This window comes from Bacillus cereus group sp. Bc031, assembly GCF_027716265.1.
GTDB lineage: Bacteria > Bacillota > Bacilli > Bacillales > Bacillaceae_G > Bacillus_A > Bacillus_A paranthracis.
This window is the reverse complement of the sequence record NZ_JAQFUL010000040.1, coordinates 1-45,674: the sequence shown is the minus strand read 5'-3', so window position 1 is coordinate 45,674 and position 45,674 is coordinate 1. Positions and strand designations below refer to the sequence as shown.

The following is a 45,674-nucleotide window of genomic DNA, read 5'->3' as shown; positions in this document are numbered from 1 at the left end:
CCAAAAGTACATTACGTGTTTTTTAGTTTGTTTGAACGAAAGTTCATTTTGTTTTCGTTCTTAAGTTGATGGGCATGCGTAATTACCCCCAAAAATAAGTTTATGATAATTTAAGGGGAAAAATTTTGAGAAATAATTGTATGTTATTAAAATAAACAGCAAGGGAGAGGACATGAAAGCAATTGTTATAGATCAATATAGTAGTGTTGAAGAATGAAAGTTTTAAAACCAGTTGTTAAGAATAACGAGGTATTAAAATGAAGAAGGCGTTAGAGAAGCTTATATTTTGAGTGAATATAAACATGTTTCATTTTATTCATGATACGGATTGACTTTATTTATTGGAAAGGCGTAATATTATTAAGCTATATGAAAGAGATCTGTAAGAAGAGGGGAGTTATTATGAAAATAAATTGGACTGAAGTAAAGGAAAAAATTCGACCGCAAATTTCAAAACCATCATATGAAACTTGGTTTACGAATACTACTGTTTATTTAGAGGATGATATATTAACAATTTATTGTCCAAATGAATTTGCACGTGACTGGTTAGAATCTCATTATAAAGAATTAGTATTTAATACATTAAGAGAAATGTTTAATACGACTTTTGAAATTCAGTTTGATCTATGTAATGGCGAACCATCTAACTTGAAAGATGTCCAAAAAGAAAAGCTTAGTAGCTGGGATGAAGTAAAGAAAGCATTAAGACCTAAAATAGCAGAGAAAACATTTATGACATGGATTAGAAATACAAACGCTACGATAAAAGATAATAAAGTAATAATCTTTTGTGAAGATGCGTTTCATCGTGATTTGCTTGAAGGTGAGTATAAAAATATAATTTCAAGTACCGTACAGAAACTTACTGATGAAGAATATCAAATTTGGTTCGAAATAGGATCAAGCGCTACTTCTAAAGCACAGATCCATCACGTGCAAAATAATCAACGTACTTCCGGACAAGAGGAATCAAAAACAATTTGGAATAAAATAAAAGATAAAATGCAATTAAAAATTTCGAGACCGTCATATGAAACTTGGGTCAAAGAAACGACAGCTAGAATAAATGAAGATTCATTAATCATTTATTTTGAAAACGAATTCCAACAAGAGTGGGTTAAAAAGTCTTATAAAGATTTAATTTCGCAAATAGCTAAAGAGTTAACTGGAAATACATATGAGCTTCAATTTGAATTAAAATCAAATACAAATGCACTAGATAATGCTGGAAAATCAACTATTAAAGATATCACTTCCGAATTAGGGGAGCAGTTCAAAGTATCCAATAACAGTTTAAAATATAATGATGTAGACGAGAGCAATAAACGCATTCGAGCCCTAGAAGAAAAAATAATGAACTTGGAAAAGATCATTGGTACATTAGTAGAAAAATTAGATGCAGTAGAATTAAAAACACAGTTGAAAAAATAACCAACTGTGTTTTTTTTACTTAATTCGCTTTTTTTATAAACCCTTTATAATGACGTTTTACAAGCTGACTTTCTAACGTTTTCATTGTTTCAAGTGCCACACCGACAATGATCAGTAAGCTTGTACCACCAATTTGTGCAGAAGGTGGTAATGTAGCAATCTTTGTGAATACAAGCGGTAAAATTGAAATTGCACCTAAGAAAATTGCACCGATAAATGTTAAACGGTATAAAATTTTCGTTACATATTGTTCTGTTGATTTACCAGGACGAATACCAGGTACATATCCATTTTGCTTTTTCAAATTCTCTGCCATTTGTTCAGGATTTACTTGAATAAATGCATAGAAGTATGTGAAAGCAACGATAAGACCGACATAAAGTGTCATTCCAATTGGATGTGCGAAATCAAGGTTTGCAACTAACCATTTTGATACGCTTGAATCAGGGAAGAGCTGCGCAATTGTACGCGGCGTCATTAAAAATGCGGAAGCAAAGATGACTGGAATTACACCAGCACTATTTACTTTTAGAGGTAAATGAGTGTTTTTTGCTCCTTGATATTGATTGTTTCCTGAAACAGCTTTTGCATATTGAATCGGTATTTTACGCACCGCTTGTTGTATGTAAATAACGCCAACAACTATCGCTAAAATTATAAGACCAATTAAGACCATTTTTATGATGTGCATGAATAATTGATCGCCTGCATTTTGAAATTGTTGTAAATAAATTTGATTCGCAACATTTGGAATCGCTGCTACAAGTCCTGCGAAGATAAGCATCGAAATACCATTACCTACTCCATTAGCGGTAATTTGTTCACCTAACCAAAGTAAAAATGCAGTACCTGCAGTTAAAACTGTTGCAATAAATAAGTATGTAGTCCAGCTTTGATCTGTTATTAATTGTCCACCTGCTATATTATTAAAGCCATAAGACATCCCAATGGCTTGTATGAATGCGAGAATGATTGTAAAGTATCGAGTAAATTGAGCTGATTTCTTACGGCCCATTTCTCCTTGCTTTGCCCATTCCGAAAATTTTGGTATGACGTCCATTTGTAGTAATTGTACTATAATGGAAGCTGTAATATATGGTGTAATACCTACAGCAAAGATTGAGAAGTGTTGCAATGCTCCTCCGCCAAATACGTTTAGCATACCTAAAACGTTAGCTTGATCTTGTACTTTTAATACCTCTGCGTTAGTATGAGGAACTGGAATAAACGTGCCAATTCGAAAAACGATTAACATCGCTAATGTAAAAAGGATTTTCCTTCTTATCTCAGCCACTCTCATGAAATTTGAAATCGTACGAAACATTATATCGCCTCCTATATTTTTATCAGTTTAAAACTGATTATTATATCCCGATGAAGTAACCACAAACCTCCTTCCGCATTAAATTCATTTGACAAATGGAATTTTATACATTTTGTAGTTTTCACGGATATAAAAATATAAGGTGTTTTTAGCGAGCTATAAGTTTTTCGTAATCATTCAATACACATAATATATCGAATAAATTAACAAATGTACATACATACGCATGAAAAATGAATAAATAGGGTCATTTTTTACATTTATTTAATGATAAATTGATAGGACATTATTATTAGGGATTATTATACATGTTATAAAAATAAAGGTGAGACATTATGATTTATAGCTAATATTCATTCGAATGTGTCAGCTAATAGTTTCTCCCAATCTTTAAAGGATAATTTATTAGTTATATGTTTTAGTGCATTAGGTACAATAATATGACAAATAAGTTCTAAGCTATTACCATCTGGATCAATAAAATAAACAGATGCATTACCTTGATGTGGACGGACGAAAGGTGCAATAGATTCATTACTCCCAAACGGAACAGCTTTAATTTGAAGTGAGTGTAACCAATTTAATGATTCTTTTAAATCCTCATATGAAACTCTAAATGCAATATGACGTAAAGAAGGATGATATTTCGTTTCACATTCAGAACCTTCCCAAAGCAACTATTGATAGTTTCAATGAAATCACTGTAACGACGAATGTTCCATTTCATATTAAGGAACAGAAAATTGAAATTGAAGGTATTAAAATTAAGAATATTAGTCCTTATGATATAAACAGTGGAGATATTACGAATAAGGTGAAAATAATTACGGAACAGAAAATTGATTTAAAACAAACATACAAAGTTAAAATAGAAAACTTAGCTGATACGAATACTGAAATTGGTAAAGTCATTCGTAGTGAGGAATTTGATCATTTATTTTATTATGGTGGTAACGATTTAGGAAATACATATACCGCGCAACATACAAAGTTCCGTGTATGGGCTCCTACTGCGAGTGAAGCGAAGTTAGTTACATATAAAAAATGGAACGATAAAATAGGTACTGAAATAAATATGCAACAAGGTGAAAAGGGCACCTGGAAAGCAGAACTTAAAGGGAATCAAAAAGGTCTCTATTATACGTATAAGGTAAAAATTGGTGATAAGTGGACAGAAGCAGTTGATCCGTATGCACGTGCTGCTTCTGTAAATGGAGATAAAGGTGCGGTTATTGATTTAGAAGAAACAAATCCGAAAAAATGGAACACTAACAAAAAGCCTAAATTAAAAAATCCGGAAGATGCTATTATTTATGAATTGCATGTACGTGATCTTTCTATTCAGCCCGAAAGTGGCATTAAACAGAAAGGAAAATATTTAGGTGTAACAGAAAAAGGAACAAGAGGGCCTGAAGATGTGAAAACAGGACTTGATCATATAAAAGATCTTGGTGTTACACACGTTCAGCTTTTGCCGATATTTGATTATGCTTCAGTAAATGAAGAGAATGTAAACGAACCACAATATAACTGGGGATATGATCCAAAAAACTTTAACGTACCAGAGGGGTCCTATTCTACAAATCCATACGAGCCAACTGTTCGAATAACTGAATTAAAACAAATGATTCAAACACTACATGATAATAATCTTCGTGTTGTTATGGATGTAGTTTATAACCATATGTATAATGCTGCTGAATCTAATTTTCATAAGTTAGTTCCCGGTTATTATTATCGTTACAATGAAGATGGAATATTTGCAAATGGAACCGGTGTAGGAAATGATACGGCTTCAGAAAGAAAAATGATGAGGAAATTTATGATAGATTCCGTCACATATTGGGCAAAAGAATACAATTTAGACGGATTCCGTTTTGATTTAATGGGTATTCATGATTATGAAACGATGAATGAAATACGTAAAGCTATTAATCAAATTGACCCTTCTATTATACTGCATGGAGAAGGTTGGGATTTAAATACACCTCTTGCAGCAGAGTTGAAAGCAAATCAAAAAAATGCAGAGAAAATGAAAGGAATTGCCCATTTTAACGATAATATACGTGATGGATTGAAAGGTAGTGTGTTTGAGGAGAAAGAAAATGGCTTTGTAAATGGAAAGGAAAACATGGAAGACCGTATTAAAAAAGGCATTACGGCAGGCATTGACTATGATAGAAATACGTCGACTTATCAAGATCCAGAGCAGGTACTAACGTATGTGGAAGCGCATGATAATCATACATTATGGGATAAACTTGAGTTGACTAATCCAGGTGACAGTGAAGAAGTGCGAAAACAAATGCATAAATTATCTTCTTCGATTTTATTAACATCACAAGGTATTCCGTTTTTACATGCAGGGCAAGAGTTTATGCGGACGAAATACAGTGATCATAATAGTTACAAATCTCCAGATTCGATTAACCAGATGGATTGGCTGCGCCGTGCAACGTTTAATAATGAAGTAGATTATATGAAGGGTTTAATAGAATTACGCAAAAAGTACCCAGCTTTTCGAATGACATCTGCAGAGCAAATAAAAACACACGTATCATTTATTGATGCTCCGAAAAATACTGTAGCTTATACAATAGAGGGGAATAAAAATGAATACTTTACGGTGGCTCACAATGCAAATAGAGAAGCTGTTGAAATAACACTTCCATCGAAAGGTCCTTGGAAAGTACTAGTAGACGGGAAGCAGGCGGAAAGTAAACCACTTTCTGTTGTCCATGACAATAAAATTAAAGTTCCTGCGTTAAGTTCATTTGTTTTAAAGTTAAAATAGTATAATTTCACATACTGTAATTGTATTACAATTTAATCAATCAAAAAGAGAAGAACTCGCCAAGGTTCTTCTCTTTTTTATGTGTGATTAGGGTTTCCGTAATTGTAGATATACGAGTTTATGAATATAACAAAAGGCAAGACGATGAATCTATTTTCAAAGTGACGAGAAAATGACAAAACTGTAAGAATGCATGAATGATTGTAAGAAAGTTCGATGTTTTCCTTTTTCTTTTTTTATTAAAGTGAATAAGAAGAAAGCGGTGTCATAAGAGGTTGGTATTTTTAGGTGGGTACAATAACCAACACTATCCATGTAATAAAAGTATATGGCAATCAGTAAGACACCTTACTAATAAGGAGGGATTTGAAATGTCTTTTTCTCAATTCAATATCGATATTTTTCGAGCCATTAATGATTTAGGTAAACAATATTCATTCCTAAACCCGGCCATAGTATTTTTGGCAGAATATATGGTATATATTTTAGCTTTAATTATTTTAACTTATTGGTTTATTGGATCTAGAAAAAGTAGGATGATGGTTATTCAAGCGATGGTTGCTTTTGTAATTGCTGAGGTGATTGGAAAAATAGCAGGGAAATTCCATCTGAATTATCAACCGTTTGCAGTATTGCCTCATGTTAATAAACTTGTCGACCATGCTGTAGATAATTCATTTCCTAGTGACCATACGATTCTCTTTTTTTCAATTTGTTTTTCGTTTTGGCTTGTTCGTAAAAAAACTGGATGGCTATGGCTTATACTTGCGCTTTGTATAGCGATCTCTCGTATTTGGGTAGGGGTTCATTATCCTTTTGATGTTGCAGTAGGGGCTTTAATAGGATGTATTTCGGCGGTATTTTCGCATTGGTTAGTACCGAAATTATCTTTAATTAGGCAATTACTTACTCAATATGAAAGAGTAGAGAAACATGTTTTACCATCCAAAAATAAATCAAAAGGATTGTGAGTATAGACCTTTATCACCCTCATTACTATTCTTCACAAGTTGAATGTTCAATGCACTTATTGACATTCATGAAGATGAAAAGGAATGGGTAGTACATCTAGGTAATAAAATAGCTTGTTACCTAGATGTATAATCTAAATGCTGTTCCGTTAACATTTTGAATGTATCGTTATTGCAGAATTAAACCAACAATCATAATGAAACTAAATAGTATCATCCAACCAAACGCACAATAGCCGAAGATTCTAATCCATTTTGGCAATTGATTCATGTTAACTCTATTTGTGGGAACTCCTTGCATAAAAAACATCATTTTTTGATCTCTATCCCTATTATTTTGTTGTTCATACATAATATCATCACCTTTCTAGAACTATTGTGTTTATAGTATATCAGTCTGAAGAAAATTATGTATAAGGGCTCGTTTGCATCTTGCGTGGTGAATTTTATAAATAGCAAAAAAGAGTCCTATATAAATGGGACTCTTTTTCTTCAAGTATTAACTTACTGGATATGCATTAGAACCAAGATAACGTTCTTTTATAATTTGTAGATGATGAAGCTCATGTCCAGCTATGATGTATGCTAATGCACGAACTGTAACTTCAGATTTGTTCGCATATCCTTTTTGTAACCAAGTGTCTTTATCTAAGCTTTTCAGTAAATGCACGGTAGATTGGCGAACAACTATTAAATTCTCAAGAAGATCTTGCATAGATTGCTTATCAAAAGCAGCTTTAAGAACATACATATCATCGTTATAGCCTGGAAGTTCTGCTGTCTCGCCTCGAGCGATAGATAACAAGCGATACGCCATAACACGTTCTGTATCTGCAATATGGCCGATTACTTCTTTTATACTCCATTTAGTAGGAGCATATCGAAAAAGTCCCTCACTATCAGAAATGTCTTTTAATAAAAGATTCGTTTCCTCTATTTGTTGTTCTAAAATTTGTATGATATTTCCGTCTGATACTAAGTTAACATACGTAGCATAATAAGAGTTATATTCACTTGCCTTTGGTCTAATTTGCATACGAATCATCCTTTATATTTAATCTTTACGTACAGCTTATCACAAAATACTTTCAAATTAATCTGAAAGTTATAAATTATAATTGAAAAATTCACCTACTACCTTAGTTGAAATTATGTACTTTCACATCAATTAACAAACAGAAAAAGGATTTTTGATTTAACTCTTAGAATAGCGTTCTATTAGGAGTTCTTTGATATGAATTGTTTTTTGATTACTTTTGATGATAACTAAGAAATATAGAAAGGTTGTGAATTTATTTGATGGGTTATAAAGCTATGCTGTTTGATTTAGATGATACGTTACTTAATAGGGATATGGCAGTAGATAAATTGTTTTTATTTGTTTTAGAAAATTGTTATGAGGATGTTAGTGATACAGTTAAAAACAATATGCTACGGAAATTTAAAGAATATGATAAAAGGGAATACGGCATGAGTGATAAAACAATAGTTTTAGAATCGTTGTTTGATGAATTCCCGCCGAAGTATAGATTGCCACGCAATTATATCCAAGATTTTTGGAATAATAATTTCCCTAAATGTTTTTCAATAGACAAAAATACTATTCATTTCTTACATCATATAAAGAAGCACTTTGAAATTGGAATTATAACAAATGGCTCAAGTCAGAGGCAAAGGGCTAAAATAATTAACACGAATTTAAACAATTACTTTGATACGATCATTATTTCTGAAGAAGTGGGATTTAGTAAACCGGATAAACGTATATTTGAACTAGCATTAAATAAGCTTAATGTGCAACCAGAAGATGTATTATTTATTGGAGATGACTTAGAAAAGGATATTGCTGGTCCTCAAAATGCAAATATAAAAGGTGTGTGGTTTAACCCTCAGAAAATCAAGAATACTACCAAAATACAACCATATGCCGAGATTAACACTTTGGATAGCTTGTTAAGTTATGTTACGCCACAATATTTTTTTAACAAGTAAAATTAATTTCATTGACCGTATTAGTAATAAAAAATAGAGGCAATTTTAAAAGCTACAGCTAATTTAATCTATGATTCATACGAAGTTTTGTAAAACAATTTTACTCATATTGTGTAAATTATAAAGGGGTGGGACTATGGAAATAAAGAAAGTAGTAATCGATGGAATCAATATTGCGGTCATTAGAAATGATAAGGTATTAATATCCGATGTTCAATCTGCATTAGATACTATGGCAACTGTTCAATATGAGATAGATGCGAAGCATATTATTATCCATAAATCTTTAATAAGTGAAGATTTCTTTGATCTAAAAACACGTCTTGCGGGCGATATCCTTCAAAAGTTTATAAACTACAAGGTGAAATTTGCTATTGTTGGAGATTTCTCTATGTATACTAGTAAAAGCTTAAAGGATTTTATTTATGAATGTAATAAAGGTAAAGATATTTTTTACTTAGCAACTGAACAACAAGCAATTGAAAAACTAAGTACATTAAAGTAATAACAATACCCCAGTAAAATTACCCTCTTTTTCATATCGCTTATTATTTATAACATATAAGAACTGATGTTTGTGTTAAACTAAGAAATGAATAAAGGGGGAGTTTTCTTGAACAGTTATAATGATACGATACAAAACTTAAACAACATAATTTACAAACCTAACAATTTACTGATTGCGAATGTAAAAGAAGAAAAGCAAAACGCAGAATATGCAGGATATTTATTTCACTTAAATAACAAAACCATTCGTTTTAGAAAATCTAAAATTACTCCTAATAAAATTGGTCAATTTGTTTCTTTTTGGGAGAAAGATGACGATATGCAAAATCAAGCATTCTCTTATGACGCTGCTACTGACTTATTAGTTATCACTTGTATAGATGATAATAAACTAGGACAATTTATCTTCCCTAAAGAGATTCTTCTTAAGGAAAAAATCTTGAGAACACAAAATCAAAAAGGCAAGATGGCTATGAGGATTTATCCGATCTGGGATACCCCTGTTAGCAACCAAGCTAAAAAGAGCCAAATGTGGCAGCTTCAGTATTTTGTTGATTTAAGCGATTATAATAATTTACCTATAGACAAACTATTACATTTGTATTCGTAGCTTCTTATCTTTAGTAATCTTGTAAGTTAGACTTTTTGTACCGGTACAGTTAAACGAAATGTACATTGTTTCAGTACCCCATCAAAATTACAATCAGCATATACTAGTTTAACTTATACATTTTAAAGGGTGCTGACTATGACAAGTCTACAACATAAGCTTTTTACAAGATTGAATCTTGCAAAGCGTACTGAAATGAAGTTTGAAGAATTAAATACAATTCTTTTTGCATTTGCACACACTATACCATTTGAGAATTTAGATGTTATATCACGTAATTCGAATGCAATTACTATGGAAAATTTACAGGATAAAATTTTAACTAGATCCCGCGGTGGACTTTGTTATGAATTAAATACTCTTTTGTACTACTTTTTAAAAGATTGTGGTTATGATGTACAACTCGCATTAGGTACCGTATATAAAAATGATATAAACACTTGGGCACTCGAGGATGGGCATATAACGATTATTCTAAATTATGATAACGTACGATACGTAATTGATGTAGGTATTGCCTCATTAGTACCTCTAGTCCCTGTGCCTTTTACTGGTGAGGCTGTTTCTTCTAAAAATGGTACGTATCGAGTGAGACGAAAAGATACGAGTAAAGGGAATTACGTTCTAGAAAGAAAAGATACGAACGGTGAGTGGAAAGTATGTCATGCTTTTTATAATCGTATCATTGATGAGGCAGTAGTGAATGATGTTCAAAAAAGAGTAGTAGAAGATGAGAAATCTATTTTCAATAAAGGACCAATTGCAGTGAAATTGACGGAATCTGGTCATGTCTCTTTAACCAATACTAGTTTCACTGAAATAGTTCATGGCGAAAAAGCGAAACGTGAAATTACAGAAGAGCAATATAGGGAGCTTTTAAATACTTTATTTGCTATTGAGTTATGATAACGCGAATAGCTAGCCGGTTCTGAATAAGAACCGGCTATTTTATTAATTTAATTTAAAACAACTATTAAAGTTTGATTTTCTTAATAGATATAATACACTAGAACAGTATGAAAAAGTATAAACAATGAATTTTGAATGTAAAGGAAGATCTTCATGTCAATTATCGATAAATTGAAACTTAATAAGTATACGAATATGGTTGTTATTAATGAACCAAGTGATTACGAAGTTTTTACAGGAAAAGAAACTGTATTTTCAAAAGAACACGATGCCATTTTTATTTTTGTAGAAACACTGGATGAAATGGTGAAACAAACGAATTATATTATTAGTAATAAAGAATTATTAATTGAAAAAGGATACATATTCTTCGCATATCCGAAAAAAGGTAATTCTCGCTACAGTACGTTTATTCACCGTGATGAGATGTTTCCAGCATTAAACGTTGGAGAAGATGGATATGTGGGAGAAAGCGATATTAAATTTGCGCGAATGGTAAGTATGGATGACATCTTTACTGTTGTAGGTTTAAAGCGTGAGAAGAAAAAAGCGACGAAAACGCCTGCAATGAGCCAATGTGTAGCTGATTATGCAGATCGAATTCAAGATGTTGAAGCTTTATTAGCTAATCATCCAAATGAACTTAAGTTTTATCAAAGTTTAACACCTGGATACAAAAAAGATTGGGCACGTAATCTGTTTTCTGTCAAACAAGAAAAAACACGTGAAAAACGTTTTGAAAAGATGATTGAGGTTCTATCACAAGGCTATAAAACAATTGATTTATTCCGCAAAAAGAAAAAATAAGATTAGGAAAGTCACAATGATGCAACAATTAATTGCGATGAGTACATTGAAAAAAGTATTCCTTCCATTATACTAAGGGATGTTCTTATATTTATATAATTAGTAAAAGAGAAAAGGTGTTTGAAATGAAATCGTATATTGTAGTTGGAGCGGGAATTTTAGGTGCGTCTACTGCTTACCATCTTGCTAAGGTTGGCGCGAACGTTACTATCGTGGATCGCCAACAAGTAGGTCAAGCAACAGATGCAGCAGCAGGTATTGTCTGTCCATGGCTTTCGCAACGTCGTAATAAAGCATGGTATAAAATCGTTAAAGGCGGTGCACGTTACTATTCTTCGTTAATTCAGCAATTAGAAGACGACGGTGAAACGGATACAGGTTACAACCGTGTAGGTGCAATTAGTTTACATACTGATGAGAAAAAACTAGATCAAATGGAAGAGCGAGCGTATAAACGTCGTGAAGATGCCCCAGAGATTGGTGAAATCAATCGCTTATCAGCTGAAGAAACAAAAAAATTATTCCCAGCATTATCAGAAGAATTTAGTTCTGTTCATATTAGTGGTGCTGCACGAGTAAATGGAAGGTTATTACGTAATGCATTAATAAGTGCTGCGAAAAAACATGGTGCAACTTTTATAAAAGGCAATGCAGTATTAGTCCGTGAAGGTAGTCAAATTACGGGAGTTAAAGTAAACGATGAAACAATTTTAGCAGAGAAGGTTATTGTAACGGCTGGTGCATGGGCGAACGAAATCTTAAACCCATTAGGAATTAACTTCTTAGTTACATTCCAAAAAGGACAAATTGTTCACCTGCAAATGGAAAATATAGCAACAGAAAATATGCCAGTTGTTATGCCGCCAAATGATCAATACATTTTAACATTTGACAATGGCCATGTCGTAATTGGTGCAACACATGAGAATGATACTGGTTTCGATCACCGTGTAACGGCTGGTGGTTTACATGAAGTATTCCATAAAGCATTAACAGTTGCACCTGGCTTAGAAAATGCTACTATGCTTGAAACGAGAGTTGGATTTAGACCATTCACACCAGGGTTCTTACCTGTAATTGGCCCGCTTCCTAACTTTGAAGGTATTCTCGTTGCAAACGGATTAGGTGCCTCAGGTTTAACTGCAGGTCCATATTTAGGATCAGAACTTGCTAAGTTAGCGCTGGGACAACCAATTGAATTAGATTTAAATGATTATGACGTTGCAGGCGCAATTGAATAACATAAGATATAGAAAAAATACGCTAAGCAAATTCGATAGGAAATAAGCAGTTTTTTTCTCTGTTAAGAGTAAGACTGTTTATGAAAAATAAAATACTTTAAAAATAAAGAGCCGACACCATGAACGTGCATTATTAATGTAGAATTGTGATGTTTGCTCTTTATTTCTATTTATTTAAAGCTTTTTTTGAGAGGAGGTTAAGTAATGAGAGCACCATATCAAGTATTAATATTTCCTTATATAAAAACTGACGATTCTATTCAATATGCGATTTTCAACCGAAGTGATTATGGTTATTGGCAAGGAATAGCTGGTGGTGGAGAAGACGGTGAGATTCCTATTGAATCAGCAAAACGTGAAGCGTTTGAAGAGGCTGGTATTACAAGAGAATGTTCATATATACAATTAGATTCTGTGTCTTCACTCCCAGTAGAGGATGTAGTTGGAGAATTCCTTTGGGGAGATGACGTTTATGTAATAAAAGAATTTTCTTTTGGAGTTAACGTCCCTACAAAAAACATCTCATTATCTAAAGAACACTTACATTATAAATGGTTATCCTTTGAAGAAGCAGTAACGCTTTTGAAATGGGACAGTAACAAAACAGCATTGTGGGAATTAAACAAAAGACTATTAAAACAATAAAGTGAAACTTTAATCAGTGGGGGTTTTCTTCATCCCCACTGATTATTAGTTGAACCAATCGGACTTTTATGGGCAGTTAATCCCTCACCTAACTTCTTTACTTTTTCTGAATTTTGAGGTGGGGGGTCTTACTGCCCATTAAAGCGAGATAAAAGTGTTAGCTAACAAAGATATTAGCGGAACAAGAATTGAACACTACTAAAAATCAAACATGGATTTGGCAGGGTCAATGAACCAAGAGAACTTGCACTAAGAAAAGCTCTATACAGTTGCCTCTGAAAAAATGAAAATAGTTAGAAATATTTTTTGTTGTATGGTTTTTGGCTCTGAATAGCGGAATACATATTAAGTATTCAACAGTTCAAATAAAACGAGTCATCTTTTTATTTGAAGAAGAAAGATGACCAGTTTTATGCTAAAATTCGCTTAGTGTATATTTTCGTTAAAATGTGGGCAGGCCCACTTTTAGCAAAACCGGAGTGGAAATGATGAGTATAAATTGTTTTGTGGGATTGATAAAGAATGAATTATTAAAAGAGATAAGCATAAGAAGCGAGGATGAATCCGAGCCTGTAGTAGTTAAAGATATTCCTAGACTTTGGAAGTGTTTAGGGAAAGGTAATTATGCCGCGGTATTCATGCACAAAGAGTACAAAGATTGGGTAGTGAAAGTATACGCGCGCGAAGGAGAAGGCATTGAAAAAGAGTCAGAAGTATACCGCAGAATCGGAAACCATCCTTCTTATTCAAAGCTTATTTATAAAGGAGAAAATTTCATAGTATTGAAACGGTTAAAAGAAATTACCTTATACGATGCTGTTCATAAAGGGATTAAAATCCCTAAGCAGGTGATCCTTGATATCAATAAAGCTTTAGAGTATGCAAGAGAACAAGGATTAACCCCCTGCGATGTTCACGGGAAAAATGTGATGATGGAAAAAGGAAGGGGATATGTAGTCGATGTATCTGATTTCTTAAAAACAAATGAAGATAGTAAGTGGAAAGATCTAGAAAAGGCATATTTTACATTTTATTTGCCTTTCATTTATAAATTGCCTTTCCCTGTTAAAATTCCGTATTTTATGTTAAACATTGTTAGACGTTCGTATAGAAAATATAAGAATCTTAAAAAGAAATTCAAGTTGTAATACTTATAAGTGAACCGCTAGTAAACAAAAGGACCGTACATATTAGAGATGTACGGTCCTAATCTTTTTTATGCATACATATTTTTGCTAGTTATATCACTATCAATCCCAAAACGAGATATTTTGAATAAATGAAATCGTCAAAATAAGTGTTGATGCGGAACCAGCAGTTAATAACATTACTATTTTTCGTCCATTCTGTTTTTTTGAAGGTTTTATAAGTTCTGTAATCAACACAATCCATATTATTATAGAAACTATAGAAATAATATTTATAGACATATGTAACACATCCCTTCGTGTTTTTACATAAACATTTCTTTTTTATAAATTAAAAGCAGTTTAACAATAAAATATGTACAGCATTATAAATCAATATTTTCCTGTTAAACCATCTTTTTTAAATAGAAATACGACTGATAAAATAATAACAACAACCTTCAAACTGCCCCAATATGGATAAATAGCATGATCTGTTAGATTAGCATGCTGAAAAATGTTCTCTAATCCAAAAATCCCAATAATGACCGCTAAAAGAAAAGCAGATTTTCCAATAGTTGTATTACGATAGAGGGTAAATAAATATAGTGCAAATATAAGCGGTAAGATGATTTGGAGTAAAAGTGTCATAAGTAGCCCTCCTAGTTTATTTATAATTATATTATATACAAAATTGTAATAAAAAGGAATTGCTCTTTTTGATACTAATAAGATCCCTCTAATCATACTCTTCTATTAAAAAGAATATAAAGGGGTGTAAAGTTAATTGACAAAAGTTAAAGTTCGTTTACGACCCATTGTTCATAACATAAATTTACCCACTGTAATAAAAACAGCAATTCTTCCAGGTGAATCGGCTGAAAGGCTATTTATCGCAACGCAATTAGGAGAGGTTTTTTACATAGGAGATGGCGTCATAAAAACATTTTTAAATATTCGTCCGCGAATTATAAAATTAGGCACATCTGAAGAAGGTGTCTCTAGTAGTGGTTATGATGAACGAGGATTGCTAGGACTAGCATTTCATCCACAATTTTATCAAAACGGTTTATTTTATCTTCATTATTCTGTCGCTGGCACTCAAGGACCTAGTGCACTTTCTGAACAATTTAAACCGAATCCTTGTGACCCGAAAACTTTAAATTTAAAATGGCTAAATAGAGATACGCAATATGATCATATCGATACAATTGAAGAATTGATTTTACAATCAAACGGTCACCCTCAAAAACGTAGAACATTACTTAATATAAAACGCCCATTTTTTAATCATAATGGAGTAAATACTTTAAACTTTTCTCCAGAGACGGGGAAACTTGTTTTTACAAATGGAGATGGCGGCTCGGGTTATGATCCGTTCAATTTAAGCCAAGATGATTTAGAAATAGCAGGTAAAATTATTGAAATCGATGTAAGTAAAAATACATTCATAAATAATCCTCCAGTCGTTACACGCTTTAATGAACTTCCTCTATCTATACAAGAAACACTTACAGTAATTGCGAAAGGTGTTCGTAATATAACCGGTATTTCATTCCAAAGGTTTTATAATCAGTATATTAAATATGCAGGTAATGTCGGACAGGATATTGTAGAGTCTATTTTTTCATTTGTTCAATATAAACCAATCCGGGTTACCGAACTTGTTCAAATGCATGTAATGAGACTCACTTCAAATCAAGATGGATTTATTAATTTTGGTTGGAGAGGATGGGAAGGAGAATTGCCTACTTCTTTTATAAAACACTGTTCTGAAAATCCTGCTTTTGATGAGAGAACAATGGCTTATTATAATGAAACAATAGAAACATCAGTGAAGCGAATTCAGCCACTCATTAGTTATTTTCATAAAGATCCAAGACCGGATAAGTTTGGAGGAACTTCACTAACAGGCGTTCAACCATATATGGGAACTGCAATCCCGAATTTACATGGTAGTGTTGTGTTTACTGACCTTGCTAGAAAAGAAGAGTCTCGGCCGCCAGTTAAAGGTGTATTAGCATATACTAGAGCAGGTACAGATGGTAAACATACTGATTTTCATGTTATTGAAACTGATTATGATTTTGGTACGCAATCAGCTTATTATATGAGTTTAGGAACAAATTTGGATCAAACTAGGTTATATTTAGGAGTTTACGGTTCTATGAAAGTAACTGATTTTAACAAAGGTACCATTTTTGAAATTACCCCTTAATACGATATACACTCGTAGTTTAATCATACAAGGAATTCCCTTTGTTTTAAAACGTACAAGTTCTCCCCCTAAAAGCCTTTTATTGTATAGTAACTCATTACAAGTAGAACACAGCTCATAAACCACTAGTGTATGAATAAGATAGAAAGTGATGGATGAGATATCTTTAGGGGGTATTTTGATGAATCGATTTGTACGTTATTGGTGTCAACTTATGATAAAGAATAATGGGGACTTTGTTCATAAAAGAAAATTATCCCTAGCAAATAAAGTAGTCATTACAGCTTTAATGAGTGCTTTGGCCACCATGTTTCAAGCAGCAGGTAACTTAATTCCTGGTATAGGGTTATTTATTAGCCCTTTTGCGACGTTACCAATTTTTTTGGCGATTTGCTACTCTATTCGTGAGGGAGTACTTTCTTATTTCCTTACTATTCTCCTATTATTTATTATTGAGCCAAGTGAACTAATTGTTTTTCCTTTTACTACAGGTTTATTAGGTATAGCCTTAGGGCTTTCCTTTATACTATTCAAGAGGAGAATTTGGGTTGTTTCCTTTTCTGCAATTTGTCTACTTATAGGAATTATGATAGTTCTCGATATTTTCCGTTTTCCAGTACTTGGTCCTACTATTCATACAATTATGGATATAAAAATGATTTTATCAATATTTATACTGAGTTTTCTATACTGCTGGATCTATGCAGGGCTTTGTAGAATATTGTTGAATAGAGTATATAGAGTATGGTTTTAACACTTGTATGGAATGGAGACTTAAAACATGTATAACGTTGCAATTAGGAGACCAAATTCGGATGATTTAGAGGAACTACACTTATTTTTCCGTATAGTTATTACGAATACATATAAAGACGAAGGATTATCACAACTATTGGATGACATAGAAAATGAAATTGACATGAAAAAGCAATATTTGAAAACAGATTTTGATAGTAATGGAGAAAAACGTTACTTTTTATTAGCAATTGATACAAATAACGATAAAATCATCGGAACAATTGAAGTTGGTCCAGCAAGTACGTTGATTAATAGTTGTACAGGCGGTGTACTTAAAGATTTGTATGAAATAGGAACTGTTTTTATACTGCCGGAGTATCAAAAAAAGGGTATCGGGAGTTTACTACTAAATGCAATATTTCTTACGTTACTTAGCAAAGGTATAACAGAGTATTGTTTAGATAGTGGCTACAAAAAAGCACAAAGTATATGGACGAAGAAGTTTGGAGAGCCTAGTTATGTACTGAAAGATTATTGGGGAGAATCAAGTGATCATATGATTTGGAAGAAGAGTTTACATGATACACCTATAATATTTGAATTATAAAATAAAATATGCCTATGAACGTAGCTTTTCTTACATATGTATGCTATTATTTATCTTTATAATAAAAGAGGACGTGAATGAACTTGATTAAAATTAGTATCCCTGAAGTTGATGTTACAATTACTGAACGTAAACAAGTTATTAGAGGAGACGAGCCAAGAATTACGCCAATCAATGGTTTTATCGACTTCCACTTGTTCCCTAGAGATAAAGGCGGCATTTTTATGTTTTACAATATTAATGACAAACTACTTTTCGTAGGTAAAGCTCGTAAAATTAGACAACGTATTAAGAAGCATTTTGAAGATAATGTTTCTCCAATCAAAAACCACCGTGATGAAGTATACCGCATTGATGCATGTATCGTAGAAGATCCAATTGAAAGAGAAATTTACGAAACATATATCATTAACGAATACAAAGCAAAATATAACGTTGATAAAGTATTCTATAAATAAGCAATAAAAAAACAATCCTAGCACATATACTGGGATTGTTTTTTATTTAGATTTAGCCCCCATATTTTTCTCCTTTTTTTAAATGATTAGCAGCAATAAAACAAACTACACCTATACATATAAGTACAATTCCAATTGTTTTATGTTTTCCAAAAAAGAAAGGAATATCAGAAATAACATTTGTCATACATAACCCTACAAATACAAGGATAGGTCCTACCCACAGTAATACATTGCCGAATTTCGTATGTTGCCACATAGTAAGCCTCCTTACCTCTTTTTACATATATATCCATGAATTAAAAGTAAATTCATAGAGAAATACAGTTTTTTTCATATCGAAAATTTAACCTTCATATATTGGTACAAGCAAACAAGAAAGGGGACCATCATGAATTGGTTAGAAGCTTTTATATTAGGGATCGTACAAGGTTTAACAGAGTTTTTACCGATAAGTAGTACAGGTCATCTTTATTTAGGAAGGCATTTGTTTCAATTAGATGAAGCAGGATTGTTTTTAGATACGATGCTGCACATTGGGACTTTACTTGCAGTGTTTATTTATTACAAAAAAGAATTTATATATTTAATCAAAAATCCATTTTCAAAACTAATGCTACTACTTATTGTTGGGACGATACCTGCGGTTGTAATCGGGTTGTTATTTAAAGACTTTTTTGAGGATATTTCAAAAACAGGTATTACGATTGGTTGGGAGTTTTTAGTGACCGGATTCTTCCTCTACATGGCGGATAAACAAAAGAATGGTCGTAAAAAAATGGATGACATTACATATAAAGATGCATTTATCATTGGTTCATTTCAAGCAGCGGCTATTTTTCCGGCTATTTCTCGTTCTGGTATGACAATCGTCGCTGCATTATGGAGGAAGTTAGACCGCGAAACCGCTGCTTACTTTTCCTTTTTATTATCAACGCCAGCTATTGTCGGAGCTATCATTTTGCAATTTGCAGATGTTTTTCAAGGGAAAGCAGAATCTATTTCTAGTACATCTTTAATTGTCGGAACGTTATCAGCAGCGTTTTTTGGATACATAGCCGTTTCATGGATGATTCAATATTTAAAACGTCACTCTTTAAAAGTATTCGCGTATTACGTATGGGGATTAGGTATTTTAATTTTAACGTTGCAATTTACTGATGTATTTTAAGTATAATGATAAAGAAGTTAATTTGTTTAAGATCCTGTTTCATTCATACAAGGCAGGATCTCTTTTTATTAAGGGGGAAAACATGTTTAATAAGGCTATCGTTATTGGTGGAAGTATGGCAGGAAAGTTCGCAGCAAAAGCATTATCAACTTCTTTTAAAGAAATAATCATTATAGAAGCTGGTGAAAGATGGGATGGAAAGTCTTCGAGAAAAAGAGTTCCACAAAGTAATCATCCTCATGTGTTATTAAAAGGCGGAGAAAACGCCATTGAGGAATTGTTTCCAAATATTACGAACGAATTAATAGAAGCAGGTAGTATCGTAAATAACTTTACTCGCGATTTAAAATGGCATCAATTTGGTTTATGGAAACAGCCATTCACAGGAGAAGTACATATGATTCAACAAAGTAGGTTTTTGCTTGAATGGCATATTCAAAAACGAATACATCAAATTTCAAATATCACCAGTAAATTTAAAACACTAGTGGAAGGGTTAATAGTAGACAGAAAGGCTAACAAAGTATGTGGAGTAAAAGTTAAATGTTTAGAGACAGGCATACAAGAAGAAATACATGCAGATATTGTTGTTGATGCAAGTGGATTTAGTTCAAAAAGTATAGAGTGGCTACGAGAATACGAAATTGAAGTACAAGAAGAGAAAGTTCGTATTAATTTATTTTACGCAACGAAAATGTTTAAACTTAAAGAAAATGAGGAGTTAGACTGCTGTAATATGCTAATGTCTCCAAGTTTCCCTGACAATCCGCATGGTGTTCTTATTCAAACGATTGAGGATAATCGTTATTTTGTTACTTTCAGCGGGTATGCAAGTGAGAAAGCACCACAAACAGATGAGGAATTTTATAATTTTGCTGAAAATCTATCAATCTCCAATGTTACAGATTTCCTAAATAAAGCGGAGGCAATTTCAGATATCAAAACGTATAAAATTCCTTATCAAGTACGTCGGAGATTTGATCTCACTACAAATATGCCAGAAGGATTATTAGTCGTTGGAGATGCACACTGTCGTTTTGATCCTGTTTTCGGTCAAGGTGTTTCCGTTGCAGCTATGGAAGCTCACCAGTTGCAATTACTTCTGCAAGGTAGAAAACAACTTGATAAAACATTTACAAAACAATTTTATAAAAAGGCAGCTACTATAATAGAAACCCCTTGGGATATGACAACAACGGAAATATCACATCACCCGCAGCTACAGAGAGAATTAACTACAAAACAAAAATTTCAGCTATGGTATACGAAACAAATATATCGACTATCCGCAAGTAATTCTGATGTTTATATTCGGTTAGTACGAGTGATGAATTTAATTCGTAGTCCATTTCACCTATTTCATCCAAAAGTGCTACTTGCTGTGTTATTAAAACGAAAGAAATAGCAGGAAAATAGTTGATTAAAAAAGAATATATAACAGTTAGTAGATATAGAAGGGGTAATCGAAATGAAAATATACATAGAACAATTAAAGAAACACGATGCTAAGGATTTATTTACGTTTGAACTTACGAATAAGTCTTTTTTTGAAACAATGGTACCTAATCGTGGCTCGCAATATTTTGATTTTGAATATTTTCAAAAACTACTAGATGATTTATTAATAGAACAGGCGGATGGAGAATCTTATTTTTATTTAATTCGTAACGAAGAAAATGAAATTGTAGGAAGAATAAATTTAATAGATATAGATTCGGAGACTCGAATCAGTTCGTTAGGTTATCGGGTCGGAGAAAAATTTACTAAAAAAGGAGTTGCAACTGCAGCCGTAAAATTAATTTTAGACGTAGCAAAAAATAATGAAATTAATGAGGTTCATGCTAAAACAACTTCTAATAATCTTGCATCACAAATTGTACTAGAAAAAAGCGGGTTTTCTTCTTATCAAAACGAAGCAGATACAACATCTGTACAATTGAATGGGGAACAGGTGAATTTTGTACATTATATTTGGAGAAATACTTCGCGCTTATAAGAAGGGGGACTTATTCATGAATGATTTACGATATCCAATTGGGCAATTTACATACAAACGTCCTATAACGGAAGACATGATAGATACATGGATTCAAGAAATTGAAGATTTACCTAATGAACTAACGAAAGCTATTAAAGATTTAGATCAGAAGCAGTTAGACACACCGTACCGCGTTGGTGGATGGACAGTTCGTCAAGTAGTCCATCACGTTGTTGACAGCCACATGAATAGCTACATACGCTTTAAATTAGCACTAACAGAAAAGAATCCAACGATTAAACCATATAAAGAAGAAAAGTGGGCAGAATTACCTGATTCTAAATTACCAGTAGATGTTTCATTAGTAATGTTAGAGTCATTACATAAAAGATGGGTTAACCTTTTATATTCTTTAGAACTTGAAGATTTAGAAAAGACATTTAACCATCCAGATACTGGTGAAACAAAACTTGCTGCTGCAATTGGACTATATGCATGGCATGGTCGTCATCATACAGCTCATATAACTTCATTAAGAAAACGACTAAATTGGTAACATGGAGATTACATTAGAGAAGGCAACAGAAAGTGATGCAGCAGTTTTATTTCAAATGCAAATAGACTCATTTAACCCTTTATTAAATAAATATAAAGACTATGAAACAAACCCAGCAAATGAATCTATTGAAAAAACTATATTTAGAATAAATAATCCCAGCAGTAATTTTTATAAGATGATAATAGATTCGAAACTTGTTGGAGCGATATGTATATCCCAAAAAGAACTACCTTATAAATTTTGGATCAGTCCAATGTTTATTCATCCAATCTATCAAGGGAAAGGAATTGCTCAGAAGGTACTTATTTTAATTGAAGAGATGTTTCCAGAAGCACGAAGTTTTGAACTTGCTACGATTTTAGAAGAAGAAAGAAATTGTTTTCTATACGAAAAGATGGGATATAAAAGAACAGAAGTAACTAAGAAATTAAATGATAAAACTACACTTATTTATTACAAAAAAGAAAGGTAAAGCGTTTAAAATACACTTTACCTTTTTATGTTATTTTAGATTAAATATACAATTTTGATGTATATTCTTCCAAAATAATCGGATTAGTAATTTTTAAAATGAATAAACATGCAAAAAATACACTATTTCGTCGTATATGTTACCAACGCTTTTTGAATGCTTAAAACACTATCGTCACCTTTAAATTCTTTCGTAATTGGCGTGCTCAAACTAGATACCCAAATTTTAAGTTCAGCGTCTAAATCAAAATGCCCAGCTGTTTCAATGCTAAATTGTGTAATGCTTTTATAAGGGATTGAATGATACTCAGTTTTTTTACCTGATATTCCTTGTTTATCTACTAAAATAAGACGACGATTTGTGAATACAATTAAATCACGAATTAATTTATAAGCATGTTCAACTTTCTCATCGTCTAACATAATCTTCTCTAAATCACGTTCTACACTTTCTGTACTCGTATTTGATGCATTTCCTAAAATACCGCTAAATAAACCCATAGGAAATTCCTCCTCCATTATTTGTGGAATGTGTTACTTATATTGTACCATGCTATTTACTAAGAAATTATGATATTACTTTAGTAGTTTCTGGTTATTATTGCAATTCATTTATATAACCTCATCTTAATATCTTATGCTAATATGTAAGTAAGAAAAAAGAAGCAGAGGGATATAGCATGAAAAATATCGGTTTAGTATTAGAAGGCGGAGGAATGAAAGGTTTATATACGGCAGGCGTACTCGAATATTTTATGGAAAAGAACTTATTTTTCCCTTATGTAGTTGGCGTATCCGCCGGAGCTTGTATGGGAGCAACTTATTTATCACGTCAAAAAGGGAGAAATAAAAAAGTAAATACAGAGTTAGTAGCAGATCATCGTTATATATCTTATCGAAATTTAATTCGAAAACGTGAATTATTTGGAATGGATTTTTTATTTGATGAAGTACCGAATAAAATTGTACCGTTTGATTTTCAAACTTTCTTAAACTCAAATGAACAGTTTGTTATAGGAACGACTGACTGCGAATCAGGACAAGCTATTTATTATAATAAAGCAGAACACGGAAATGACATTTTAAAAATCATTCGTGCATCTAGCTCAGTGCCGTTTATAGCGCCTGCTGTAGAATATGATAATCGAAAATTGCTAGATGGAGGAATTATAGATCCTATACCAGTTTTAAAAGCTCAAACTGATGGTTATGAAAAGAACGTTGTAATTATGACAAAACCAGAAGGATATGAGAAGCAACGAAATAAATTTTCTGGCCTAGCTAAAATTTTATATAGGAAATATCCGAATATCGCACAATCTTTAGTAGAACATTATCGTTTTTATAATGAGACGATATCTTATATGAATCAAATAGAACAAAAAGACAACTTTTATATTATTCAGCCTAGTGTACAGCTTCCAATAAGCGGAATAGAAAGAAGTAAAGAAAAGCTCGTTAATTTATATAATCTTGGCTATACAGATGCTCAATATCATTATGAAAACTTATTAAATTGGATAGAGAACTAAAGGGGTGGAAAGTTGAAGTTAGGAAAAAGGGTTATTTTTAATGAATTGCAGAAAATGCATAGTCCACTGTATAAACCGTTTCCGAATTGTGACATTCGAAAAATACGAAAAGATTTTAATAATATGTTTACAGAAGATGATTGTATAAGCGCTGATTTAAATTATTATTGGATGCATACAGCAGGTACTTTAAGTTACGTACTTAATAACAATGAACAGGAGATTGTGTTTAATCAAATAAAGTGGCTAAGGATATCGTTTTTCGAGTGGTTTCCGCAATATCGTTTTTTAGAAACAGAGATTATGAAGTATCCCATTTTATATAGAGATTTCATGAATTATGAAAAGACCCGCAAGCTATTACTTTATTATCTTACTGAATAAAAATTAAAACGTACAAGTGATGCTGCTTGTACGTTTTTTGTTCATAAAATATTCAATATTAACATGTAGGTATTTTAACGAGAAAAAAGAAGTACATATAGAGAATGTGTGAGGGAGGAGATAGAAGTTTGTTAGCTGTTTTCCTTTCAATTCATGTCCAACTCAAATATTTCGAGTAAAATTCGCTTCTAAATGGTATTATCAAATATCAAGAAAACTAATTTAGAAACGAAGAAGGGACAGGTTTAATATGGAAAACGTATCAAATGTAGATAAAGTAGAATCAATTAAATCTTTACAGTCAACAATCCGTAAACTTGAAAATGCGCTATCTCAGATGACTCAAAAAGGCTCAAACACTACTTTAGTGAAAAAAAGACTCAAAGCAGCTAGTATCGGCTTAGCTATGTTAGAAAGTATTTGGAATCAAGAAACCCATCATTACACGCAAAAGGATTTAGCAGACGCTCGAAATATTCTAATTGGTTTGCTTCCATCAATTGAAAAGATTTATGTTAAGTCAAAGCTTGGGAGTCCTCAAAGAACTCTTTTAGAAAGAAGAATAAAATCATTGGAACTTTCTATTCAAGCAATTGATCATTTTTCTAATCAATAACTTCTCTAAACACATAACTTACGACTACTTTTATATAGGGATTCTAATGAAAAAACTACATATAGAATACTACAAAGGAGGAAGAGAGGTGACTACAATAATCAGTCCTAAGTTAGAGAAGCTTAAAAATCAATTAAAGAATGGAAACGAAAAAGCTCTTTATACTTTTTTGGATGAAATCAAGTCAAATCATACACCACTAGTAGAACAATGTCCTATAGATAATCAGTATAAACTTATAACGTATATATGGTTAGGTGATCAAAATACTGAAAATGTTTATGTAGTCGGTAGTTTTCCTGGTTGGGATCTGTCTGTAAATCAATTACAACGATTGTTACAGACAGATCTTTGGTATGTTACGTTTAGGACGAATAAAAGGTTCATTTCAACTTATTATTTTACAGTAAATGATTTTTTCAAAAATGATTGGAGAAAGCGTAGTGAACAGTACCGACTAGACCCATTCAATGAAAATGTATTTGGAGAAGGTGCCAATAAAGCGTCTGTGTTAAAAATAGATATGGAAGTGCAGTATAGCAGTCGTTTTCCTTCAAATGATTATCCATCCGGAAAGATTGAAACATATTCTTTTTATAGTTCGATTTTAAATAACACACGCAAAATTCATATTTATACGCCTCATGATTGTTCTCACACTTCACATCTTCAAGAACTTCTCATTGTATTTGATGGGAATTCATTCATTAATGACCTTTCAATCACAAAAACACTTAATTATTTAATTTACGAAAAAGAAATCCCATCGTGTATTGCTGTTGCTATAGATCCTGTTAATCGGCTAGAAGAGCTAACTTATAACGATAAAATGAACGCATTTCTAACAAAGGAATTACTTCTGTGGATTCAGGCTAAGTATCGTGTGCATAAAGAAGCGAAACATACAACAATTGCAGGTTTCAGTCTTGGTGGCCTAGCAGCTTTTTATGCAGCACTTCAAAATCCATATATTTTCGGAAATGTGTTGTCAATGTCTGGATCCGTACATTGGGAAAAGGATAATTACGAAAATACAATTCCTTGGATTGAAAATCAAATTTCATCAATAGATTTTAATACGACTCATCTCAATTCTTACATAGCAGTAGGTGAACTTGAAAACGAACCTCTTTTAACGGCTAATAAACGGCTATATAGAGCTTTAGAAGAAAAGAAATACCAAACCACTTATGAAGAGTTTCAAGGCGGACATGATAGCGTGTGGTGGCGAGAAAAGCTATTCGATGGATTAAGGGCATTAGAACTTACAAAAACGACACTAAAAAATAAAAAGGAGAGAGAATCTATGAATCAAGAAGAACTAGATAAAAAACTAAAAAAGCAAGAGATTTTAGTAAAAGATGAGAAAGTTTGGTCCTATACGTATGAGGATCATATTAGTTCTATCGTTAAAGAAGCAGAAAAGAAAGGGTCTTTTGATAATTTACCTGGTAAAGGGAAACCACTGAATCTTGATAAAGATCTTTCGTACAATCCTGAAAAACAACTGTATAGAACTTTGAAAAATAATCATGTTTTACCTAGGTGGATTGAGATTTCAAAGGAAATTGATGACTTAAAAGAAAAACTAAAAGAAAATACAAATACTGCAGAAGCAGCGAATTTAATTCGGACTATTAATAAAAAGGTTTTAGAACATAATTTACTTTGTCCAGCAAGTGCGCAAAAAACGAGGGTGAAAACGGACTTTTAACAATTTTTCATGAAGCTATCTCTTGCTATATAATTAAGTAAGGCATTTTCAATTCATTATGAAAGGGAGGCAAATGTGATGAAGAATACGTATCAACTTCAAATTCCGAAAGAACTAGAGCAGTATCGTAGTATTTTAGAAGAAAGTGTAAAACCGTATATTAAAGTGTCTGGAACATTAGCAGAGACAACCCTTTTTGAAAGTAAGTTTGGTGGTTATCCGTATTTACCTATAGATCAAGAGCATCCTAAAGATTCAAATGGACAACCTATGATGTTACTTGCACAGTTAAACTTTGAAGAAATTCCGCATGTTGAATATATGCCCCAAAAAGGAATATTGCAGTTTTTCGTAAGTACTGATGATGAGCTTTATGGAGCAGATTTTGATCACCCAACAATCCAAAAAGACTTTCGAATTATTTATCATTCTAAAATTACTGAAGATTTAAATAAGGTAATTACTGATTTTAGTTATTTAAACATTTTAGAAATAGAAGACTTTATCATACCTGAAGCAGCAAAATTACAATTTGAATTAGATTATCAACCCATAACATCTAGAGATTATCGATTTGAAAAGATGTTTAGTGAGGATATTGATTGGGAAGAAATTGTTGATGAAGAAAATAATACAGAATTAGGCGAACTGTATGATGATTTATGTAAAGATTTCGGACATAAAATTGGTGGTTATCCATTTTTTACACAGACAGATCCAAGGGAATGGGAAGAAAAATACCAACAACATGATATATTATTACTACAAATCGATACAGACGACTCATTAAATATTATGTGGGGAGATTCTGGTGTTGCTAATTTCTTTATTAAAAAAGAAGATTTGTTAAATCTAGATTTTTCCAATGTTATTTACAACTGGGATTGCTACTAAAAAGATATAAATGAAATACTAGCAAGCTAAAAAATCTTCCTGAAGGTGAGGGAGATTTTTTTATGTTAAAAATAAACGTTATGTTAACTAGAGTGTAAGATAATACGAATAATAAAAGTCAAGCATAAAAGTCAAGCGTAAATAACAGAAATAACAAGAAATAATGTAAAGTTGTAAAACGTGTGTAAATAGCAATAAATTTATAAAGTACAACATAAAATAAAATTATTAATTTATATTTTGTAAAAAGATTTTTCTGCATAAAAAAATTGTTACTGATCAAAAAATGTTTTTGATTCGTTAAATCTTAATCAATAATCGATTAAGATTTGCTGTGATGAATTTATAACTAAAAAACGACAAAAACTGTATAAATTCGTTTAAAAAAGATTTTATGTGAATCTCACTAAAAATCTCTGCTTCGTCTCATTAAGTATAGTTTACTTGTATTTTGATACCTGATATTACTTTGGTTCTATAACTGCCTATAATATATATTATGTTAACTGGATAAAAATAATAAACTTATTATATGTTAGTTTGCATTGTTACGCTTCCCTTTTCATCAGATTCATTCTGTGTAATCGATTGTGTGCTTATTTGTTGTTGTTTTATGAGTTGTTGATGATAATGTCTCCAGATATAAATTATATTTAAGACAATAAAAAATGCAATTCGTTTTAAATGAACACATTAAACGAATTGCATGGATATGATTCATAATAAGTTTTTAAAATTAGTTTGCTACAGCAATTGCTTCGACTTCAATTAATAAGTTATCGTTAATTAACTTTCTAACTTCGACAGCTGAACTTGCCGGTGGATTATTAGTATCAATGTATTGATCTCGAATATCTCTAACAACGGCCATTTGAGAAATGTCTGTTAAGAAAAATGTTAATTTTACTACATCATTGAAATTTAAGCCTGACGCTTCTAATGCGATTTTAATATTTTCAAATACTTGTCGTGTTTGTGTAGCTAAATCATTAATTCCAACAATTTGACCGTCTATATTAATTGCTACTTGTCCAGATATGTAAATCGTTCGTTTAGCGTTACTAACTTCCACTACATGTGAGTATCCAAAAGTTGGTGGCATCGTTTCTGGATTGATAAATTTCTTTTGCATGGCTCTTCTCCTCTTTGAATATCTTATTTTCTTTATATTAGATTTTAAATTCAGATTTTACCGTTCAGCTGCTACATTTGTAAAAGTATATTAACACTTTAATTTAAAGTTATTGATGGATTATGTACGTTTGATTTTTTTGTGTGCTTGTTATAATTACACCTTGTTTTATTAATTCTTCAGTTACTTTTGTATAGAAAAAGTGATACCACCAGATAAAAAACTCTTCATAAGTAATTTCTTTTGAGTATCTGCTGCTGGCAAAGTATTGTTTTAAAGGTTTATCGTTTTCGTTGAACAATAAGACTAAATCTTCACTGATTGTGTTTGCAATTTCGTTAAGTATAAATAAGTCTGTTGATTTAAATACAGGGATAACAGGTTGTGAATTTTGATATAAGCCTAATTTTTCGTAAACTACGTTTAAATGTAAGTCTTTTTGTCTATCTGCTGCTACGAAACCTTTTACTAATTGTTTTTTCTTATAATTAATATCGGTACTATTGTTTTGAAAATATTCTTTAAATGTTTCGTTATCTGCTGTTATTAAATTTAATGTTGAATATCGAGAATTTCCATAAAGACCAATTTGAACTTCTCCTAAATCTAAATACGTATTACCATACATCCCGAAAGCCTCTATATCTGTTAGTTCTTGTTCTTGAATAGCATAATAATATCGTTTCTTATTTCTTAAAGGTCGTTTCTTTTTTAAATAGTTTTCTTCAATGTAATTTATTTGTCCAAAATCTAATAACACACCACTATACAATAAAAGACTATAAGATTCTCTAGATAAATGATTAAACGTGTCGATTCTTTTTGAAATATCTTCAATACGGCTTGAATAGTTTTCAAAAATCTTAAGTGTTGGTTTAATTAGAGGTTCACAAAGATTATAAAGCTTTTCTCCTTCACAAACTGTTATAATCATACACGTTGGATAGTACCTCCCTCCTATTTGTTTCAATAGCCCCTCTGCTTCTAATAAATTAACGCGCTTTTCAAATTCATCATTCGCCCAATTTAACATCATTTTTATAGCATTTGACTCAAAACCAAGATGAATCAATACAAGTAAATATTGAAGTTTCGTTCCTTTTATTTTTATAGATGGCGAATTATCTCCAGACGAAATCATTTTTGCTTCATAAGCTGTATGTAATATATTCTCCGGACTATTATTAGTGAACATTTCATATTCTCTCCCTTACTAATAAATTCATTATAAAATCTATGTATTTATTAAGTTCTATAAACGAAAATGAGTGTCCTCTAATAATCTCAAATTAAAAACCTTAGCATAGATATACTAAGGTTCCTTACATTTTTATAATGAATGAATTCTTTCATAGTCTTTTTTAAATTGATTATCATTTTTTAACCAACTTTTAAAAGTTGGTTCTTTTATTTCTAAAATGGAACAAGTTTTAGCGATACATTTATTTTTCATATATTCCTTAAGGAAATTTTGTTTTCTCTGCTTAACAGCAGCTTAAGTTCTTTTTAGCTTTCGATCTTTTTTTCTTCCGGTTAAAATGACGCGATAATGTTTATTTTGATTTAGTAATTCGGCTGGTAAATTATGATTTTGTAGTACCTGATTTAAAGAATTCATAAAGCTATATGATCCTCCTACAAAGCTTACTGTATAAGTTTCATACTTGACGTAACCATCCCCATCAAAATATCCACGAACAAAATGATGTAAATATTCTTCTGGTACGAAAGGGAATTCAATGTTAAAAGATTTACATGGCATAATTCCATGTATGTTCATAAGGTCATCTTTTATTGTTTTGCTATTAATATTTAGCATATATACACCTGTTTTTTTGTTTTGGTATAGCGGCTGATTTGTTTTTAGTTCTTTTTTTATGTCTTCTAAAATATAACTTTCTTTTTGTGATATACTGACGCATTGATTTTCTTTTGGTATAACACCGTCAGCTGCTATAAACCCTAAAATATAAGCCATGTTATTTGACCACGTTTTAAAATAATCTTCTGTTATGTCATACTTTCTCTTCCAGCTCCCTATAGCGCGCCTTGGCACGTTGCTGTCTGATAGAACCATACGAATATACCTTGCAGATACGTTAGCAAGCATAGCGATTTCTGAGGTACCCTTCCCTTCCGCATACAGATGAATGATTTCAGGTTTTGATAGTTTACATTTTGATTTCTTTTTTCTCTCTATTTGCACTTACATCCTCTCCTTTCTTTTACTAATTAGAGACATATTTTCTTCTTTAACATATAACAAAACGTATGTTCCTTGTTACTTGTAAGAAGAAATTTACTAAATTAAAACAATTTACATTTATTTAGTATTCGTTTTATCTGCTGCTGCATGGTTTTTATTTTGTATATAAGAATAATGAATTTGACAAATTTATGAAATGTACTGCAATTACGGTGAAAGGTAAAATGATTTCGTTTAAACTACAAATAGCCACAGTTTGGAGATGCCTCTTCCCCGTTTCCTCTGTTTAATAGTAAACGTTATAGTGGTGCTTTTTCTTTAGAGCATGAAGATCTTCAAGAGATTGATGCAAAATACGGTCCATTCGATCTTACGTTAATGGAATGCGGGCAATATGATCCAAGGTGGTCTGCAATTCATATGTTGCCTGAAGAAACAGTACAAGCTCATATTGATGTACAAGGAGAATTACTTCTTCCGATTCATTGGGGTGCTTTTACATTAGCATTACACGAATGGAGTGACCCGATAGAACGTGTTACGAAAGAAGTTAACCGTTTAGGAGTTAAAATTACAACGCCTCAAATTGGCGAATCTATTACGTTAAAATCTACAGACTATCCTAGGTATGCTTGGTGGCAAAAAGTCTAATTATAATAAAAAGCGAATCGTCTTATATAAAAGATTCGCTTTTTACTTATTGATTATAATGTATCGTTGACAAACTGATTAAACTTGTCTATTTCTTCAACGAATGGATTATGATTACTTTCTTCAAATTTAGTTAATGTTGCGTTCGGGATTAAATTTGCTATTTCACGAGAAAATATGTAGGGACATTGTGCATCATGCTTACCACAGTATATAAAACTTGGGATTTTTACGAATTTAAGTTTCTGACGAACATCATAATCTTTATATTCAACTTGTCTAAAATAATTTAACCGATTGCCAACTGTCTTTCCGCTATTCGGCAATTTTAATGCCTCTTCAAGCTTTTCTTCAGAATAAAAAGACATAAGTGCCCACTCTATACTTAATGCTTTTCTTTCTTCTTGTACTGTACTATCATCATTTAATGCATTCATAATTGATACGATTCTATTAAATTTTACATTTTCACTACAATATATACTATCTTTATGAGATGCATATTCCTTGCTCGCCGCTGCGCCACCAACAATTATTTTCGTTAAACTTTCTTGTGCTTCAGTCGCATATACAAGAGCTAACATCCCTCCTGTCGAATGACCAGCAAACCCCCACTTATTAATATATAAAGCTTCTCGAATCGCTTCTAAATCTTTAATCGTTTCGGTCATACTATATTCAGAATCAGTATTAGATAAAATAAAATTATGCTCTAATATGAATTCATTGTGGAGCACTTCAACTAAAAATTTAGGTATCATCTCTCCTACGCCGTAATTATAATCACTAAGAATCCAAGAAATCTCTTTCCAATCTAGAATTCCTTCTGAGACTTTTTTTGGAGTGTGATATATAAATTCATGAAGTAACTCTACTAGATAAACATACATACCGCCAGAATATGAAGAATCCTCCCATGTAATAATGCCTTTAAATTGAATTTGGTCATACGTAACTTTTATATTAGTCTCTTCTTTTATTTCACGAATCGCATTTTCTAAAGGTGTTTCGCCCTTTTCTATCTTTCCTCCTACACCATTCCATAATCCTTTTACCGGATCATATTCTCTATTTAACATAAGTATCTCTTCATTTCTTTTTATAAAACATAAAGTGTGCTTGTACATAACGTGATTCCTTCCTCCGTTTTTAATAAGCTCTTACTGGAGATATAAGATGGATTGCTGCAGAGTGTGTCCCTGCTTCAACTAATATCGGTCTCATAGAACCGCTGAAACTTAAAGTAACCGTTTCTTCTTTTATTGCCCTTAAAGCATTCAACATAAATCGTCCATCGAAAGATATATTGAATTGTTTTTCACCTTGAATTACATCTATCTGTTGTGTCTCAGATATTTTTCCAATCTGAGAAGCATTAGAAGAAACTTTAATTGTAGATTCATTTACAATTTCTAAGTTAACATTGTTATTTGCCCATTCACTTGCTAATAAGCTTGATCGATCTACCCCTTGTAACATTCTTTGTCTATCTATGTTAATGACTGTTTGAAATTCATTTGGAATTAAACTAGATATATTAGGATATTTCCCTTCAATTAATCTTGAATATAATGTAGTTGTGCCGAATGTAAAAATAATGTGGCTTTCTGATAGATAAATAGAAACGAATTCTAAATTGCTGTTCATTAATTTTAAAAGTTCATTAATGGTTGCACTTGGTACAATACAATTCGCTTTCACATTAGTAGAAATTAATGTTTCACGTATAGCTAGTCTATGAGAGTCAGTTGCAGCGCATATTAATTTGTTGTGGTCTAACTCGATATGTACGCCAGTAAGAACGGGTCTAGATTCATTTTTCGCTACTGCAAAGACTGTTTGTTTAAACGCATCAATCAATTGTTTTGTTTCTATTTGTATTTCTGCATGATCGTCTATTTGTGGTACGTTAGGAAATTCATTCGCTGGAAAGCCATTTAAGTTTAATGTGATTTCTTCTGATTGTATGGTAATTGTTTGCTCATTCTTACTTTTTATTACTATATCGCTTGGCATTTTCTTTATAATTTCAATGAAGTATTTTGCAGGTACAACAATTGTTCCTGCTTTTAAGGTAGTCGTAATTTGTTCGTCATCCATGGAACTAGGGATGAATTTTTCGATGAAAATATTTGAATTACTTGCGATTAAAGTAATTCCAGATTGATCTGCAGTTATTTTTATACCGGATAGTATAGGAATTATAGCTTTCGTAGATATTGCTTTACTTACTTCTGAAAGTGCTTGAGTGAAATATTTATGATTAACGATAAACTCCATTTTTTCCCCGCCTTACATGAAATGATAGTTTTATGAAGATTGATGAATGATTGTTCCGTTAAAAAAGTAAGGTACTGTTTCTTTCCTTTGTAATATATTTAATAAGTGTTCTGGTATACGTAAATGCGGTTCTGCTCTATGTAATTCCATCCAAGTAATCTCTTCAATTTCTTTTGGCCTTGTTATATTTGTTTCCCCTCCAATTATTTCACCTAAAAAATTAAAGAATATTGCATGATGTCCTCTCTCTTCAAAAAAAGCTTCGCTAATGTAACAAATACCATTTACAGTTATATGTAGACCAGTTTCTTCTTTCACTTCTCGAATGACTGCCTCCTCTAACGTTTCTCCTAATTTAACTGCACCACCTGGTAGTGTGTAATAAGAACCATTCTTCCCTTTGTTTTTTACCATTAAGATCTTTTCATTTGTTTTATCGTATAAAAGCGCATATGTAACATTTACTTTTTTCATCTAAGTCCACCTTCAATAACGAGAATTTTCTGTCTTTGTTACATTCTACCATTTAATCGTTTTAAAATATAAAAAAATTAATAGAGTATTTCATTTATCTATCCTTAGTAAAGGTAATAATTGATCCCCCTTCATTTCTAAATAAAAAGAACGTATTTTGAAAGTAATTATTCAACGTACGCTCTTTATGATTTGATTGATTCATTTTGGGATTCTATATATTTTCTAACCTTTTTTCCAAATAGTATCGATTATGTCCTTTAGGGTGATCTTCACTTACTCCAATTACTTTATATCCATGTTTTTTATAAAAAGCAGGTGCCTGAAAGCTAAAAGTATCTAAATTGATTAGGCTACACTCTTTTTCAATTGCAAATTCTTCAATAAGTTTTATTAACTTGGTTCCATAACCTTCGTGTCTATATTTTTCAGAAACCCATAAGAAATCAACATGTACGTGGTGCCAAAATGTAATTCCAGTTATTCCGCCTACTATTTCTTCATTTTCATTTTTCACTATAAAACTAATTTTTTCTGAAGGCTTTTTCTCTTCATCTGAAATATGTTTTTGATTATATTCAATTACTTTTTCTCTTATGTAATCACTATCTTCTTGGACCCATTGTTTTACTATTTTCATTTTAATTATCACGCTCCTTTTAAAGTATCTATTCAATTTAATAATCGTAATATCCTGTCTAACTTAATTGTCGTAGTGCAATGTTTCATTTCACTAAAATTTAAAAAAGCCGTACTACATTTTATTTGTAGTACAGCTTTTTACCGCGTTTGATTCTTTTTACTTAAAACTTCCGTTAGTTTGAACGTATTAGTACAATAATTCAATTGTATTACTGCGAAAAAGAATGAACATTCCTAAACCAATTAGAACAATTGGAACGATAATATGACAATTTCTCTCAAGTACTTTAGCTAAAATAGGAGCTCTTAACAATGTGTAGCTAATAAAACACCATATTGCTATCATGCAAAAAAAGATAATTAATGTAACGAAATTTGCTTCCAAGGATTGACTAGTGAACATTGGTATATAAATTGAGATATTATCAGCTCCATTAGCTAATGTAATCGCAGCTACTTTAAATAATGAGCCAGAAGTGTTATCAATGACTTCATTACTTTTGTTAGAACGAAGCGAGAATAGTCCTTTAATCCCCATATAAATTGGCACGAATCCTAATAATCCGATCCACGATATAGGAATGAAAAAAGAGCTTAAGAAACCAATAATACTTAGAAAAATAATTACACTAAACCCCAAATATTGTCCAATAACAATATAAAGTTCTTTTATCTTAGTTTTCCCATGGAAAGTTCTATCTTCTTCCTTACATACTCCTGTCTTTACTTGTGAAAATAAAACAAGGAGTATAAAAATATCATCAATATTTGTTGAAGTAAATGCAATAAAAGAAGAAATTATAGTTGTAACCAAAATAAGCCAACTACCTTTATAATGAAATGTATGCCTACTAGCGAAGCGGATTAACTGTAGTTTTTTATCAATATTTTGATTCTTTTATAAAACAATATGAATATTTTACTTATCTGCTACTTGATTCGTTAATAAATAAACCACTTTATTGCTTCTCAAATCATTTCATTTTAAATTAAGTAAGTGTATTCTTCCTACACAATGGCTAAAAAGGGAAAATTAAATGTTGTGTAATATAAAAAGAGCCCTTTATGAGGACTCTTTTTAAACTTAAGCTACTTTTCGATATAAATGTTGTGTTTCTTTTTTCTTTTCTGCTTTTGGTGGACGAATTAAAATAGATATAATGAAAGAGATAACAGAAAGAACGCCGATTATAATAAAGGTTGGTTCAAATCCTCCAAGAAGCGCCCCGATGAATGATCCTGCAAGTGCACCAAATCCGAAACCTTGGTATACAATCCCATAATTTGTACTATGGTTTTTTAATCCGAAGAAATCTCCAACAATAGCTGGGAATATAGTGATATTACCGCCAAAGCAAAAGGCAACACTTGCTACACATGCGAAATATATGCCGTAATTTAGCGGAATGAAACTTAATGTAAAGACTGACAATCCAATGATAATAAACGTTGCAGAAACGATTTTCATTCGACCTATTTTATCTGATAACGTTCCAAGAACAATACGACCTACTGTATTAAAAATTGCAATCATTGCAACGGCGTTAGCGGCAGTTGCTGCGCTAAGTCCAACGAGCTGCACTCCGATATCTTTGACCATACCGATTAAATATAGACCGCCCATACACGATGTGAATAGCATAAAAAACAAAAGGTATACTTGTTTCGTTCGCATCATTTCACGAGGTGTATAATCATTGTGTAAAGTCTCAGCTACAGTGTTACTTACTATTGCTTCACGTAAGAAGAACGATCCGATTAATACTAAAAGTAAGACGATAATCCCCCAATATAAAAAGGCTTGTGATACACCAAGGCTGTCGATCAGATTTCCGTTTATATATCTAAAGATTAAGCTGCCCATTCCATATGCTGATACAGATATACCTGAAATAAGCCCTTTCCGATTCGGAAACCATTTAATTAAATTAGATAATGATGTGATATAAGCAGTTCCATCGGCATAACCAACTACTACACCCGCTAATAAATATAGTAATGGTAAGGAGGAAACTTGTGAACTTAGTATTAAACCGAGTCCCAGCACAATCCCTGCAGTAGCGATGAGTTTTCGAAGCCCTAATTTTTGCTGTAACTTTCCTGCAAATAATGTTGAAAATGATAAAGAGAAGCTTGTAATGGAGAAAGTTATAGCAACTGAATTAAGGTTCCATCCAAACTTACTTACAAGGGGCTGATTAAATAAACTCCATGTATAAATTGTTCCAAGGCCAATTTGAACAATGATTGTACCTAGAACAATTAGTAACGGATTTATAGAAGTTTGTTTCATACTAACTGTCCCCTTCTTTTATCGTGACATGAATTTTCACAGTTAGTATAACCATCATAAAAAGCAAGATACTGCATGAAAAATGGAAATTGAATTCATGTACACAAAAAGACACTCCATTATGAAGTGTCTTTCTGCAGGTTATATTAGATTTACTTAAAGAAAGCTTTGTTAAGATAAGACATTTTCAAATGCTTATGTATATAGAATACCAAAAGATTTCTGTCATGAGATGGGACTTAAGATGTATTTTTCATTCATCATATAGTCGGATAAACGAAAAATTAATATTCAATTTCATCAAAATCTTTCGGCTGCGGTACCGTTTGCATATTAGCTGCATCTTTTGGATCGCTATAAATTGCATTTTGTTCTGTATTTACATCCTTAATGTTTTGCTTTTTATTTTTGTTCACTTTATCTTTCACTTTCAATCACTCCTTTTTGTTATAGGAGTAATTATGCCCTATTACTGTTACGAAATGTATCAACGACTAAATTACTAAATTCACGTAAATAATATAAATAATTATCACCGCCGTAGTTGTATCTTTTATTATACATTTTCGCAACAACTACATTATATTCAGGTATTACTAATATAGTTGGTCCCGTAATTCCTAATATTTGATACGAGCCTTTTGGTACACGTTCGCCTAGTTCACTTAATTGTGCAGGTTCATTTTGAACGAACCAAAACAAGCCATTTTGTGGTAGCTCTTTATTTGCATATGTTGGACTCTGCAAACTCGTAGCGATTTTTATAACTTCTTTTGGAACAATTTGTTTATCATGTATCATACCTTGATTTAAATGAAGATTGCCCCACTGTGCAAATTCTCTAGCGGAGACAAACAGATTTTTTTCAGTACCGTCATCTACTGTACCAATTTCACTAATTGCGTCTTTATTTGGATCATCAACAACTGCAACTAAATTATCATCTTGCTGTATTCTCCATCCTGTTTCTTGGAAATTAGCAGGTTTAAACACACGCTCTTTTAACAATTCAGGAAAACTTTTGTTATATAGCTGATAAATAAGACGTGTCATCATTCTTACATTAATATCTCTATACGCCCATCCTTGCCCCGGTTCAAATTCACGAAAAATTATCCCGCCATTCGTTTCTTCTAATCCGTGCGAATGTGTTACTAAATGTCTTATCGTCGTTTTACTAAGCAATACAGGATCAAAGTCTTTAAAATATTTTATCGCTTCATCATCAATAGAGTTTATTTTCCCCTCGTAAAGCGCATACGCTATCATTAATCCTAAATAACTTTTTCTAGCAGAAGCAACGTTAAATTGTGAAGATGCTGTTACTTTCTTGCTTGTAGATGTATTTGAGTGATAGCCACTATAATGCTCCAGTACAATTTTGTTATCTTTCATTATGCAAAGCGCTGCTGCAGAGCTATGGTTTTGTTCTTTTATATTTTCTACCCAAGAAATCAACTTATCATATGTATACAAATAAATCCCCCTTAATACACATAAAAATTACAGCTTGAAAGAAAAGTGCAAAATAGTTTTCACACCTTTCCTTCAAGCAAAATATCTTTGATGTTCTATACTTAAATGATCCACCAGTTCCAGCAATTAAAGCAACCGAAACATCCAGCGCATCCTATGCATCCGCCGCAACGACCTGCACAACCACCACATCTGCCGCCACATCCGCCACAGCGTCCACCACAACCTCCGCATCCGCCGCAACGACGTGCATCGTCTTGAATGTAGTAGTATGGATATTGACTTTGTTGTTGATCCCAATACACAACATTACCAGTTTGATAATCATTAAGGTTTAATGATTGTAGTTCTTGTTGAAACTGATTCATTATGAAACCCCTCCATTTATAAATATAAATTCCGTCCACATATTGAAGTTAATAAATGTTAATAAACAAAGTAGAAACAAATGGCTATATACTTGAATACGTACATCAACAAAATATGAACTTACACTAGGTGATGTACCTTGTTTTTCAGCCTATTTTCTTAATCACTTTTTGCTGGACGAATTTATTATTAATAGAGGTTTTTAAAAATTACTAATCCAACAGTTTAGTAGTTCATCACTTAATTTTCTTTCTAGTAACTCTTTAACTAAAGGTTCTGGCATGATTTTATAAGTATGTAAAGCTTCTTGATTATAATCTATCCAGTGAAATGCCAAATGAGATTCTTTAGATTTTGGTATGAAATCAATATGTAGCTCTTGTGAATCTATCTCAAAAATATGATTGATTTCATGGTGAAGAACTTCTCGATCTTGCCATCGGTTTTCTATGACTCCTAAAAATTGTTTTATACTACAATTTACTCCGAGCTCTTCCCTTAGTTCTCTTATTAATGCATTCTCAGCTGATTCGCCAACTTCAACATGACCACCTGGTAAAAAATAATGATGGCCAATATATTCAGCCACTAACAATTTTTTATCCTTAATCATAACAGCTCGTACAATATGATGAAATTTATTTTTCAATTGTTATTCCTCCCATTCATTTATTTTATATTTGATTAAAATAGTCATTTAATATCGGGATAATATAAATCATAGGTGTTTCATACGGATGAATTTCGTTAATAACTTCAAGTGCATCCTTTACAAGATCCCGTTTGCACTTTATTTCAATTTTACATTCTTGCCCTTCACAAATCTGACCAATTTCCCCGTTAAAAGGTGATGCGCCTTTTAACGGTCTCCAGTATCCTTTCACAGAACTATAGGACAGACAATGATCATATTCTCCCGTTTTACAAGCACCAATTTTATTTAACTCATTCCTCAACATTTCAATGTATTCTTCAGGGATAAATACTTCAATTTTGACTTCAGTAAATTGCATAATTCATTTCACACCTTTGCTACATAATAATTAAACGAATAAACGATAAACTTCCTCACCATCATAATCATGTCCCAATGGTTGAAAACCGTAACTTTCATATAGTTTCTTTGCAGAGATATTATCTTTATGTACTGTTAATCTAATTTCTTTACACGCCTTAAACGTATTTTTTATTAAATATATACTTTCTTGTAATGCTGCTTTTCCATAACCGTTACCTTGCTGCTTTTGATCGATAATAAATCCGTTTATCCAATACATATCAGTTGTTTCTTTTACAACAGCATGCATAACAAAACCAACCATTAGATCGCCATTGTATATTGCAAATGGTTGGTATTCTACAGCGTCCCCATCTGGTTTTATATATACTTTAGCAAGTGAAACTGCTACAGATGGAACAAATTTCGTCTGATTATCTTTAACTTGCAGCTTTAAAGCATCTTCCCAATTCTCTCTCGTAACAACCTTTAACTGGATATTCAATATGGTAAGCTCCTTTATAAAAAGAATGTATTTATATATTCAACGCAGTAAAATAATTCCCTGTTTCTTAAAATTAAGAAACAGGGAATTATCACTTCTAAAAAATCTATCCAGTTATATCGCTGTACTTTTCACTTCGAATATTTTTCTTTAATGATACATGCGCTATTAAAACTCCAAGTATAGTAATTACTCCACCAACTACCGAAATAAAAGTAGGTACTTCACCTAACCATACCCAAGCTATAAAACAAGCAATTACTGGCGTTAAATATAGAGAGCTTGTTGCCTCGGAAGCACCAGTATGAGATATAATATAGGCCAATGCAATATACGGGAGTACTGTTGGAAATAAACCTAAATATATAACGCTCAAATTCACTTCAAGAGGAGCCACCAGTATTTCTTGATACATTCCCGGTAAGAAAATAAGCATACATACCGTACTAGATAAAATTGTATATATGGTAAATGGCAAGAAGCCGTACTTTTTTAAGTACGATGTTTGAAAAACGAAAAATAGACTTTCTGAAACGGCTGCTAATAATATAAATAATCCCCCGCTATTAAATTGAATAGCCCCCCCTTGACTAAATGATATGAAAGCAATTCCTATAAAGCTAATTACACCACCGATCCATCCATTTGCTTTCATTTTTTCATTAAAAAAAACAAAAGCAAGAATTGCCGTTACTATAGGTGTGACGGAAACGATTAAACTTGCCGATCCAGCATTTACTGTTTTTTCACCATAGTTTAATGCGATGTGATAAAAAGTAAATCCTAAAGCACCAAATAAAAAAATCGCTGGAATATCTTTTAGATCAGGTAATCGTAGTTTGTATAAAAACGAAAACAAAAGAAGTATGAATTAAGCGATTAACAAACGAAGTAAAGTAAGATGTTCAGGTGTGTAAGATTCAAGGCCCATACGAATTGTCGGAAAGGCCGTTCCCCAAATTAAAATTGTAAAAGAATGAGCACATATAATTCGATAATCCCATTTTTTATAATTCATATTTTCTCTCCCCCTTCAAACCAACCACTTTATAATTACCAATTATTTCTTCCCATCATATTTAATAGTTGATACAATGTCTTCAACCAGTTTTTTATCGTAAAAACCAACCACTTGGCATTTTTCAAGTGAGCGAAGGAGTTTTTTGATGACCACTAGTAAAAAACTACCTAAGTATCAGCAAATAGTAGACTATATGAAAGAAAAAATTGAAAATGGAGAATGGCCAATTGGAAGTAAGATCCCTAGTCAAAGGCAGTTAGCGAAATTATTTCAAGTAAATCGCAGCACTGTAATAACTGCACTAGATGAACTTATGGCTGATGGATTGATTCAAGGGAAAATTGGAGCAGGAACAATTGTAACGAATAATACATGGTCATTATTAGCAACAAATCCACCACCTGATTGGAGTGAATATGTAAAGGCTGGTATTCATAAACCAAGCAAGTTAATGGTACGAGAAATAAATGAAGCAGAAGCAAATAACAAGCTTATCCATCTTAGTAAAGGCGAACTTTCTCCTCATCTTTTTCCGTTAGAAACGATGCAGTCCATTATGAAAAAAGTAAGTGAGGAATTAGATTATTTTGGATATGAGGAACAAAAAGGGTTTTATCCGTTACGTGAAGCAATAAGTAAATACGTAAAATCATTTGGAATACATGCATCACCGGGTTCCATATTAATCGTCTCGGGCGCATTACAAGCATTGCAATTAATATCAATTGGTCTTTTACATAGAGAGTCTACCGTTTTACTTGAACAACCTTCTTACTTATATTCACTTCATGTATTTCAATCAGCAAATATAAATCTATCTGGTATATCTATGGATCCTCACGGTATATTACCTAACGAGTTATTAAAACGAATTAAATACAGTCAGAAGAAAAATATTTTATACTCAATCCCTTGTTTTCAAAATCCAACAGGGGTATTAATGTCTAAAGAGCGAAGAAAAGAAATATTAAAAATATGCGAAAAGGAACAGTTACCTATTATTGAAGATGATATCTATCGCGAGTTATGGATTGATGAACCACCACCAGTGCCTTTAAAATCAAGGGATAAACATGGACATGTATTATATATTGGTAGTCTCTCTAAGACACTTACCCCAGGACTTAGAATTGGATGGATTATCGGTCCAGAACCGGTTATTGATAGATTATCAGATATAAAAATGCAAACAGATTATGGATCAAGCTCCTTATCCCAAAGAGTTGCTGCTGAATGGATAAATAAAGGATTTTATGAGGAACATGTTGCAAACGTAAGAATTCAACTAAAAGAACGAAGACAAATAATGATACGAGCTTTACATAAGCATTGTGCAGATATTGCCACCTGGGATATACCTATTGGTGGATTTTTTATATGGCTAAAGGTAGTACCTAGCATTCCGATGAAGAAATTATTTTCAAAGGCACTATCAAAAGGGATTCTATTAAACCCGGGACGTATCTATGAAGAAGAATCAGATCAATACATTCGTTTATCATATGGATATGCTTCTCTAGAGCAAATAACTAACGGTATTAAATTGTTAAGCGAATTAATTCGTAAGTTAATGACATAATAAAAACTCCTCTTTTTCCATAGAGGAGTTTTTGTGTATTTTATTTACCACAACCGCATTTCCTGCCCCAACACAATAAGTCCTTCATAAGGATCCCCGTCAATGTTTAATACTTGAGCAAAAGCAGGTTCTGTTTTTAAACCGTTCTCTTTTAAGCGAATAATTTCTTCTCTTATATGTGGATGCTGCATTAATAGCATATGCTCTACTATCATATGTCTATATGCATTTTGGTTACGCACTGGCTTAGGCTAAGCAAATAATTCAAATTTAAAACCTTCAAATTCAAAATTTACTTTTATCGATTCAGTATTTTTAATTTTTTTCTTTTTTATTTTGAATCCTTCATAAGAGCCATATAAAGATCTCATTTCTTGTTCAAAAACATCAAAGTTATGTACTTCCATTACTATATCTAAGTCAGATTGAAGCGTATCAATTCTAATAGGTATAGTCCCGCAAAGAACGGGGCTATACAAAGCTAAATCCTCCATGATGTTTAGTTTATTCAAAACATCATATACCTTTTGTTGCTTGTCATTCCCTGATTGTAAATATGTAATAGATGTAAACATGGAAGTCTCTCCTTCATTTCACGTAATACGTGACTCACTAAATTCAAGAAAATTTGTCCGTTTAAATTTGTTCTAAGAGTACCTTTATTTCAATATATTAAGACGAACAAACGATGTTTTTCAACTTTTCTCCTATACTGCAATACTATAAAAATAAAAAAGGAGGAATTATTATGAGCATTTTTAACATTCTTTTAACCATCCACATATTATTTGGGACAATATGCTTAATCACCGGTATTGTAGCGATGGTTGCTCAAAAGAAGAAAGGAAAACATACGGAATGGGGCGAAATATATCATGCATCCTATGTTGTCATTACCCTCACTGCAATTATATTATCCATTATAAACTGGGATAAAATCGCATATTTATTTTATGTAGCAATTTTCTCTTATTCATTTGCGATTTATGGCTACCTTGCACGAAAAAAGCGTTGGAAAAATTGGCTTCACCACCATATTAGAGGTATGTTAGGCTCTTATATTGGTGCCGTTACCGCACTATTAGTAAACGTAGGTATTCATATCCCCATAATTAATTTATTGCCGCCTATATGGTTTTGGTTTTTACCTACATTAATCGGTATTCCTCTCGTAGCCAGTGTATCAAAAAAATATAAAAAACGTAGTTAAAATCCATTACATTTTCGTTACTTTCTGATGATTATTATAAAAAATTATACTTAATGTAATATTTTATTTATAAATTCAAAATCGTATTGCTTTAAGTTAGTCATTTAGAGCTAAATAAAAAGAATCCAATAAAAGTATTGGATTCTTCTTCTATAAACTATTACGTTAAAAATAATATCTTTTAATTAAGACTTTAATAATGAATGTAAACGATCCGGATAATTCGTAAACATCCCGTCCACTCCCCATAATATTAACTTTTTCATATCTGCTTCATTATCTACAGTAAATGGATGAACTTCTAATACGTGTTTCTTTATTTTCTTTACATAAGCTGCATTAATATATTTGTAGTTCATATCAAGACCTATGCAATATGTACTATACTTCTCTATTTCTGATTCAGTTAATTGAACTGCTTTTTTGTAAGATAGTAATTGGACTAGAGGTATATTAACATGTAAACTATGTAGCTTTTGCAAACTTTCTTCACTAAATGATTGAATAATAACTTTATCCTGTATTTCATAGTGATTGATAATTTCTAATAACTTTTCTTCCATTCCTGAATATTCATCAGGTGATTTTGTTTCAATATAATAGTTCGCGTCATGCCCAAACACTTCAATTACTTCTTCGAGTGTTGGAACTTTAGCATTTTCATATTCTTTCTTTGCTAAATTTGAATACTTTTTATTGTAAGTAGAACCTGCATTTAATTGCTTTAATTCCTCTAATGTATGTTCCTTAACTAGCCCCATACCGTTTGTAGTACGATTTACTGTTTCATCATGCATAGCTACTAAATGTCCATCTTTTGTCATTTGAAGATCTATTTCTATATAATCGCCTTTTAATTGTTGTCCCAATTTATACGCAGCAATTGTATGTTCCGGTGCATACGCCGAAGCCCCTCTATGTGCAATGTTTTTTATATAATTCGATTGATTAATAGCTTTTGTGTACTTAAGTTCATTTACTTTATGAAAAACAAAAGTACCTATTACTATAAATGTACAAATGATTGTAACGATATATATCTTTTTCATAATAATGTATTAACCCCATGCCCATCAACTTAAGAATTTTCACTACCCCCAAGTGACAAAAAACGTTATTCTTTCTAAAAAGCTAGCTA

48 protein-coding genes and 6 pseudogenes are annotated in these 45,674 nt (G+C 32.0%); 28 read left to right on the top strand and 26 right to left on the bottom strand.

Features of this window, described 5'->3' with window-relative positions:
* Window positions 1-402 precede the first annotated feature (402 nt).
* Window positions 403-1,434, top strand: a complete 1,032-nt coding sequence (locus PDQ33_RS16415; RefSeq protein WP_061130375.1) for a DnaA N-terminal domain-containing protein — start codon at window positions 403-405, stop codon at window positions 1,432-1,434.
* Between the two features lie 19 nt (window positions 1,435-1,453).
* On the opposite strand, the gene secY is transcribed toward PDQ33_RS16415, so the two are convergent.
* Window positions 1,454-2,758 carry a preprotein translocase subunit SecY gene (gene secY / locus PDQ33_RS16410; RefSeq protein ID WP_061130374.1) on the bottom strand — a complete coding sequence of 435 codons (1,305 nt, stop codon included), beginning with the start codon at window positions 2,756-2,758 and terminating at the stop codon, window positions 1,454-1,456.
* Between the two features lie 353 nt (window positions 2,759-3,111).
* Window positions 3,112-3,432 (bottom strand): annotated as a pseudogene (locus tag PDQ33_RS16405) (VOC family protein); the annotation flags it as partial.
* On the opposite strand from PDQ33_RS16405, the pseudogene pulA reads away from it, so the two are divergent.
* Window positions 3,420-5,552: pseudogene (gene pulA, locus PDQ33_RS16400) on the top strand (type I pullulanase); the annotation flags it as partial. The pseudogenes PDQ33_RS16405 and pulA sit on opposite strands and share 13 nt — an antisense overlap.
* A gap of 371 nt (window positions 5,553-5,923) precedes the next feature.
* The gene (locus tag PDQ33_RS16395) at window positions 5,924-6,523 is read left to right on the top strand and encodes an undecaprenyl-diphosphatase (RefSeq protein ID WP_000010578.1); all 600 of its coding nucleotides are present in this window, start codon (window positions 5,924-5,926) and stop codon (window positions 6,521-6,523) included.
* Window positions 6,524-6,692: 169 nt separating this feature from the next.
* Here PDQ33_RS16395 and PDQ33_RS16390 read toward each other — a convergent pair whose 3' ends face one another.
* Both PDQ33_RS16390 and PDQ33_RS16385 read right to left on the bottom strand, forming a co-directional pair.
* Entirely contained in the window at window positions 6,693-6,875 is a 183-nt protein-coding gene (locus PDQ33_RS16390) for a hypothetical protein (RefSeq protein ID WP_000273226.1), read from the bottom strand.
* Window positions 6,876-7,022: 147 nt separating this feature from the next.
* Window positions 7,023-7,559 carry a DinB family protein gene (locus tag PDQ33_RS16385; protein WP_061130430.1) on the bottom strand — a complete coding sequence of 179 codons (537 nt, stop codon included), beginning with the start codon at window positions 7,557-7,559 and terminating at the stop codon, window positions 7,023-7,025.
* Between the two features lie 263 nt (window positions 7,560-7,822).
* Between PDQ33_RS16385 and PDQ33_RS16380 the strand changes: the two genes are divergently transcribed.
* From PDQ33_RS16380 to PDQ33_RS16345, 8 genes are all read left to right on the top strand, one after another.
* A complete protein-coding gene (locus PDQ33_RS16380) occupies window positions 7,823-8,515 on the top strand; it encodes an HAD family hydrolase (protein ID WP_061130431.1) in 693 nt (230 codons plus the stop codon).
* A 136-nt stretch (window positions 8,516-8,651) separates the two neighbouring features.
* Window positions 8,652-9,020 (top strand): DUF4180 domain-containing protein, encoded by a 369-nt coding sequence (locus PDQ33_RS16375; RefSeq protein ID WP_071741644.1) that lies wholly within the window; start codon window positions 8,652-8,654, stop codon window positions 9,018-9,020.
* 108 nt (window positions 9,021-9,128) lie between these two features.
* The gene (locus PDQ33_RS16370) at window positions 9,129-9,632 is read left to right on the top strand and encodes a MepB family protein (protein ID WP_061130433.1); all 504 of its coding nucleotides are present in this window, start codon (window positions 9,129-9,131) and stop codon (window positions 9,630-9,632) included.
* A 138-nt stretch (window positions 9,633-9,770) separates the two neighbouring features.
* Entirely contained in the window at window positions 9,771-10,538 is a 768-nt protein-coding gene (locus tag PDQ33_RS16365) for an arylamine N-acetyltransferase family protein (RefSeq protein WP_061130434.1), read from the top strand.
* A 156-nt stretch (window positions 10,539-10,694) separates the two neighbouring features.
* Window positions 10,695-11,348, top strand: a complete 654-nt coding sequence (locus PDQ33_RS16360; RefSeq protein WP_000022240.1) for a YdeI/OmpD-associated family protein — start codon at window positions 10,695-10,697, stop codon at window positions 11,346-11,348.
* A gap of 125 nt (window positions 11,349-11,473) precedes the next feature.
* On the top strand, window positions 11,474-12,589 hold the full coding sequence (locus tag PDQ33_RS16355) for an NAD(P)/FAD-dependent oxidoreductase (RefSeq protein WP_061130448.1): 1,116 nt from the start codon (window positions 11,474-11,476) through the stop codon (window positions 12,587-12,589).
* 204 nt (window positions 12,590-12,793) lie between these two features.
* Window positions 12,794-13,234: an NUDIX hydrolase gene (locus PDQ33_RS16350; protein ID WP_061130435.1), complete on the top strand. Its 441-nt coding sequence runs from the start codon at window positions 12,794-12,796 to the stop codon at window positions 13,232-13,234.
* A 485-nt stretch (window positions 13,235-13,719) separates the two neighbouring features.
* Window positions 13,720-14,382 carry a serine/threonine protein kinase gene (locus tag PDQ33_RS16345; RefSeq protein ID WP_270756183.1) on the top strand — a complete coding sequence of 221 codons (663 nt, stop codon included), beginning with the start codon at window positions 13,720-13,722 and terminating at the stop codon, window positions 14,380-14,382.
* Window positions 14,383-14,484: 102 nt separating this feature from the next.
* On the opposite strand, the gene PDQ33_RS16340 is transcribed toward PDQ33_RS16345, so the two are convergent.
* Together PDQ33_RS16340 and PDQ33_RS16335 are read right to left on the bottom strand one after the other, a co-directional pair.
* Window positions 14,485-14,664, bottom strand: coding sequence for a hypothetical protein (locus PDQ33_RS16340; protein ID WP_000026330.1), 180 nt, complete (start codon window positions 14,662-14,664; stop codon window positions 14,485-14,487).
* 90 nt (window positions 14,665-14,754) lie between these two features.
* Window positions 14,755-15,012: a hypothetical protein gene (locus tag PDQ33_RS16335; protein WP_000173559.1), complete on the bottom strand. Its 258-nt coding sequence runs from the start codon at window positions 15,010-15,012 to the stop codon at window positions 14,755-14,757.
* A 136-nt stretch (window positions 15,013-15,148) separates the two neighbouring features.
* On the opposite strand from PDQ33_RS16335, the gene PDQ33_RS16330 reads away from it, so the two are divergent.
* The 4 genes from PDQ33_RS16330 (at window position 15,149) to PDQ33_RS16315 (ending at window position 18,382) form a co-directional block, all read left to right on the top strand.
* On the top strand, window positions 15,149-16,579 hold the full coding sequence (locus PDQ33_RS16330; RefSeq protein WP_061130437.1) for a PQQ-dependent sugar dehydrogenase: 1,431 nt from the start codon (window positions 15,149-15,151) through the stop codon (window positions 16,577-16,579).
* A gap of 181 nt (window positions 16,580-16,760) precedes the next feature.
* Entirely contained in the window at window positions 16,761-17,333 is a 573-nt protein-coding gene (locus tag PDQ33_RS16325) for a hypothetical protein (RefSeq protein WP_061130438.1), read from the top strand.
* Between the two features lie 27 nt (window positions 17,334-17,360).
* Entirely contained in the window at window positions 17,361-17,924 is a 564-nt protein-coding gene (locus PDQ33_RS16320; protein WP_061130439.1) for a GNAT family N-acetyltransferase, read from the top strand.
* 77 nt (window positions 17,925-18,001) lie between these two features.
* Window positions 18,002-18,382, top strand: a complete 381-nt coding sequence (locus PDQ33_RS16315; protein WP_270756180.1) for a nucleotide excision repair endonuclease — start codon at window positions 18,002-18,004, stop codon at window positions 18,380-18,382.
* A 52-nt stretch (window positions 18,383-18,434) separates the two neighbouring features.
* Here PDQ33_RS16315 and PDQ33_RS16310 read toward each other — a convergent pair whose 3' ends face one another.
* Entirely contained in the window at window positions 18,435-18,641 is a 207-nt protein-coding gene (locus tag PDQ33_RS16310) for a hypothetical protein (protein ID WP_061130441.1), read from the bottom strand.
* Window positions 18,642-18,773: 132 nt separating this feature from the next.
* Here PDQ33_RS16310 and PDQ33_RS16305 point away from each other — a divergent pair, with 132 nt between their 5' ends.
* The 5 genes and pseudogenes from PDQ33_RS16305 to PDQ33_RS16285 all read left to right on the top strand — a co-directional run.
* Complete coding sequence (locus PDQ33_RS16305) at window positions 18,774-19,553, top strand: undecaprenyl-diphosphate phosphatase (protein WP_076868892.1); 780 nt, start codon at window positions 18,774-18,776, stop codon at window positions 19,551-19,553.
* A gap of 82 nt (window positions 19,554-19,635) precedes the next feature.
* Window positions 19,636-20,958, top strand: a complete 1,323-nt coding sequence (locus PDQ33_RS16300) for an FAD-dependent monooxygenase (protein ID WP_270756177.1) — start codon at window positions 19,636-19,638, stop codon at window positions 20,956-20,958.
* Between the two features lie 63 nt (window positions 20,959-21,021).
* Window positions 21,022-21,549, top strand: coding sequence for a GNAT family N-acetyltransferase (locus PDQ33_RS16295; protein ID WP_000708331.1), 528 nt, complete (start codon window positions 21,022-21,024; stop codon window positions 21,547-21,549).
* Between the two features lie 16 nt (window positions 21,550-21,565).
* Complete coding sequence (locus tag PDQ33_RS16290; RefSeq protein WP_000999059.1) at window positions 21,566-22,087, top strand: YfiT family bacillithiol transferase; 522 nt, start codon at window positions 21,566-21,568, stop codon at window positions 22,085-22,087.
* Between the two features lies 1 nt (window position 22,088).
* A pseudogene (locus PDQ33_RS16285) lies at window positions 22,089-22,562 on the top strand (GNAT family N-acetyltransferase); the annotation flags it as partial.
* Between the two features lie 122 nt (window positions 22,563-22,684).
* Here PDQ33_RS16285 and PDQ33_RS16280 read toward each other — a convergent pair.
* Window positions 22,685-23,062: a PH domain-containing protein gene (locus PDQ33_RS16280; RefSeq protein WP_000522480.1), complete on the bottom strand. Its 378-nt coding sequence runs from the start codon at window positions 23,060-23,062 to the stop codon at window positions 22,685-22,687.
* Between the two features lie 179 nt (window positions 23,063-23,241).
* Here PDQ33_RS16280 and PDQ33_RS16275 point away from each other — a divergent pair, with 179 nt between their 5' ends.
* The 5 genes from PDQ33_RS16275 (at window position 23,242) to PDQ33_RS16255 (ending at window position 27,701) form a co-directional block, all read left to right on the top strand.
* Window positions 23,242-24,093 carry a patatin-like phospholipase family protein gene (locus tag PDQ33_RS16275; RefSeq protein WP_000789269.1) on the top strand — a complete coding sequence of 284 codons (852 nt, stop codon included), beginning with the start codon at window positions 23,242-23,244 and terminating at the stop codon, window positions 24,091-24,093.
* Between the two features lie 12 nt (window positions 24,094-24,105).
* Complete coding sequence (locus PDQ33_RS16270; RefSeq protein WP_061130444.1) at window positions 24,106-24,477, top strand: YxiJ-like family protein; 372 nt, start codon at window positions 24,106-24,108, stop codon at window positions 24,475-24,477.
* 250 nt (window positions 24,478-24,727) lie between these two features.
* Window positions 24,728-25,093 carry a hypothetical protein gene (locus PDQ33_RS16265; RefSeq protein WP_061130445.1) on the top strand — a complete coding sequence of 122 codons (366 nt, stop codon included), beginning with the start codon at window positions 24,728-24,730 and terminating at the stop codon, window positions 25,091-25,093.
* Window positions 25,094-25,181: 88 nt separating this feature from the next.
* The gene (locus PDQ33_RS16260) at window positions 25,182-26,807 is read left to right on the top strand and encodes a DnaJ family domain-containing protein (RefSeq protein WP_270756173.1); all 1,626 of its coding nucleotides are present in this window, start codon (window positions 25,182-25,184) and stop codon (window positions 26,805-26,807) included.
* Between the two features lie 78 nt (window positions 26,808-26,885).
* The gene (locus tag PDQ33_RS16255; protein WP_061130446.1) at window positions 26,886-27,701 is read left to right on the top strand and encodes a YwqG family protein; all 816 of its coding nucleotides are present in this window, start codon (window positions 26,886-26,888) and stop codon (window positions 27,699-27,701) included.
* Between the two features lie 736 nt (window positions 27,702-28,437).
* On the opposite strand, the gene PDQ33_RS16250 is transcribed toward PDQ33_RS16255, so the two are convergent.
* From PDQ33_RS16250 to PDQ33_RS16240, 3 genes and pseudogenes are all read right to left on the bottom strand, one after another.
* Window positions 28,438-28,833, bottom strand: a complete 396-nt coding sequence (locus PDQ33_RS16250) for a RidA family protein (protein ID WP_001169703.1) — start codon at window positions 28,831-28,833, stop codon at window positions 28,438-28,440.
* 109 nt (window positions 28,834-28,942) lie between these two features.
* Window positions 28,943-30,028, bottom strand: coding sequence for a hypothetical protein (locus tag PDQ33_RS16245; protein WP_061130447.1), 1,086 nt, complete (start codon window positions 30,026-30,028; stop codon window positions 28,943-28,945).
* A gap of 135 nt (window positions 30,029-30,163) precedes the next feature.
* Window positions 30,164-31,039 (bottom strand): annotated as a pseudogene (locus tag PDQ33_RS16240) (LAGLIDADG family homing endonuclease).
* A gap of 282 nt (window positions 31,040-31,321) precedes the next feature.
* On the opposite strand from PDQ33_RS16240, the gene PDQ33_RS16235 reads away from it, so the two are divergent.
* Window positions 31,322-31,690: an MBL fold metallo-hydrolase gene (locus PDQ33_RS16235; RefSeq protein ID WP_071741653.1), complete on the top strand. Its 369-nt coding sequence runs from the start codon at window positions 31,322-31,324 to the stop codon at window positions 31,688-31,690.
* A gap of 53 nt (window positions 31,691-31,743) precedes the next feature.
* On the opposite strand, the gene PDQ33_RS29070 is transcribed toward PDQ33_RS16235, so the two are convergent.
* From PDQ33_RS29070 to PDQ33_RS16165, 13 genes and pseudogenes are all read right to left on the bottom strand, one after another.
* Complete coding sequence (locus PDQ33_RS29070; RefSeq protein ID WP_076872889.1) at window positions 31,744-32,817, bottom strand: alpha/beta fold hydrolase; 1,074 nt, start codon at window positions 32,815-32,817, stop codon at window positions 31,744-31,746.
* Between the two features lie 22 nt (window positions 32,818-32,839).
* Window positions 32,840-33,970 (bottom strand): DNA polymerase III subunit beta, encoded by a 1,131-nt coding sequence (gene dnaN / locus PDQ33_RS16220; protein WP_061130349.1) that lies wholly within the window; start codon window positions 33,968-33,970, stop codon window positions 32,840-32,842.
* Between the two features lie 30 nt (window positions 33,971-34,000).
* Entirely contained in the window at window positions 34,001-34,444 is a 444-nt protein-coding gene (locus tag PDQ33_RS16215) for an NUDIX hydrolase (RefSeq protein ID WP_000757640.1), read from the bottom strand.
* Between the two features lie 214 nt (window positions 34,445-34,658).
* The gene (locus PDQ33_RS16210) at window positions 34,659-35,084 is read right to left on the bottom strand and encodes a GNAT family N-acetyltransferase (protein ID WP_061130350.1); all 426 of its coding nucleotides are present in this window, start codon (window positions 35,082-35,084) and stop codon (window positions 34,659-34,661) included.
* Between the two features lie 189 nt (window positions 35,085-35,273).
* Window positions 35,274-35,900 carry a cadmium resistance transporter gene (locus PDQ33_RS16205; protein ID WP_061130351.1) on the bottom strand — a complete coding sequence of 209 codons (627 nt, stop codon included), beginning with the start codon at window positions 35,898-35,900 and terminating at the stop codon, window positions 35,274-35,276.
* A 270-nt stretch (window positions 35,901-36,170) separates the two neighbouring features.
* A complete protein-coding gene (locus PDQ33_RS16200) occupies window positions 36,171-37,379 on the bottom strand; it encodes an L-lactate MFS transporter (RefSeq protein ID WP_000815154.1) in 1,209 nt (402 codons plus the stop codon).
* 284 nt (window positions 37,380-37,663) lie between these two features.
* Complete coding sequence (locus PDQ33_RS16195; RefSeq protein ID WP_000653680.1) at window positions 37,664-37,807, bottom strand: hypothetical protein; 144 nt, start codon at window positions 37,805-37,807, stop codon at window positions 37,664-37,666.
* 31 nt (window positions 37,808-37,838) lie between these two features.
* Window positions 37,839-38,855: a serine hydrolase domain-containing protein gene (locus tag PDQ33_RS16190; RefSeq protein ID WP_000288912.1), complete on the bottom strand. Its 1,017-nt coding sequence runs from the start codon at window positions 38,853-38,855 to the stop codon at window positions 37,839-37,841.
* 101 nt (window positions 38,856-38,956) lie between these two features.
* Window positions 38,957-39,223 (bottom strand): heterocycloanthracin/sonorensin family bacteriocin, encoded by a 267-nt coding sequence (locus tag PDQ33_RS16185; protein WP_001071388.1) that lies wholly within the window; start codon window positions 39,221-39,223, stop codon window positions 38,957-38,959.
* Between the two features lie 203 nt (window positions 39,224-39,426).
* Window positions 39,427-39,873 (bottom strand): NUDIX domain-containing protein, encoded by a 447-nt coding sequence (locus tag PDQ33_RS16180; RefSeq protein WP_000790756.1) that lies wholly within the window; start codon window positions 39,871-39,873, stop codon window positions 39,427-39,429.
* Between the two features lie 25 nt (window positions 39,874-39,898).
* Entirely contained in the window at window positions 39,899-40,237 is a 339-nt protein-coding gene (cutA, locus tag PDQ33_RS16175; RefSeq protein ID WP_001160783.1) for a divalent cation tolerance protein CutA, read from the bottom strand.
* A 30-nt stretch (window positions 40,238-40,267) separates the two neighbouring features.
* Complete coding sequence (locus PDQ33_RS16170; protein WP_001025603.1) at window positions 40,268-40,726, bottom strand: GNAT family N-acetyltransferase; 459 nt, start codon at window positions 40,724-40,726, stop codon at window positions 40,268-40,270.
* A gap of 106 nt (window positions 40,727-40,832) precedes the next feature.
* Window positions 40,833-41,744: pseudogene (locus PDQ33_RS16165) on the bottom strand (DMT family transporter).
* Window positions 41,745-41,889: 145 nt separating this feature from the next.
* Between PDQ33_RS16165 and norG the strand changes: the two are divergent.
* Window positions 41,890-43,326, top strand: coding sequence for an efflux pump transcription regulator NorG (gene norG / locus PDQ33_RS16160; protein WP_442866545.1), 1,437 nt, complete (start codon window positions 41,890-41,892; stop codon window positions 43,324-43,326).
* 44 nt (window positions 43,327-43,370) lie between these two features.
* Here norG and PDQ33_RS16155 read toward each other — a convergent pair.
* Window positions 43,371-43,901 (bottom strand): annotated as a pseudogene (locus PDQ33_RS16155) (DUF4269 domain-containing protein).
* 173 nt (window positions 43,902-44,074) lie between these two features.
* On the opposite strand from PDQ33_RS16155, the gene PDQ33_RS16150 reads away from it, so the two are divergent.
* The gene (locus PDQ33_RS16150) at window positions 44,075-44,536 is read left to right on the top strand and encodes a DUF2306 domain-containing protein (RefSeq protein WP_000021744.1); all 462 of its coding nucleotides are present in this window, start codon (window positions 44,075-44,077) and stop codon (window positions 44,534-44,536) included.
* 185 nt (window positions 44,537-44,721) lie between these two features.
* Here PDQ33_RS16150 and PDQ33_RS16145 read toward each other — a convergent pair whose 3' ends face one another.
* A complete protein-coding gene (locus tag PDQ33_RS16145; protein WP_270756166.1) occupies window positions 44,722-45,585 on the bottom strand; it encodes a glycerophosphodiester phosphodiesterase in 864 nt (287 codons plus the stop codon).
* Window positions 45,586-45,674 lie beyond the last annotated feature (89 nt).

Coding starts and splice junctions, on each gene's coding strand:
- PDQ33_RS16360 (WP_000022240.1), top strand. CDS start 10,695: ATGTCAATTATCGATAAATTGAAACTTAATAAGTATACGAATATGGTT.
- PDQ33_RS16390 (WP_000273226.1), bottom strand. CDS start 6,875: ATGTATGAACAACAAAATAATAGGGATAGAGATCAAAAAATGATGTTT.
- PDQ33_RS16320 (WP_061130439.1), top strand. CDS start 17,361: ATGTATAACGTTGCAATTAGGAGACCAAATTCGGATGATTTAGAGGAA.
- PDQ33_RS16245 (WP_061130447.1), bottom strand. CDS start 30,028: ATGTTCACTAATAATAGTCCGGAGAATATATTACATACAGCTTATGAA.
- PDQ33_RS16395 (WP_000010578.1), top strand. CDS start 5,924: ATGTCTTTTTCTCAATTCAATATCGATATTTTTCGAGCCATTAATGAT.
- PDQ33_RS16385 (WP_061130430.1), bottom strand. CDS start 7,559: ATGCAAATTAGACCAAAGGCAAGTGAATATAACTCTTATTATGCTACG.
- PDQ33_RS16280 (WP_000522480.1), bottom strand. CDS start 23,062: ATGGGTTTATTTAGCGGTATTTTAGGAAATGCATCAAATACGAGTACA.
- PDQ33_RS16325 (WP_061130438.1), top strand. CDS start 16,761: ATGAATCGATTTGTACGTTATTGGTGTCAACTTATGATAAAGAATAAT.
- PDQ33_RS29070 (WP_076872889.1), bottom strand. CDS start 32,817: ATGTACAAGCACACTTTATGTTTTATAAAAAGAAATGAAGAGATACTT.
- PDQ33_RS16210 (WP_061130350.1), bottom strand. CDS start 35,084: ATGAAAATAGTAAAACAATGGGTCCAAGAAGATAGTGATTACATAAGA.
- PDQ33_RS16315 (WP_270756180.1), top strand. CDS start 18,002: ATGAACTTGATTAAAATTAGTATCCCTGAAGTTGATGTTACAATTACT.
- PDQ33_RS16275 (WP_000789269.1), top strand. CDS start 23,242: ATGAAAAATATCGGTTTAGTATTAGAAGGCGGAGGAATGAAAGGTTTA.
- dnaN (WP_061130349.1), bottom strand. CDS start 33,970: ATGGAGTTTATCGTTAATCATAAATATTTCACTCAAGCACTTTCAGAA.
- PDQ33_RS16255 (WP_061130446.1), top strand. CDS start 26,886: ATGAAGAATACGTATCAACTTCAAATTCCGAAAGAACTAGAGCAGTAT.
- PDQ33_RS16350 (WP_061130435.1), top strand. CDS start 12,794: ATGAGAGCACCATATCAAGTATTAATATTTCCTTATATAAAAACTGAC.
- PDQ33_RS16290 (WP_000999059.1), top strand. CDS start 21,566: ATGAATGATTTACGATATCCAATTGGGCAATTTACATACAAACGTCCT.
- cutA (WP_001160783.1), bottom strand. CDS start 40,237: ATGCAATTTACTGAAGTCAAAATTGAAGTATTTATCCCTGAAGAATAC.
- PDQ33_RS16340 (WP_000026330.1), bottom strand. CDS start 14,664: ATGTCTATAAATATTATTTCTATAGTTTCTATAATAATATGGATTGTG.
- PDQ33_RS16345 (WP_270756183.1), top strand. CDS start 13,720: ATGATGAGTATAAATTGTTTTGTGGGATTGATAAAGAATGAATTATTA.
- PDQ33_RS16380 (WP_061130431.1), top strand. CDS start 7,823: ATGGGTTATAAAGCTATGCTGTTTGATTTAGATGATACGTTACTTAAT.
- PDQ33_RS16355 (WP_061130448.1), top strand. CDS start 11,474: ATGAAATCGTATATTGTAGTTGGAGCGGGAATTTTAGGTGCGTCTACT.
- PDQ33_RS16365 (WP_061130434.1), top strand. CDS start 9,771: ATGACAAGTCTACAACATAAGCTTTTTACAAGATTGAATCTTGCAAAG.
- PDQ33_RS16250 (WP_001169703.1), bottom strand. CDS start 28,833: ATGCAAAAGAAATTTATCAATCCAGAAACGATGCCACCAACTTTTGGA.
- PDQ33_RS16300 (WP_270756177.1), top strand. CDS start 19,636: ATGTTTAATAAGGCTATCGTTATTGGTGGAAGTATGGCAGGAAAGTTC.
- PDQ33_RS16415 (WP_061130375.1), top strand. CDS start 403: ATGAAAATAAATTGGACTGAAGTAAAGGAAAAAATTCGACCGCAAATT.
- PDQ33_RS16185 (WP_001071388.1), bottom strand. CDS start 39,223: ATGAATCAGTTTCAACAAGAACTACAATCATTAAACCTTAATGATTAT.
- PDQ33_RS16375 (WP_071741644.1), top strand. CDS start 8,652: ATGGAAATAAAGAAAGTAGTAATCGATGGAATCAATATTGCGGTCATT.
- PDQ33_RS16215 (WP_000757640.1), bottom strand. CDS start 34,444: ATGAAAAAAGTAAATGTTACATATGCGCTTTTATACGATAAAACAAAT.
- PDQ33_RS16265 (WP_061130445.1), top strand. CDS start 24,728: ATGGAAAACGTATCAAATGTAGATAAAGTAGAATCAATTAAATCTTTA.
- PDQ33_RS16145 (WP_270756166.1), bottom strand. CDS start 45,585: ATGAAAAAGATATATATCGTTACAATCATTTGTACATTTATAGTAATA.
- PDQ33_RS16200 (WP_000815154.1), bottom strand. CDS start 37,379: ATGAAACAAACTTCTATAAATCCGTTACTAATTGTTCTAGGTACAATC.
- PDQ33_RS16150 (WP_000021744.1), top strand. CDS start 44,075: ATGAGCATTTTTAACATTCTTTTAACCATCCACATATTATTTGGGACA.
- PDQ33_RS16335 (WP_000173559.1), bottom strand. CDS start 15,012: ATGACACTTTTACTCCAAATCATCTTACCGCTTATATTTGCACTATAT.
- secY (WP_061130374.1), bottom strand. CDS start 2,758: ATGTTTCGTACGATTTCAAATTTCATGAGAGTGGCTGAGATAAGAAGG.
- PDQ33_RS16305 (WP_076868892.1), top strand. CDS start 18,774: ATGAATTGGTTAGAAGCTTTTATATTAGGGATCGTACAAGGTTTAACA.
- PDQ33_RS16295 (WP_000708331.1), top strand. CDS start 21,022: ATGAAAATATACATAGAACAATTAAAGAAACACGATGCTAAGGATTTA.
- PDQ33_RS16310 (WP_061130441.1), bottom strand. CDS start 18,641: ATGTGGCAACATACGAAATTCGGCAATGTATTACTGTGGGTAGGACCT.